The organism is Nocardia carnea, assembly GCF_029868325.1.
Classification (GTDB): Bacteria; Actinomycetota; Actinomycetes; order Mycobacteriales; family Mycobacteriaceae; genus Nocardia; species Nocardia carnea_C.
In genome coordinates, this window is record NZ_JARWNW010000209.1 from 1 (window position 1) to 57,671 (window position 57,671).

The following is a 57,671-nucleotide window of genomic DNA, read 5'->3' on the forward strand; positions in this document are numbered from 1 at the left end:
AGCTCACCGAGGAGCTGCTGGCAGCACAGGCGTAAAGGATTGCCGGACGCCCTGGAGGTGATCACCGGGTCCGCCGACCGCCCGCTCCGGAGTGCGACCCCGGGGCGGGGGTGTCACAGGGTTACCTCAACCGAATTCAAACACCCGCGGCCGCCCGGCCGCACTCCAACTCCGCCCGCGCTCACCTCGGAGTCCTCCATGACCACAATACCCACAGCCACCTCGATCGAGGGCGGCCACCCGACCGGATCCCGGCGGATGAAACCACGCCGGGCCGCCCTCGCCGCGGCGGCCGGTACCGCCGTCGAGTACTACGAATTCGGCGTCTACGGATACCTCGCGGTGATCATCGGGCCGCTGTTCTTTCCCAACGACAATCCGACCGCCTCGCTGTTGGCGACGCTCGCTGTTTTCGGTAGCGCTTTCGTCATGCGCCCGCTCGGCGGCATCGTGCTGGGCCGGCTCGGCGACCGGATCGGCCGCAAACCGGTCCTGATCACCACGGTGGTCGGTATGGGCACCGCGACCGCCGTCGTCGGCCTCCTTCCGACCGCCGAGAGCATCGGGCTTCTGGCGCCGCTCGCACTGCTGCTGGTGCGTCTCGCCCAAGGGTTTTTCGCCGGCGGCGAAGTGACCGGATCGGCGACCTACCTGTCCGAAGCGGCTCCGCACGGCCGGCGTGGGTTCTTCGGCGCCTTCACTCCGGTCGGCGTGGCGCTCGGCGGCGGTGCCGCCGCCCTGGTGGCCGGGCTGACGACCACCCTGCTCGACGACGAACAACTCCGCGATTTCGGATGGCGGATCCCGTTCCTGCTGGCGCTACCTCTCATTGCCATCACCCTCGCGGCGCGCAGCAAACTCGAGGACTCGCACGCCTTTGCCGACGAAGCGAAAAACGCGCCCGCGAAATCGCCGCTACGCGAGGTGCTGACCGAACACACAGCAGCTGTGTTCAAGGTCATCGTGCTCTCCATCGGCTCGAACACCGGCTACTGGGTCGGGCTGATCTTCATGAACATCTATCTCACCACCTATCTCGAATACCCGAAGTCGAACACGTTCTGGATCATGGGCGGAATCAGCCTGTTCGTCGCCGCCCTGATGCCCGTCTTCGGTGGCCTCTCGGACAGATACGGCCGCAAGCGGATCATCACCATCGGATTCCTCGGATACGCGATTCTGGTACTGCCCACCATGATCCTGATGGATCAGGGCAGTTTTGCGCTCGCTGTCGGGGCGATGGTGGTGCTCGCCCTGCCGATGCCGATCGTGCAATCGGTGACCTATCCGACCTACGCCGAACAGTTCCCGACCCGGGTGCGATACACCGGCTTGTCGTTCGCGTTCAATATCGGCACGATCATCGGCGGTGGACTGACTCCCTATCTCGCGACCTGGTTGATCTCGCAAACGGACAACTTGCTCACGCCGGGATTCCTGCTGATGATCGCGGTGGTCGCCGCGCTGCTCACCCTGCGTACCGTCCGGGAATCGTCCCAGGCGGAACTGCGATGACTGCGCCGGCGCACCCCCGGGAACTGCGCGACCGGATCGTCCGCGGCGAGTGGACCACACCGACGGCCGGAATTCTGGACGACTATCAGCAGGCAAACCTGGTGGTGATTCCGGATTCGGCGGCGGCGGATTTCCGGAAGTACTGTGCGGCCAATCCCGACGTGTGCCCACTGCTGGCCACCACGGATCCGGGCGACCCGTTGCTCACCTACGACGCATGCACCGTGGACCTCCGCACCGCGCTGCCGCGTTACCGTGTGTGGCGCAACGGGGCACTCGTCGCCGAACCCGCCGATATCCTCGATCATTGGCGAGACGATGCCGTCGCCTTCGCACTCGGCTGCAGTCATACCTTCGACGCGCCACTGCGCCGTATCGGGGTGCCGGTCCCCCGGTCCGCTCCACCGGTATACGTCACCGACCGTCCCACTACTCCCGCAGGGATATTCGGCGGGCCGCTGGCGGTGAGTATGCGCCCGGTCCCCGAATCGCTGATCGCGGCCGCCGTCGAGCTCACCGCCCGGTATCCCACCGGGCACGGCGCGCCGGTGCAGATCGGTAGCGCTGCCGAACTGGGCATAGCCGATCTGAGTACCCCCGACTTCGGGGTATACGCCGGCGTGCCCGACGGCTGCGTGCCCGTGTTCTGGGCGTGCGGTGTGACGCCCCAGATGGCGCTGCCGGATCTCGGCCTCGACTACGCGATCACCCACTTCGCGGGCCATATGCTCGTGCTGGACACCCTGCTCGACGAGACACGGACCATCTCATGATGCGATACCTCCGTCCTCGCCCGAGCGTCCACGGATCCCCCGTACCGGAGAAACCATGACCGGAAGCGACGATTCCGCCGTATTCCGCACGGAACATGATCTCCTGGGTGATCGCGACATCCCGGTCGGCGCATACATCGGTATCCACACCACGCGGGCGCTGGAGAATTTCCCGATCTCCGGTGTTCCCATCTCCCGGCACCCCGACCTCGTCGGCGCGCTCGCTGCGGTCAAATCCGCCGCCGCGCAAGCGAACAACGAACTCGGGGTGCTGAGCGAAGAGCGCGCCCGGGCGATCGTCACCGCCTGCGAGGACATCCGCCGCGGTGAGCTGCACGAGCATTTCGTGGTGGATGTCTTCCAGGGCGGTGCCGGGACCTCGACGAATATGAACGCCAACGAGGTGATCGCGAACCGTGGTCTCGATATCCTCGGCTGTCCGCGCGGGACGTATGCCCGGCTCCATCCGCTCGAGCATGTCAACCTGGGGCAGAGCACCAACGATGTGTATCCCACGGCCGTCAAGATCGCAGTTGTCACCGCGACGAACCGACTGCGGGAGGCGCTGGCCGGGCTCTCGGCCGCCTTCGCGGCCAAGGCCGTCGAATTCGCCGAGCATCTCAAGATGGGACGCACGCAGCTCCAAGAGGCGGTCCCGATGACCCTGGGCCAGGAGTTCGGAACCTACGCGGTCATGGTGGGCGAGGATATCGCCCGGTTGGCCGAGGCCGCGGAGCTGGCCCGGGAGATCAATCTCGGCGGGACCGCGATCGGCACCGGTCTCAACGCTCCGCCCGACTATCCCGCGCGCGCCTGCGCGCATCTGAGGTCGGTCACCGGCCTCGATTTGGTGACCGCAGCGGATCTCGTCGAATCGACACAGGACACCGGTGTTTTCCTCCAGATCTCGGGCATCGTCAAACGGACCGCGGTCAAACTGTCGAAGGTCTGCAACGATCTGCGGCTGCTCTCCTCCGGCCCCCGCTCGGGATTCGGCGAGATCCGCCTGCCCGCGGTACAAGCCGGGTCGTCCATCATGCCGGGCAAGGTCAACCCGGTCATCCCGGAAGTGGTGAACCAGGTGGCCTACGAGATCGTGGGCAACGATATCGCGATCACGATGGCCGGGGAGGCGGGGCAGCTCCAGCTCAATGCCTTCGAACCCGTCATCGCGCACAAGCTCCTGGAATCGATCACGCATCTCACTGCGGCGGCCGATACCCTCACGGTTCGCTGTGTCCGTGGGATCACCGCGGATATCGACCATATGCGGTCGACCGTCGAGCGCTCGATCGGACTGGTCACCGCGCTGAATCCGCATATCGGATACGAGGCCGCAACCGCCCTCGCGGCGCGCGCGCTCACCTCGGATTCGACGATCCCCGAGCTGGCCGTCAGCGCGGGTCTGCTCACTCGGGACGAGATCGGCCGTATCCTCGCACCGGACAGTCTGGTCCACCGCAATCGCCGATCCGGCGAGACGAAAGGTCGATTATGAGCCGAACCGTCCTCGTCACGGGCGCGTCGCGGGGAATCGGGCGAGCCGTATGCCGGGCGTTCGCTGCCCGTGGAGACCGTGTCGTGGTCCACTACGCAAACCGCCGGGACGACGCGATAGCCACACTCGAATCACTCGACGGCAGCGGCCACCTGCTCGTGCACGGTTCGTTGACCGACCCCGAGACCGTACGAAATGTGGTCGACCGGGCAGCCGGACACCGCGACGGGCTGGACGTCGTCGTCAACAATGCGGCGGTGATGACACCGCATCCCCCGGCGACGGTGTCCTACGCCGAATGGCAACGCGCCTGGACCGATACCCTCGATGTCAACCTCGTCGCCGCCTCGAATATCTGCTACTGCGCCGCCCAGGCCATGATGGCGGCGGGCCGGGGTGGGCATATCGTGAACATAGGCTCGCGAGGCGCTTTCCGCGGTGAACCGGACCACCCTGCCTACGGTGCCAGTAAAGCGGCCCTGCTGGCGATGAGTCAGTCCCTGGCCGTCGCGCTGGCACCCCACGGCATCGTGGTCGGTGCCGTAGCCCCCGGATTCGTGGAGACCGAACGGGTGGCGCAACGATTGCACGGTCCCGAAGGTCCCGGCATCCGCGCGCAGAGCCCCTTCGGAAGAGTCGCCCGGCCGGAGGAAATCGCGTCAGCGGTCGTCTACCTGGCATCGCCCGAAGCCACCTGGGCCGCCGGAGCCATCCTCGATATGAACGGAGCATCCCATCTTCGGCTCTGAGGGCCGCCCGGGCAGCGGCGCACCCGCGCCGCGGGTGCACGCTCGTATGTCGGTGCCCGTTGCTAACTTTCGCTCGAAACGCAACATCGAAGAGCGGGAACGGTATGACTGCGGCAACGACGACCTATCTCGAGCTGTCCGAAGAGGCAGGCTCGGCGCACAAGTTCTACGAGGTCGTCGTGGACGACACTCGGGTCACCATCCGGTACGGGCGCATCGGCGAACAAGGCCAGAGCAAGGTCAGCTCCTTCGCCGACGCACAGAAGGCGCATGCGGCGGCGCAGAAGAAGATCAACGAGAAGAAGCGGAAAGGTTACGCACCGGCCGTGCCGGGTGCCCGATCGGCCCGCCCGGTGGCGCGACGCGCCATAGCCAGCCGCCGCTCCACCGCTCGTACCGCGCCGGTGCTGTGGAGCTTCGATTCCGGTGCCGCGGCATTCGGGATATTCATCGACAGTGAACGCTGCTGGGTAGGCAACGAGAACGGGGATGTGTTCACGCTGACACCCGGCGGCGAGGTGATCGGCCGATTCCGGTTGCCGAACTCCGTGAAATGCCTCGTCGCCGACGACTTCTGGATCTATGCCGGCTGCGACGACGGTCGCGTCTACGACCTGTCGGGCAAGGTGCCCCGGGCGGCCTACGATATCGCCGCAAACGTCGACATCTACTGGCTCGATATCCATGACGGCATCCTCGGTGTCTCCGATGTGGAGGGCGGGCTCACCGTCATCGATCATGAGGAAGAGTCGCTGTGGAGCCGCCGCAGCCACGGCGATTCCGGTTGGATGGTACGAATCGATGACGACGGCGTCTACCACGGCCACTCGGCCGGGATCACGAAATACGACCTGGTCAACGGAGACCACCGCTGGCACCGGGACACCGGCGGCCCCGTGCTCTTCGGCTGGCAGGAAGCCGGAGCCGTGTACGCGGGCACCGCGCGTAATCAGGTCAGGATGGTCGGCAAAGCCGGCCGGTCCGATCGGGCATTCCAATGCGATGCGGCGGTGTACTCGTGCGCGGCCTCACCGGACGGGCGGTACGTCTTCGCCGGCGACAACTTCTCGTCGGTCTACTGCTTCGATGCCGACGGGCGGCGCCTCTGGAAACTCGGCACCGGCTGCGGTTCGGCCTATTCGATGCAATACCACGACGCACGGCTGTACCTCGTCACCACCAGCGGCACCCTGGCCTGCCTCGATGTGAGCGAGACCGCCGTCCATGACGCCGAACAGGGTCTACTGCCACAGACCGTTTCCGTGAAAGCGCCCCCGATGGCCGCGGTGGTACCCAGCAGCACCTTGGAGGTTGTTACCGACAGTTCCGGCGGAGTCGTCGTCGAATGCGTCGACATAGACGGACGGCTGCGCGTGCACGTCGTCTCTCCCGGCTTCCGCCGGGAATGGAACGTGCAGTTCCCCCGCGATATCAGGCAAGCCGGGACCCGCTATGTGGTGGACGGGGTAACCGAATCCGCTCGCGGTGGGTTCTACCGGGTACGGGGCGATATCCGCCGATTGAGCTGATCCGATCAGTCACGGTCAGGTTCCTCCGCCAGGAGCCGAGGCCACTCGTTCCGATCCGCGAGCCGGTCCGATGATCGTCAGCGGGATCGCCCGCGCCCCAGCCGGTCTCGCGTCCCCCGAGGCCGATGCGGCACGCCCGGCCTCGAGCGACATCATATCCGGCCCCGCCGAGGCGAGACGAACGCTTCCGAGCTGGTCAGCGACGTCGTCCCGCTGGCGCACACGGCTATTCGCCTCTCGCACTGCGAACCTGCACACGGCTGCGTCACGTGGTTGGAGGTTTACTGGACAGCGGCCACGGCTGGTCCGTGGCCGGGCTTCCTTGTTCACCCGATCGAAACTGCTCGACCGCTCGCTGGTGCACTCCTGATTGTTCACTCGTTCCGGACGGCATCGCGGGCAAGTCAGATCGTTCGCCGAAAGGACTGAGGGACTGTGCACCACATGGATTCGAGCTCGGCCACCTTTTCGCCCGATGGTCAGGTGACCGCCGCTATGGAAATCCTCGAGCTCACCGACGACTTCTACCAGGATCCGCATGCGACCTACCGGGCGCTGCGTAAGCGCGGTCCCCTGCACCGAATTCGATTGGACGGTGTGCTCGGCTGGCTGATCGTCGATCATGACGTAGCCAAACAGGCCTTCGCGGAGCCGACCATCAGCAAACGCATCGGGTCGCCCGAGGGACAGGCTGTGCTGGCCAAGAACGGTGCAGCCGAGCTGTTCAACACCGCCATCAGCGACAACATGCTGTTCGCCGATCCGCCACAGCACACCCGACTACGCCGTCTCGTCGCCAAGGCATTCGCCGGCCCCGCCATCCGCGATCTCCAGCCGAGAATCACCTCGATCGCCGACACCCTGCTCGACGATATCAGCGCGCGAACGACCGTCGACCTCATCGACAGTTACGCGTTCCAGCTGCCGACCGCGGTGATCTGTGAACTGCTCGGAGTCCCCGACGAGGACAAGGAAGATTTCCGTTCCTGGACCGCCGTCGTCGTCAACGACTCGGCCACGCTCGAGGAACGCGCCACCGCGGGGGTCAGCTTCTTCACCTACCTGACGAATTTGATCGCCACACGCACCGGCGACCCCCGCGACGACCTGCTCTCCCAGCTGATCATCGCGAAAGACCACGAAGACCGCCTGGACGATCACGAACTCATCGCCATGCTGCTCTTACTGCTGATAGCCGGGCATGAGACCACTGTCAACCTCATCAGCAACTCGGTACTGGAACTGCTACGCGATCCGGCACTGGCCGAGCGGTTGCGCACCGATCCCGAAGCCATCCCCGCCTACCTCGAGGAGATCCTGCGCTGTCACGGATCGCTGCACGTGGCGACGGCTCGCTACACCACCGCCCCGATCACGTTGGGCGGTAAGAATATCGACGCGGGCGAATTCATCCTGATCTCGCTAGCCGCCGCCAATCGCGACCCGGCGCGCTTCGCCGACCCGGACCGGATCGACCTCGAACGCCCCGAGAACCGGCACATCGCCTTCGGGCACGGCATCCATCACTGTCTCGGTGCCGCCCTGGCCCGCCTGGAGGCCACCACCGCGATCTCGCGACTGCTGGCCAAGTTCCCGGAAATATCGCTCGACGGGGAATTCAGTGATCTGACGTGGCGGAAAAGCCTGCTGATCCATGGCTTGGCCGGCCTGCCGGTTCGACTGGCCGCACCCACTGAATCTGATTTCGTCTCCAGCGCCGACGCGGACCGCGTCTCTTTGCCGGTCTGACCCCAGAACCCCGGTCAGGGCAGGATGGAGTCGATGTAGCCGCCGTCCACGCGGACGGCGGCGCCGGTGGTGGCCGAGGCGTACGGCGAGGCGAGGTAGACGACCAGGTTGGCGATCTCTTCGGGTTCGATAAGGCGTTGCAGCAGCGATTGTGGGCGATGGCGGACCATGAATTCGTGCTGCGCCTGCGCCCAGGGCAGGTCATCGCCGACGAGCTCGCGGACGAAGTCCTCGACACCCCCGGTGTGGGTGGGTCCCGCGAGAACGGAATTGACGGTGACGCCGGTGCCCGCGGCGTCCTTGGCGAAGCCGCGGGTGACGGCGAGCAGCGACGTCTTCGTCATCCCGTAGTGGATCATCTCGGCGGGGATCACGACGGCGGAATCGCTGGCGAGGTTCAACACGCGACCCCAGCCCTGCTCTTTCATCCCCGGCAGGTAGGCGCGGATGAGGCGCACGGCGGACAGAACGTTGACCTCGAAGTAGCGCCGCCATTCGGCGTCGTCGATCTCCAGGGGCGCGGCGGCACCGAAGATACCGAGGTTGTTGACGAGGACATCGACCATCGGAACGGCCGCCAGCACGGCCGCCGCACCCTCTTCCGTGGCGAGATCACCCGCTGCACCGGTGACCATCTCGCTGCCGGACTCGACGCGCACCGTATCCACAGCGGTGGCGACACGGTCGGCGCCGCGGCCGTTCACGACGACGTGCGCGCCGGCCTGGGCGAGTCCGATGGCGATGGCCTGGCCGATGCCCTGCGTGGAGCCGGTAACCAGCGCGGTGCGGCCGGACAGATCGATCTGCATGAGGCGTTCCCTTCGTCGCTGCGGGTTTCAGTTGAAGGTGTCCGGATCAGGACCGGTAGGCAGATCCCGGCGCAGCACGACCTGCGCCGAGGTTACGCCATGGGCGTCGGCGATCCGCACTATCGCGTCGTGGCTGCGTACCGTGGCGGTGATCTGGCCGGTGGTCATTCCGGCGCAGCACCGATCGAGGGCGTAGCGGGTGAGCGGTCGCTGATCGACCGGGTCAGCAGCAGGGTGGTACTGCCATCGTTTTCGGTGATGTCCCGGATATGCGTGAAACCGACTTTGCTCAGAACACGCAGCGATGCCTTGTTCGCCGCGGCCACGGTGGCGTGCACCTCGGTCAGTCCCAGGGTGTGGAAACCGTAGGCGACGAGCGCTTCTGCCAACTCGACGCCCAAACCGCACCCCCACACCTGGGGTGTCAAAGCGTAAATGATCTCGTAGCCTTCGACCGCGTCTGTCGGCTTGATCTCGGCATGCCCGACCAGGCGTCCATCCCGGCGAACAGCCCAGACATCGAACAGATCGTCCGCATAAACCTTGGTGAAGACCCGCCCGAACAAGGCCCGGTCAGCTGCTTCGGAAGACGGGCCGTCACCCATCCATCGAGACACCCTCGTGTCCTGAAACAAAGCGACGAACCCTTCCTCGTCCTCCGGGACGTACCGCTCGAGGACAAGACGGCGGGTATGCAGAGTCGAAGTCACAAGCGGCGACGCTACCCGCGAGCTGCGGGTGGACTCGCTGGTGACCGCGACCGGTGAACTGGCCAATGCCGCATTCCATCGGCCACGATCAGGACCAAACCGGGGGTGAACGCGGGGCCAGACAGAAAAAGGTAAGGTTCGGTCTTAGACCGGACCTTACCTGCAATTTTTGTGGAGCTAAGGGGACTCGAACCCCTGACCCCCACACTGCCAGCAGCTTGCTCACCCCCTGCTCAGGGGCGTTTACCTGCGGAAACGGGAGGCTGTCGGTGTTGTAGTTGGCGCGGTCGGCGGGGACGTTGTCGTAGTAGGTGCCGTGAGGGGGCATCCTTGGTCCCGGCTGCCCCATTTCGTCCCCAGAGCGCCACATTCATAGCTAAATCCCATAACTTGCGGATCGGTGGCGGCGCGGCGAACCACCGAGGCGAGCCTCGTCCCGAGGGCACCGATCGTCAACGGAACAGGCCAATCACCGCTGCCCTCACGTAGCCAGACGACGCGAGTACCGGCACGAGGCGCACAAACCGGTGGTGGCATCCGATTTAGACGGAAACTCATTCGAGAATTTGTCTCGGCCCCTTACACTGGAGCGTCCTGGCCGCGTGGAGATCAAAGGGGGACGATGGACGTCTTCAACGTGCACGAGCACCTGATCGAAGACTACAAGTCGTTCACAACATCATCCATCGATCCTCGCCAACCGCGGATCGCCCAGCACGTGGCGGAGCGGATCGACAGCCGGGAGCAGTGGCCCGAGCCGTGGGTCTCGCTGAATCCGATGTTCGCCGGCGGCGGTGCGATCGAGGAACTGGTCACCGAGGGCCTGCTGCACTCGGAATGCGAACGCATCTTCAGGCCCAAGTCCGAGACCGGCCCGACGTCGCACCGAGCCATTACTCTCCACCAGCACCAGCGTGAAGCGATCGAGATCGCGCGATCGGAGCTCAGTTATGTGCTGACCACGGGAACAGGCTCGGGAAAATCGCTGGCCTACATCATCCCGATCGTGGATCGAGTGCTTCGGCAGCGGCGACAGCCGGGCGTCAAGGCGATCATCGTGTATCCGATGAACGCACTGGCGAATAGCCAGGTGGGCGAGCTGACGAAGTTCCTGCGCTGGGGTTACCCCGAGGGTGGCGAGCCAGTGACCTTCGCCCGCTACACCGGTCAGGAGAGAGGCGAGGATCGCGAGCGGATTCTCCGCGATCCGCCGGATATCTTGCTGACCAACTACGTCATGCTCGAGCTGGTGCTGACGCGTCCCGAGGAGCGGCGACGACTGGTCGACGCTGCCAAAGGCCTCCAGTTCCTGGTTCTGGACGAGTTGCACACCTATCGAGGCCGACAGGGTGCGGATGTCGCGATGCTAGTGCGGCGCGTCCGAGACGCCTGCGAGTCGCCGAACCTTCAGTGCGTCGGTACGTCGGCCACGATGGCCACATCCGGCACGACCGCCGAGATGAGACATGTCGTGGCGGAGGTGGCGACGAACCTGTTCGGCGCCGAGGTGACCGCCGACAGGGTGATCGGCGAGACTCTCGACCGCGCCACCAGCGGGAACGCAACAGATATCAATGGGCTGGCCTCGGATGTGCGCGCGGGCGGAGCCGACGGCGGATACGACCTCATGGCCGAATCTCCCCTGGCGTCGTGGATCGAGCAGACGTTCGGGTTGACCACCGAGGACGGCACCGGTCTGGTGGTACGACAGCGCCCGGCTCGGGTGCGCGAAGACGCCGCGGCGCGGCTGGCGGAGCTGACGTCGGCGACGGTCGACGAGTGCGAAACCGCGATCCGCAGAACACTGCTGAACGGGTCCCGAGTCCGTCATCCCATCACCCACCGGCCGCTGTTCGCGTTCCGGCTGCACCAGTTCCTGTCCAAAGGGGAAACCGTCTACGCCTCGGTCGAGGACGAGGACTCCCGCTACCTGACTTCCCAGTACCAGGTAGCCGTACCGGAACACCCAGACCACATCCTCTTGCCCCTTGCCTTCTGCCGCGAATGTGGCCAGGAGTACTACGTGGTGACCCGTACGGAACAGCGCGGCGAGCGTCGTTACAAGTCCCGCCAGGACCGCGACGAAAGCGGTGGCGCCGACGGCTACCTCTACATCTCGTCCGAACAGCCCTGGCCCGTCGACCCGGTGCAGGATGGCCGGCTGCCCGACACGTGGGTCGAGGACGGGGATGTCCTGGACCGGCTCCGCCCCCATCTCCCTCGCCGGCTCCACGTGGATGTCACGGGCGCGGAGGTGGATTCGGGTGGCACCGCGGCGGCGTTCGTCCCCGCTCCGTTCCGATTCTGCTTGCGCTGCAGGGTCGCCTACGAGCAGACCCGTGGCCGCGACTTCGCCAAGCTGGCGACTCTCGATATCGAGGGGCGCAGCTCCGCTGTCTCGGTGCTGAGTTCGTCGATCGTCGGCTCTCTCAAGAAGCTTCCGGCGGACCAGCTTCCGAAGCAGGCCCGCAAGCTGCTGACCTTTGTCGACAACCGGCAGGACGCCAGCCTGCAGGCCGGGCATTTCAACGATTTCGTTCAGGTCGCGCAGCTGCGTGGCGCGCTGCACCGCGCGCTGCTGGACGGGCCTGCCCTCCATGACGATGTCGCACAGCGAGTGGTTCGAACGCTCGGTATCAGCTTCGCCGAGTATGCCAAGAACCCGGAAGCCGTATATGGTCCCAAGCTCGCCGCGCAGAAGGCGTTCGTGGCCTTCGTCGAGTACCGCCTGTACATGGACTTGCAGCGAGGGTGGCGAGTGACCATGCCGAACCTCGAGCAGACGGGGTTGCTCCACGTCGACTACGAGTCGCTGGCGGAAATCGCCGCGGATCGAGAGATCTGGCAGACCACGTCGGCGCCGTTGCGAGACGCCCGGGAAGGTCAGCGCGAAGAGTTGTGCCGCATCATGCTGGACGAATTCCGCCGGGAGCTGGCGGTCGATGTCGATTGCCTCAGTGAAGACGGCTTCGAACGAATCCGCCGACAGTCGGAACAGCACCTGACCGGCCTCTGGTCGATACCCGCGCACGAAGCGCCTCCTCGGCCGGCAACGGTATCGACAGCGCCGGGAGCGGCGGGACGTCCCCGTTCGGACGTCAGGTTCACTTGGCGCACGCTGCTGGGCCGCCATATCAGGGACCACAGTGGGCTGACCGGCGCCGACGGCGCCAAGCTCACGTCGCAGGATGTCCAGCATGTGATCGAAGAAGTACTGCTTACTCTCGAGCGCACCGGGCTGCTGACCACGGTGGAACACCCTGGTGGGGGCGGCCGTTCCTATCGTTTGAAGGCGTCCTCGATCATCTGGCGGGCTGGGGCCGGTGATCATGCCGCGGTCGATCTTCTGCGCAAGAAGGTCGACCCGGACCTGGGTTCCCGGGTGAATCGGTTCTTCCGGGACCTGTACCGCGACAATGCCACCGACCTCTCCGGTTTGTCCGCCCGAGAACACACCGCCCAGGTCGAATCACGCTACCGCCAGGAACGCGAGGACGAATTCCGGCAGGGCCGGCTCCCGGTGATGTACTGCTCTCCCACGATGGAGCTGGGCGTCGATATCGCCGATCTGAACGCGGTGGCCCTGCGCAATGTACCGCCCACCCCGGCGAACTACGCTCAGCGCAGCGGCCGAGCCGGCCGCTCGGGTCAGCCGGCCCTGGTCGTAACCTACTGTGCTACAGGAAATTCCCACGACCAGTATTACTTCCGGCGCTCTGCGGATATGGTGGCCGGCGCGGTGGCCGCTCCCCGGCTCGATCTGACCAACGAAGCCCTGCTGAAGTCGCATCTGCATGCGCTGTGGCTCGCCGAGACTCGCGCCGATCTGCGCACCCGTATGTCACAACTGCTCCTGCTAGACGTTGCCGGTATGCCGCTCGAGCCCGATCTGCGCAAAGCCCTCAACGACCCGGACGCCATCGAACGTGCGAAAGCGCGGGCCGCCGAGGTGATCGCACCGCTCCTTCCGGAACTCCGCAAGACGTCTTGGTGGCATGAGCAGTGGCCGCAGGACGTGATATCGGCCGCGCCCGAAGGATTCGACCATGCCTGTGACCGCTGGCGTCAGCTCTACCAGGCGGCTCTGGATGACCAGGAAGAACAGAACCGCATAGTGCGGGATGTGTCGGCCACCCACGGCGAGCGCAAGGCGGCCGAATCCCGTCGACTCGATGCCGAGCGGCAGATGGTCCTGCTGCGCAACGAGGACTCCGATCGAACCCACTCGGACTTCTACACCTACCGGTACTTCGCCTCGGAAGGGTTTCTCCCCGGCTACAGCTTCCCGCGCCTGCCGCTGGCGGCGTATATTCCTCCCGTCCGGGGCGGTGGGAGTCGAGCCGAAGGCCATTACCTGCAGCGCCCGAGATTCTTGGCGATCCGTGAATTCGGCCCCGGCGCAATCATTTATCACGAGGGCGCGCGGTACCAGGTCAAGCGCATCCAGGTACCGACCGTCGCCCAGGGCGAAGGGGTAGTCGACACCCAGAACACCCGCCGCTGCGCGGAGTGCGGCTACCACCACGTCGCGAAGCCCGGGCTGGACCGGTGTGAATACTGTGCCGCGGTGCTCGGTCCACCCCAATACGACATGATGCGCATGCAGACGGTGTTCACCCGCCGCCGGGAGCGAATCTCGAGTGACGAGGAAGAGCGGCGGCGCGCGGGATTCGAGCTGCACACCTCGTACCGGTTCCACGATCACGGCGCTCGGCCGGGACGGCTGCAGGCCACGGTGCGGGTAGGCGACACAACGGTCGCCGAGATGGACTACGGCGACACCGCAACCGTACGGGTGACGAATCTCGGCCTGCGGCGCCGCCAGAATCCGAACGATCGCGGTTACTGGCTCGACACCGTCAAGGGAAACTGGCTCTCGGAGAAGGACGCCGACGATGCCCTGAAGTCCGATGACGATCTGGAACCGAAGTCGTCGGCCACACGTCCGAAGAAGGTTACTCCGTACGTTGAAGACACCCGCAATATCCTGGTTCTGCGACTGACCGCCCCTGTCACCGATGAGCAGGCCGCGACACTCCGATACGCCCTCGAACGCGGTATCGAGGCGGAGTTCCAGCTCGAAGACAGCGAGTTGTCCAGCGAGTCGCTGCCCGATCCGAGGCAACAGGCCCGCATGTTGTTCACCGAGTCGGCGGAGGGTGGCGCTGGAGTCTTACGCCGGCTGCATGCGGAACCGGATGCGCTGGCCCGGGCGGCCCAGCGCGCTCTCGAGATCTCCCACTTCGATTCGCACGGAAAAGACCTCGGCAAGGCCGAGGGAGCACGTGACCGGTGCGAAAAAGCGTGCTATGACTGTCTGCTCTCGTACGGGAATCAGGGTGAGCACCTGCTGATCGACCGGCACAGCGCCCGCGATCTCCTGCTCGAGCTCGCCGGTGCCGCCACCGAGCCGAAAGCGGAGGCCGGTGACCGGGCTACACAGATCGAAGGCATTCGGGCCCGGCTGCACAGCGCGGCCGAGCACGCCGTGCTCGATCTACTGGTGAAATACGAGTTCGCGCTGCCGTCCATCGTGCACGAACCCGTCGCCGGCACCGAGGTCTCACCTGATCTCGGTTTTGTAGCGCCGGATGCCGGACTGGCGATATTCGTCGGCGAGACGAACGACGATCCGGGATCCCCCGGATCGGACGTCGAGGATCAATTGATCGATGTCGGCTGGTCGGTGCTGATGCTGCGGCCGGGTGACGACTGGTTGTCCAGGCTAGGTGAGCACGCGTATGTCTTGGGTGAGGGAAGGAAATAGCTGAATGGGGTTTGCCGCGGGCAACCTGGTGTCGGCACGAGGCCGGGAATGGATCGTGCTGCCGGGCAGCACCGACGACTTCCTGGTGCTGCGCCCCTTGGGCGGCGCCGAAGACGATATAGCGGGTGTACTGGCCAGTGAGGGCGTGACACCCGCGACCTTCCCTCCTCCTGATCCAGCTGATCTCGGCGATCACTACAGCGCGAGCTTGCTGCGCAGCGCTCTGCGCATCGGATTCCGTTCCACTGCGGGACCATTCCGCTGTCTGGCGAAGATCGCCGTGCAGCCGCGGGCGTATCAGCTGGTGCCGTTGATGATGGCCTTGCGCCAGGAGGTGGTCCGGCTGCTGATCGCCGATGACGTCGGCATCGGTAAAACCATCGAGGCCGGACTGGTCGCCACCGAGCTCCTCGAAGTGGGCGCGGCACGGGGCCTGAGCGTGCTGTGCAGCCCCGCGCTGGCCGAGCAATGGCAGCGGGAACTGCGCGAGAAATTCGGCCTCGAGGCGGAATTGGTGCTGCCCAGCACGGTCCGGAGGCTCGAGCGCGCCCGGCTGGGCACCGAATCGATCTTCGAGCGGTTCCCGGTGACGGTGGTGTCGACAGACTTCATCAAGAGCTCCCGTCGCCGGCACGAATTCCTGCGCACATGCCCGGATCTGGTGATCGTCGACGAGGTCCATACCTGTGTATCCGACGGCACTCGCGCGGCGAGCGGTCGCACTCAGCGTTACGAGCTCGTCCGGGACCTGGCGGCGGATCGAACGCGGCATATGGTCCTTGCCAGCGCGACCCCGCACAGCGGCAACGAGCAGGCGTTCCGTAATCTGCTGGCCCTGCTGGATCCCGAGTTGGAGACCGTCGAACTGGAACACGTGAAGGGCCGGGAACGACTGGCCCGGCATTTCGTCCAACGGCGACGTGCCGACATCCGGCAGTACCTCGACGAGGACACCCCCTTCCCGAAAGACCGTCTCACCAAAGAGGTTTCCTTCGCGCTGAGTCCGGAGTATCGGGCACTCTTCGACAAGGTGCTCCAGTACGCGCGGGAAACCGTCCGCACCGACAGCGGCGATCTGGCGCGCCGGGTCAACTGGTGGTCGGCTCTCGCGCTGCTGCGCGCACTCGCATCCTCGCCGCGCGCGGCGGTGCAGACACTGCAGACCCGCGCGGCCGCGGCCGCCGCCGGCTCGGCCTCGGAAGCCGACGCCATCGGACGCGCGGTGGTACTGGACCTCTTCGCCGAAGAATCCAGCGAGTCTCCCGACAGCACACCCGGCGCCACCACCGGTGAAGGCGCCGCCAATCCGGTGGAACGCCGGCTGCGGGGCTTTCTCGCCGAGGCCCGTAAACTGGAAGGCAAAGCCGACAACAAGGTCAAGGAGCTGACCCGGGTCGTCAAGGGGCTCCTGTCCGAGGATTGTGATCCGATTGTGTTCTGTCGCTTCATCGACACCGCGGAATACGTAGCCGACGAACTGACGAAAACACTTGGCCGGAATGTCACTGTCAGAGCGGTCACCGGCACACTGCCCCCTGACGAGCGAGTGGCGCGGATCGACGAGCTGACCGCCACGCCCGGCCGGCATGTGCTGGTCGCCACCGACTGTCTGTCCGAAGGCGTGAACCTGCAGGACGCCTTCCAAGCGGTCGTCCACTACGACCTCGCCTGGAACCCCACCCGCCACGAACAGCGAGAGGGACGTGTGGACCGTTTCGGTCAGCGCGCTCAGCAGGTCCGCGCGGTCACCTTGTGGGGCGGAGACAACTACATCGACGAAATCGTGCTCAAGGTGCTGCTGCGCAAACACGAGGCCATCCGCAAGGCGACGGGTGTCTCGGTGCCGGTACCGGACTCCAACGATGCCGTCGTGGACGCGCTCATGGAGGGCTTGCTGCTGCGCGGCAACGACGCCGAACAGATGAGCCTGGACCTGGGCATCCAGTCCAAGCAGCTCGAGCTGTACTCCGAATGGGAGTCGGCCGCCGACCGGGAGCGGGCTGCGCGGACGAAGTACGCCCAGCACGCAATCAAGCCCGAAGAGGTGGCCGCCGAGGTCGCCGCGGTCCGTGAATCCCTCGGCACCGCTGAGGAAGTCGCGGAATTCGTCGAGCACTCGCTGCGAGCGTTGCGTTCGACGGTCACTCCGGAGCCCACCGGATTCACGGCCACCCTCGCGACCCTGCCCGACGGAGTGCGAGATGCCCTTCCACCGGATCGGCCGGATCCACTGCGTTTCCAGCGCGATCTTCCCATCGCTCCCGGCGCGGCATTGCTGGCCCGCACGGATGCCTCTGTGGAAGCCATCGCACGGTACGTTCTCGAATCCGCCCTCGACTCCCAGGCCGACGGCGAGGCCCGGCCCGCACGCCGCTGCGCGGTCGTGCGAACGAAGGCGGTCACCACGCGTACCACTCTGCTTCTGGTGCGCTATCGGTTCCACCTGCACCTGCCCGCGCGCGGCAGCAGCCGAGAGCTGGTCGCCGAGGACGTCGCTGCGCTCGCTTTCCAAGGATCCCCGGCCCAGGCCCGCTGGCTGGAGGAGTATGCGGCGACGGCCCTACTGGGTGCGCAGCCATCGGGCAATGTGCCCGAAGCGCAAGCATTGCAGTTCATTTCACGCAGCCTCGACGGGCTCGAGGCGTTGAGTGAACATCTCGAGGAGCATGGCCGGCTCCTGGCGGACCGGTTGCTGCAGTCGCATCGGCGGGTGCGGCAGGCATCGTCGGAGATCGTGCGTGGTTTGAAGGTGACGGCGGAGCCCGCCGCGGACGTGCTCGGCACGTTCGTGTTCGTGCCGCCGGTGGGAGGTGCGTGAGTGAGTAGCGATACGTTCGTCGGAGTTCGCATTCAGGGCGGTCTGGTACCGGCGGATCTGCTGCAACGGCTCACCCAGCCCGGACCCGGCTCGATGAGCGGTCTGCAGTCCTCCGACTACCACCTGGCGGCCGGGGAGTCGGTGCGTGACGCCGCCAACCGAGTGTGGTCATATCTCCAGGGAGTATGGCGCGCCTACCGTGATGCTCTGGACAAGCTCCCGGAAACAGACGCGGCCACTGCCCTGACCCGCGAGCGGTTTTCGCTGGTTCTTCTCGATCAGCTCGGATACGGCCGCGTCCAGCGCACGCCGAGGGGCGGCCTGACTGCTGAGGGCGAGTCCTACCCGGTCTCCCATCTGTGGCAGAACGTGCCGATCCACTTGCTGGGCGCCCGGGTCGATTTGGACACTCGGACCAAAGGAGTACCTGGCGCGGCTGGATCGTCACCTCAGGCCATGGTGCAGGAAGCGCTCAACCGTTCGGACGAGCACCTGTGGGCGATCCTCTCCAACGGTCGGCTCGTGCGACTGCTCCGCGACTCGACGTCGCTGGTCGGTTCGGCCTATATCGAGTTCGATCTGGAGGCGATCTTCGAGGGCGATCTGTTCGCCGATTTCCTGCTTCTCTACACCCTGTGCCATGTCTCCCGGCTGGAGATACGCGATCCCGAGATCGGGCCGGCTTCGTGCCGGCTGGAGCAGTGGCGCACGGAATCTGTCGAATCCGGTTCACGCGCATTGAATCTCCTGCGTGACGGCGTGGTGGAAGCACTGCGCGTATTCGGGTCGGGATTCCTGTCCCATCCCGACAACTCCACCCTCCGTGACGACCTGAGAAGCGGGAAGCTCAGCAGAGAAGACCTGCATCATGCACTGCTCCGCGTGGTGTACCGGATGCTGTTCACGTTCGTCGCCGAAGACCGCGGTGCGCTGCTGGACCCGTCCGCGCCACCCGAGGCACGTCAGCGCTACACCGACTACTTCTCCACCGCGAGGTTGCGCTCCACCGCGCAACGCCGCTTCGGTGATCGGCATCCCGACAAATGGCGGGCACTCACTCTGGTATGGCGCGGGCTGGGTAGCGAGAACGGTCTACCGGCACTCGGCCTACCAGGGCTCGGCGGCCTGTTCGAGCAGGGAGAGCTCGACCGTCTCACCGAGTGTTCCCTCAGCAATCACACTCTGCTCTCCGCGGCAAAAGAGCTCTCCACCGTGCGCGAGCCCGGCTCGCAGATGTTGCGGGTCGTCGACTATCGGAACCTCGGCGCCGAAGAACTCGGCAGTATCTACGAGTCGCTGCTCGAATACGTGCCACAGTGGGACCCGGCACGCAACGCCTACACCCTCGATATCGCGGCCGGCAACGATCGCAAGGACACCGGCTCGTACTACACGCCGACCTCCCTCGTCGAATCACTGCTCGACACCGCGCTCGACCCCGTGCTGGACGATGCCGAGAAGAGCGACAACCCCGAAGCCACTCTCCTTCAGCTAACGGTGTGTGACCCCGCTTGTGGCAGTGGGCATTTCCTGGTCGGCGCGGCTCGCCGCATCGCCAAGCGGGTAGCCGCAATACGCTCGGGCGACCCGGAACCGACACCGGCCGCAGTGCGTGCGGCGATGCGAGACGTGGTGTCGCATTGCGTATACGGCGTCGACGTGAATCCCCTCTCCGTCGAACTGGCCAAGGTGTCGCTGTGGATGGAGGCCCTCGAACCGGGCCGTCCCCTGGCATTCCTCGACGCCCAGATCAAAGTGGGCAACGCACTCGTCGGCGCCACGCCGCTGCTGCTGAGCCGAGAACTACCCGACGACGCGTTCAAACCCGTCGAAGGCGACGACAAGAAGATCAGCGCCGCCATCAAGAAGCAGAACAAGGCCGAACGCGAACACGGCTCTCAAGAGAGTCTGTTCGACCTCCCGGCCCGGGTCACCAACGAGCCTCTCCGCTCCCGCATCGAAGACGTGATCGCAGCCAAGCCACTGTCGCTCAGCGATGTCCACGTCCAGCAGCAACGGCTCCGCGCCTATGCGGAGTCCGACGAGTACCGGCATCAACGGCTCATTGCGGATGCCTGGTGCGCAGCCTTCGTATGGCCGAAACACCAAGGCGCACCCAAAGCAATAACCCAGGCTGTCCTTGGTGCACTCGCTGCTGGCGAGAACGCCCTCGATGACGCCATGCGAGCAGAACTGGCGCGACTTGCGGCCGAATACCGATTTTTCCATTGGCACCTTGAGTTTCCCCACATTTTCCCTACGGACGGAGGAGATGGTTCAGCCGCTACAACCGCAGCGGGACCAGGGTTCTCGGCAATTCTTGGCAACCCACCGTGGGACCAAGTTCAGTTCGATCCGCAAGAGTTTTTTGCGTCACGACGCCCAGACATCTCCTCTGAGGCGATCAAGTCCAAACGTGACCTTGCAATAAGAAGTCTGCAGCACGATGATCCATCACTTTTTACTAGCTATCTCGCAGCGATGCGTAAAGTCGACGGCCTGAAGCACTTCTTTCACAACTCTGGTCGATTCCCGCTTACAAGTTACGGTCGCCTACATACCGCACCTCTATTCACTGAGCTCAGTCGCGATTACATTAATCCGGCCGGGAGGTCAGGAGTCATCGTGCCCAGCGGAATTGCGACCGATTCATTCAACCAATACTTCTTCAAGGATCTGGTCGAGCATGGCTCCATCGCCAGCCTGTATGACTTCGAGAACTCCAAACCGTTGTTCCCAGGAGTGCATCGCAGCTTCAAGTTCTGTCTTCTCACCCTCACAGGACGCGACAGTCGCGAACCTCAAGCTGACTTCGCGTTCTTCATGCACGAGCCGACCGATCTACAACGCGACGGCGCCCGCTTCACCCTCACCCCTGAAGAAATCGAGCTTCTCAACCCCAATACCGGCACCTGCCCGGTGTTCCGAACGCGACGTGACGCCGATGTCACTCTCAGGGTTTACCGTCAAAACCCCGCGCTAATTCGCGACAACGACCGGGACGGCAATCCATGGAAAATCAAGTTGCACCTTACGTTCATGATGAACGTCGACTCGCATATGTTTCATACTAGAACCCAACTAGAGGAGTCTGGATGGGTCCTGAATGGCAACGTCTTCAAGAGAGGTGACGATCGAATGCTTCCGCTGTACGAAGCAAAGATGATCCACCATTTCGACCCTCGATGGGCAACCTATGATTCTAGTGACACCCCCCGAGATGTCACACCTGAAGAAAAAGGGGCGGATTTTACTATCCTCCCGCGATACTGGGTTGACTCCAGAGAATGTGAGTCGAAGCTCCCGGAACCAGATATCGGCTCTGGTGAACATTTTGCTTGGCGAGGGGTGACGCGAACCACCGACGCGCGGACGGCGATAGGATCGGTCGTCCCGAACTATGCAGGAATCGGGAATTACGATATTGTCACCGGCCTTTCAGGACCCAGGTTATACGCTTTTTCAGCAGCCTTCTCGTCTTTCGCTTTCGATTTTGTCACGCGACAAAAACTGAGCAATATGCATCTTCAGTTCAGCGTGGTAAAGCAGCTTCCAATGCCCCATCCTGCTAAACTGATTGATCCTGCTCCATGGGTCCCTGGAGAAACTCCTCTTGAGTGGATATCAGCAAGAACCGAGAGGCTCTTGAAGATTTGGGAAGGTCAGCCTATCCGCGACGCCCTCCGTGCAGAACTTGATGCCGCTTTCTTTCACCTGTACGGCATCCCCCGAGACGACGTCGAGTACATCATGGACACCTTCCCCATCGTCAAACGCAAGGACGAGGCCGCCCATGGCGAGTACCGCACCAAGCGTCTGATCTTAGAGATCTACGACGCCATGACCGAAGCCGAACGCACCGGTGTGCCGTACCGCTCGCCCTTTGACGAGCTCACGACTTCAGCTCTAGGAGAGCAGGAATGACCGATCCGGTTTCCGCATCGTTGGGCCGGCCGGCCGGTGTCGCTGTGGCCTCGCTCGGCCGTCGGATGATCGAGGAGTGTCTCGGCGCGGGCGGCTCGATACTCACTCCGTCCCATCCGGTATGGACGCGGGACAACCTGGCCGAACTTCGACGCGATTTCGTCGATCGCCCCGACGCCGGGGCCGGGAGTTTCTTCGACAAGCTCGGCAAGCAGTTGGCGAACACATCACCGTCCGCGGTGCAATTGTTCGCGGAGCTACTCCTGCTGAACCTGCTCCCGATCGTCAACCTCAGAGGTGAAACAAAGATCGAGCAGTTGAAAGCCGTGCTCGCGATGAGCGCCGCCCCGATTTCCATTCCTCAGGATATCGCCGACACGCTTCGTGCCGGCGGCGTGTATCACGGTGGCCAGGCCTTCAACAACTATCGATGGGTTCAACTTCAGTACCTGATCGAGTTCGCCTCGTACTTCATGGACCTTCCCGAGAGTGAGCGGCGCCTCGCTTTGGATAATCCGCTGGCCTTCCGGGATGCGGCGAATTCCGTCGAAACAGGGCAGGCGGCACAGCGCCAATCTCTGTTGTACTTGGCGTTTCCGAGCTTCTATCTGCCCATTGTCAGCCCGGCGCATCGGCGCCGCATTCGCGATGCCTTCGCGGATTACCTGGACCATGCCCCCGATGACGTCGACGAGGATCTGCACGACATCAACGAGGCGCTCATTCAGGAGCAAGGCGGCCCGGTCGACTTCTACCGCACTCCATGGAAGGAACGCTGGGATCCACCGTCCGAGCCGGCCGCTCCGACGGATACCGTGCAACACGCCTGGCGGGTGCGTGGCTCCAATGTGCTCGGCTACGACCTGGTGCCGAAGTGGCGGGAGAAGGGCATCGTGTCGCTGTCGGCGCGGCTGCTTCGACCGGTGGAATCCGACATCACCCGCGAGGAACTCAAGGGTTACATCGAGGAGGACTACCGCACCTCCGGTTACGCGGCGCGGCAGGACAAGTTCGACGAGTTCTACGCCTTCCTCGCCCGCATGCATACCGGCGATTTCGTGGTGACCTTCAGTCAGCGACGCCTGTATTTCGGCACCATTACCGGCGACGCGGAATACACCAAGAGCGAAGACGGCCTGTCCAATCTGCGCCGCACCGTGAAATGGGAACCGCATTCGATCCCACTCGATGATGTCCCCGAAGAGCTGACGGCGCTGCTGGACAGTCCGAGCGACGTCGCTGACCTGTCCGCCCGTATCGACCTGCTGCGCACCCTGACAGAGCGCCGACATGGCCCTCCTTTGGCCAAATCGGCGAACTTGCCCGACGCCACCCCGGAACTGGCGGAACGACTTCATGTCCCACAAGCGTGGCTACAGGAATGCATCGAGCTGCTCCGCGACCGTCCTCAGCTCGTCTTCTATGGGCCGCCCGGCACCGGGAAGACCTATCTGGCGCAGAAGATCGCCGAGCATATCGCGCCCGACGGCAATGTCACTGTCGTGCAGTTCCATCCGGCGTATTCCTATGAGGACTTCTTCGAAGGCTACCGCCCGGTTCCCACCGGTAACGGCCAGATCGGCTTCGACCTCAAGCCTGGTCCCTTGCGCCGGATCGTGGACAAGGCGGTGGAGAATCCGACCGCTGTGTACGTGCTCATCATGGACGAGATCAACCGCGGCAACCTCGCCAAGATCTTCGGCGAGCTGTACTTCCTGCTGGAATATCGCAATACCGCCATCGATCTGTTGTACCGGTCGGAGTCCGAGGGGGAATTCTCCCTGCCGAAGAACCTCGTCATCATCGGCACCATGAACACCGCCGACCGGTCCATCGCATTGGTCGATGCCGCCATGCGCCGGCGTTTCGCCTTCGTTCCCCTTCACCCCAGCGAACCCCCGACGAACGACGTGCTGCGTCGATGGCTCGCCGTGACCGGTTACGACAGCACGGCCGCCGATCTCCTCGATGCCCTCAACGCACGCATCGAGGATCCCGATTTCAAGATCGGCCCGTCGTACTTCATGCGGCCCGCTGTCCATACGCCGGGCGGCTTCGAAAGGGTGTGGCGGACCGCGATTCTCCCGCTGCTCGAGGAGCACCACTACGGAGATCGAACGATGGACGTTACACAGACATACGGGCTCGATACCATCCGCCGCAGTATCCAGCTCCCTCCCGAGAACCCCGAGCAGGTCGATGAATCGCCGCCTGACGCTGACTGAGGGTGATCCCCCGCAACGCATCGCGCTCACCGACCCCGAATACACCGCAGTTCGTCGGCTCGGCATCGCTACGGTCGTGCCCACCACAACTCCTGGGGAGTACGACGTGGCAGCCGGACGGAAGGTTGGTGCGGTCGCCCTTGCCGACCGGGAGATCTTGGTCCTGCCGAAGGTCAGTGATCTGAACCGGCTCGTATTCCTGGCCGGCTACTCGCGCAATCCCGACATCTGGCGGGACGACCTGGTCCATCTCGAGCCGGCCGACGAACTGTTCCCGGCGCTCGCAGAAGCCTTCTCTCGCACCGCTACCCGAGCGGCGGAGCGAGGACTGCTGATGGGTTACCGAACTGTCAGCGACACCTTGCCGGTGCTGCGGGGCCGGCTTCTCGCCAGTGCGCAGATGAACCAACGGTTCGGAATGCCGCTACCGCTGGCGGTCGAATACGACGAGTTCACCTCCGACACGGACGAGAACCGAATCCTGCTCCTCGCCACCACGCGCCTGCTTACGGTGCCACGCATCACCGAATCCGCTCGTCGGCGCCTGCATCGGCTGCGGGCCGCTCTGGCCGATGTCACCCTCTTGCCGCGTGGCGCGGCGCTGCCGCCCTGGCAGCCAACGCGCCTCAACGCTCGCTTCCACAACGCTCTGTGCCTGGCCGAGATCGCGCTGAGCGCGGAATCCTTCGGGCACCGCTTCGGCTCTCTCACTGTCACCGGCTATATGTTCGACATGTGGCGGATCTACGAGGACTTCGTCTGCACCGCGCTGAGCGAATCACTTGCCCCGCACGGCGGGCACTGCGCGCTCCAGTATCGGATGCCGATGGACGAAGCCGCACAGGTGCTCATGCGTCCGGACCTGATGTGGCTGAACCGAAACCGAGCACCCCAGGCTGTCGTCGACGCGAAATACAAAATCGAATCACCGGCCGGGTTCCCTGATGCCGACCTGTATCAGATGCTGGCCTACTGCACCGTGACCGGCCTCGACCATGGACACCTCGTGTATGCCAAGGGCAACGCCGCCACCCGCGACTACCGGGTACGGGGCAGTTCGATCACCATCCACTGCCACGTCCTGGATCTCTCGCTGCGTCCGTCCGAGCTGCTCGCCGCCATCGACGATCTCGCGGCCAGAATCGCCGCAACCAGTAAGGAGGGGTGATGGCCCGCCTCGCTATCGACAAGGATTTCCTGCTCGACTTCGGTCGGCTGGACCGGCCCCTCCAAGACAAGGTGGCCACCGTCTTCGAGAAGTTCGAAACAGCCACGCATGCCGGCATCCACCTCGAAAAACTCAACAAGGCCCGGAACTCACGATTCCGATCGGTGCGCATCGACAAGTTCTGGCGTGGCATCGTCCTGGCGCCCGAAACAGGGGATACCTACACCCTTCTGAAGGTACTGCCGCACGACGATGCCTACGCCTGGGCACAGCGGCGCGATGTCTCGGTGAACCGAGCGACCGGCGGCATCGAAATCCGCGACGAAGTGGCCCTGACCGAGGCCCTGCCCGCCGTGAGCGCAGCGGCCGAGAAGACAACGGAACGGCTGTTCGCGGGCATCAAGGACACCGATATGGAACGGCTCGGCATCGATGAGCGGACCCTCGCCTTCGCCCGTGCGCTGACGACGGTGGAGACTCTGGAGGCGGCACAAGACTTCCTGCCGACCACGCAGTGGCAGGTGCTGTACGGCCTGGCAGCGGGAATGACGGCCGACGAAGTATGGGCCGACCTCGGCGCCGACCTGCTCTCTGAACCGGTCGATACCAACGACTTGGACGCGGCTGTGCAACGCAGCACGGGACGCATCCTGCTGGTCGACGGACCGGACGAACTCATGGCAGTCTTCGCGGACCCATTCGCCTTGTGGCGGATTTACCTGCATCCCGCCCAGCAGTCCATCGTCGACGGCACATACAACGGACCGGTCCGCGTGACCGGCGGCCCGGGCACCGGGAAGACCGTGGTGGCGTTGCACCGCGCCAAGCGACTCGCCGAGCTCGGCGAAGGGAAAGTGCTGGTCACTACCTTCACTTCCACACTCGCAGAATCTCTCGAGGACGGCCTGCTCATGCTGGTCGACGATCCCGCACACGCGTCCCGCATCGTCGTCCAGAACATCGACCGGATCGCACACCGCATCTTCCGTGAACGCCACGGGGCACCGCGGATGCTGAAAAGCATTGAGGAGACGGCGCTGTGGCGCGAGGCCCAGTCCGCTCATTCCACCCCGTTCACCGAAACTTTCCTCGCCGAGGAGTGGCGGAACGTGGTACTCGCCCAACAGATCGGTAACGAAGCCGAGTACCTGAGCGCCCGTCGGCGCGGTCGCGGTCGAAGGCTCGGCGCAACGCAAAAACTCCAGGTCTGGTCCGCGATCCAGGCATTCGAGAATCTCCTGAGCGAACGCGGCTTCTGGACCCACGAGACCATCCGCCGCGAGGCCACCCGCCTTCTCCAGGAGAGCGCGCAGAAGCCCTACCGGCACATCATCGTCGACGAAGCACAAGACCTGAGCCCCGACCAATGGCGGCTCCTACGCGCCATGGTTGCCGAACAACCGAACGACTTGTTCCTGGCCGGCGACACCCACCAACGCATCTACGACAACCACGTCAGCCTGCGCGATGTCGGCATCAATATCGCTGGCAGATCGCGGCGGCTCTCGATCAACTACCGCACCACAGCCGAGATCCTCACCTGGAGCCTCGGACTGCTGCACGGCACTGAGTTCGACGATATGGATGGTGGCATCGAATCCCTCGCAGGATGCCGGTCAGAAGTCCACGGTGATCCACCGGAGGTAGCCGGCTTCTCCACGGTCGAAGCCGAACTCGACCACATCACCGCGAAAATCCGCAGCTGGACAGAAGACAGGGTGGCTCCGGAGGATATCGGGATAGCCACCCGCACAAAGCGATTGGGAGATCAGATCGCGAACCGTCTCGCGGACTCGAAGATCCCCGCCAGTCTGCTGGCCAAGAGTACGACCACACCGGGATCTGTCTCGATCGGCACCATGCACCGCATGAAGGGTCTCGAATTCCGTTGCTTGGCAGTCGCCGGCGTCGGCGAGAGCATGATCCCCGCGGCGTCAGCGGTAACTTCCCTCAAGGACGATCCCCACACCCACGACCTCGACATCCTCCGCGAGCGCAGCCTCCTGTTCGTGGCCTGCACCCGAGCTCGGGAACAGCTCCTCGTCACCTGGCATGGTGAGGTAAGCCCATTCCTGGAGAACGGGATAGGGGCAAGCGACCCACAGCATCCTGGGGCGCCCAAGTTGATCTGACGTTCGCCGGTGACCGGTGTGTGGTTCTACGATATTTCTACGATTTGCCGGCGGGCCAGCACGGGAACTTACGCACTGCCCTACGCTTCGTAGCATGGCAGATCTACGGCTCCAGGCCAGCGATGATCATGTGGCGCGGATCGCCCACGAGGGCGACCCCGTCCGTGCGGTCGTCGAGCTGGTATGGAACGCGATCGACGCTGAGGCGACAAACGTCAATGTTGTTCTCAAACGCAGTCTCTCGGAGGCCATCCAAGAGGTGCAGGTAGTCGATGACGGCCACGGAATCACGGGAGACGAAGTCGCGTCCACCTTTGGGCGGATCGGCGGCTCATGGAAAAAGCTCACTGAGAAGTCGAAAAACGACATGCGCACCCTCCACGGGAAGCTGGGCGAGGGGCGTCTCCGAGCGCTGGCGCTCGGATCACGCGTAACGTGGGCGAGCAGAAGCACATCGATCACGGGCGAACACGAGGTGATCACGATCTCCGGCAACCGCCGTGAGCGCGATCGCTTCGTCTGGGATCGCCGCCCAGCATCCGGCGACGAACGCGCAAGCGGAACAACAGTCACCGCTGTCAACGACGAACAACGATCCCTCGGTGCCCTTGAGGCCAAGGACATCATCGCAACCCTGCGCGCGCACTTCGCACCCGTGCTCCTCAACGATGACACGCTCACGATCACCTACGACGGATCCACACTCGACCCTGCCGAAGAGATCATGCACGACACCCCAATCGCGATCACCTTCGGTGAGAACAACTCCCAGAGTGCAACAGTACGCATCATTGAATGGCGCACCGGCCAGCATCGTGCGATATACGTTGGCCCCGATGCCGACCATTTCCAATACGAGACGTCCGGCGACAGCATCGACAAGCTGTTCTCCTTCTCCGCGTACGTGACCTGGAACGGACTAGGGCACGAGGAGCTCGGCCTCCTGGGCCTCCACGAGATGGCCCCGGGAAATGTCGGCGAACTCTGGAATTCGGTCCGACGTGCCGTTCGCGAACACTTCAACGCCCGCCGACGGGAGCGCCGACGCGAGCAGATCGAAGAGTGGCGCGATAAGGGCATCTACCCGTACAACAGCGCACCGACGACCGAGGCGGAACAAGCCGAACGGGCAGTCTTCGACGCTATATCCGGGACAATAGCGAACCAGATTCCGAAGTCGAAGCGCGAAGCACAGTTGACGCTCAACCTACTGAAGAACGCGCTGCATCACGACCCTGAGAAACTGACCACCATCCTCCACGAAGTCGTGTCGCTCAGCGAGGACGATCGCGACACACTGACCAAGCTACTGCGCGAAACGACCCTGCCCGCGATCATCCGATCGGCCAACCTCATCGCGAATCGCCACAAGTTCCTCGCAGGACTCCGACACTTGCTGTTCGACCCGAACGATTCTGGTGGCATAGGCGAACGTGACCACCTCCACAAGATTCTCGAGCACCATCTCTGGATCTTCGGCGAGGCCTATCACCTTATGAGTAGCGAGCGAAGCCTGACGGAGCTACTCCGCAACCACCTGAAACTTGAAGGGTTGCCGTCCAGGGATGTCGAGACCGTACGACGCTGGGACGGGAAGACAGGCCGCACGGATCTACACCTAGCCGCCAAGGCAAGCGAGCACGACCGCCTACGCCACTTGATCGTCGAACTCAAGGCACCTGACATCACCATCGGGCGCAAAGAAGTCGACCAGGTCGAAGATTATGCAAACGCCGTACTCTCAAACAACGCGTTCAAGTCCGATAACGCCATCTGGGACATCATCCTGGTCGTCAACGACTTTGACGACGTTGTACGGCGGCGTATCAAGGAGGAATACCGATCCACGGGCCTCGTGTTCGAGCCGCCTCATGAGCCCGGACTCCCTCAGATGCGGGTGTATGTACGCAGATGGAGCGACATCATCGCCGAGAATCAGCGACGGCTCGAATTTGTCACCTCCGCACTCGAACACGATCCCTCCATCGCTGAGGGGCTCAAGTACGTACGCGAAGAGTACAGCGATTTGCTGCCGGCTTCACTTCAGTCCACCACCGGCGACGAGGCTGAGGCGGTTTAACCTCAATCCCATCTAGTGTCCTGCGTCGGGAATTAGTCTTCTAATTCGAGGCCCACTTCCGGCTAGTCGGCACGGAGTCGGCCTAGTCGATCACGCCGTCCGCCGGGGTGAGGCTTGGTGTGGCGGCAGGAGTCTCATGGCCGACGAAACCTACGAAGTGGTCCCGATCGCGCACGTCGTCGGCGGACGCCGCGAACCCACCGACGACCACTGGGGCGGCACCGAAACCATCATCCGCATCGACGACACCCGATTCACCGAAGAGTCCGTCCAAGGCCTCGAAGAGTTCAGCCACCTCGAGATCGTGTTCCGCTTCCACCTCACCGACCTCCACTTCGGCGCCCACAGCGCACGGCCCACAGCGCACGCGACAACCCCGACTGGCCCAAAGTCGGCATCTTCGGCCACCGCAACATGCGCCGCATCAACTGGCTCGGCGTCTCCCGCACCAGACTACTCCACATCGACGGCCTCGACCTCCACGTCGCCGAACTCGATGCCGTCGACGGGACCCCCGTCCTCGACATCAAACCCTGGTTCACTGAATTCGGTCCCCGCGGCGACGTCCGGCAAGCCCCCTGGTCCACCGAAATGCTCAATGGCTATTACTGACCCCGACCACCAACCACTCTGCCCGACCGCAGAAATCTCAACGTCGGTTGTTGCGCCTAGCGGCTGCTTGCCGCCCCTATCTGCCACGCTGCGCCAGCCATGACAGCCCCAGAATCCTCGCTCTCGAGCTCCGTCGGACTACACAGGAGCTCGACTATCTGGGGTTCCTGTTGATCGAGCTCTATCAGGCCTTCTGTCGCCAAGGCTGCGGAATACGCTGCCGCGGCGTCCTCTCTGGTACGCAAGACGTACCGACGCACGTAACCGCCCATGTCGAATGCAGGACTGCATCTGACTGAATGTCGGATGTCTTGCCGTGGACGGCCATGGTTTCCTGATACCCACCCAGTACGACGAACTCGGCTCGACGCTCACCCTTACGCCCTTAACCTCGACTCAGCCGGGCATACGGCGAAGATACGAACGGGCAGATCTGCGCTGCATACAGTCCACAGATCTCGTGTACGGGCGCTTCGGATGTGGTGACGTCCTCGTCCGTTTCCTCGAACATCACCTGCCAACGCAGCTCATCACGGAACGGCAGCGCGCACACAGCGCAGAGATCGAACGTTGCCAAGGCAAGTTTGCGCTGTTCGGAAAGAGTGCCGAAGTCTGGTGACGGCCCCTGGTCAATCGTCGCGATGAGCGGTAGCCGCGGTCATCGGCACGGAGGTGATTACACCGCGCCGGACGGGGCACGGCAGCGGGTCCTCGATCGGCTATGTCTGACATGCTCAAATTCCTACCGGACCGGCTTGTGCACCGATAGGTGCAGGTCACACTGTCGCCTAATCGTGCAGCAGTCCCACCACGAAGCGAGCAGCCGCCCCATATCCCGGTCGTCGACATGGCCACCTACACAGCAACGGGATTATCGGCCGTTGGCGGCACGCCTCACCGCAGGGGGTCGAACGGACAGCGAGGGCTGGTGTGATTTGGGGCACACTCTACAGGTGGATGCGGGGCCGAGATAGAGCAATCTGGACCCGATTCGATGACCCCCACACTTATACAAAATGACCCCCACACCGGAATTTCAGTGTGAGGGTCAACTGTCGTAGAAAGTGTCGTAAATCCAGGTTGTTTCGTCATGCGAGAAACATATAACCCCTGGTGGAGCTAAGGGGACTCGAACCCCTGACCCCCACACTGCCAGTGTGGTGCGCTACCAGCTGCGCCATAGCCCCGGATGGTTGCTGCCGGTTCCCCGGCTGCCTGAACGAAGTTACACCACCTCCACGTCAGGCACCAAATCGGCTGGATTCCGGGTGAACGGCGAGGTCAGGGGGCGACCTGCTGGACCCATTCCTGGTTCTGGGTGTCGAGCTTGGTTGCGACGTCGAACACACTGGGGGTGGCGGCGTCGCCGTCGAGGGCTGTTTTCAGGTCTTCGACAGCCGCGGTGGCCTGCTGTCGGGCCTGGTCGGTGCGGGCGCCGGTGGTGATGCAGTCGCGAGCGGACCGGGGCGCGCCGGATTCGGTGGCGATGGTCGCGAGCTCGTCGTCGGTGAGGCCGGAGCCTTCCTCCGGCTGCCGGCTGGTGAGGAGGGCGTCGTGGAACTTCGAGTAGGTGACTCCGGAGCCTGTCTCCGCGACGCATTGCAGGGCGGCGGTGGCGCGGGTGGAGTAGTCGCCGCTATCGGATTTGGGGTCGAGGAAGTTCACGAATCGGTAGCGGACGGCGAGTTTGCCCTCGTCGATTTTCTGGGCGATCTCCTGGCCGTAGAGGCGTTCGAGGCTGCCGCAGCCGGGGCACATGGGGTCTTCGTAGATTTCGAGGGTTTTCGGGGCCTCGGGGAGGCCGAGGCGCACGCCGCCGTCACTCTGCACCGCGGCCGTGACCTCGGTGTTGCGGACCGATCCGTAGCCGTCGTTGCGCACCGCGGCGTCGCCGGTCCCCCAGCGGAAGGCGAAGAAGACGATCAGCGCGATCAGCGCCAGGGCCACCCCGCCCAGGGCGTAGGTGGTTCCGTTGGACATCGGCCGGGGGGTGTAATCGGACGGCGGTTTGCTCACGCGACCACTCTGCCGCATCCGGGCGAATCGGTCACGCGCACCCGGTGGCGCGGGGATTCAGTGCTTCGAGTTCGCGGCATCGTGTCCGGTGTAGTCGGCGTCTACCATCCCCGCGGAGGTGGCGTTGTGCGCGTCTCCGGCAGGCTCCACCACCGTCGGCTCCGGACGTTCGGCCGGCCCGGACGGCTCCGGTTCGGGATCGAGGCTCGCACGTTTCATCGGTTCCGGAACGATGAACCAGGCGATAGCGGCCACGGCCAGCAGTGAACCGGTGGCGGCGAGCCCGGCACCGTAGCCCAGCTGCTGGGCGATGGCGCCGACCACGATGGGGCCGAGGACGGTACCCAGGTCCTGGGACATCTGGAATCCGGCGAGCATGGTGCCGCCGCGCGCCCGGGAGCCGATGATATCGCCGACGGCGGCCTGCTGGGCGGGGGTGAACAGGCCTGATCCGACACCGGCGACGAACGAGGTGACCAGCAGCCACGCCAGGTTCGGGGACAGACCGAGACCGGTGGTGCCGATCGCGCACACCAGGGCCCCGGAGATCAGCAGGGGGCGCCGGCCGTAGGTGTCGGAGAGCCGGCCCGAGAAGAACAGGACGGTCGCGTTACCGGCGGCGAAAACGGTGAGCGCCACCCCGGCCATACCGGACGGTTGGCCGAGGACTTCCACCACCAGCAAGGGGACGAGTGCCATCCGGACGCCGAACACCGCGGCGCCGTTGGCGAAGTTGGACCACAGGGCCGCGCGATATTCGGGCCGGGCCAGACCCTGCACGAAACTCACGGTGGCGGCGTCGGCGGCCGATTCGGTTTCGGTGATCCGCGAGTCCCGCAGGTTGAAGTACACCACCGCCACGGCGGCCAGCAGCGCGACCGCGTAGATCAGGAACGGTGCGCGCAGGCCCAACCCGGCCAGCGCCCCGCCGACCAGCGGTCCGGACAGTCCGCCGATCAGGAAACATGTCGACCACAACCCGGTGACCCGGCCGCGTTCGGTGGGCGGGGACAGCCGGATCACCAGCGCCATCGAGGAGACGGTGAACATGGTCGATCCGATTCCGCCCAACGAACGCAGCACCATCAGCTGCCAGTAGGTCTGGGCGAAGGCACTCGCGCCCGTCGAGAGCGCGACGATGAGCAGCCCCACCAGATAGATCCGCCGCTCCCCCAGCATCTGCACCAACCGCCCGCTGACCGGCGCGAACAGCAGTCGCATAGCGGCGAACGCGCTGACGATCGCGGACGCGGCGGCCACCCCGACCCCGAAGCTCAGCGCGAACTGCGGTAGCACCGGCGAGACCAGGCCGAACCCGATCGCCACACAGAACGCGGCGGCGATGAGCACCCAGATCTCGCTGGGCAGCGGCGGCCTGTCCGCTTTTCCCACCCGGTGGCCGCGGCGGCGGAAGCGCCCCAGCACAGAGCGCCGGCCCACGGCGTTCGACCCAACCGGCTCCTTCGCATTCTCGGATCCGGATCGATCGTTCGCTACGGCCTCACCACTCACCCAGGCAACCAACACCGAGGTGGCCGTCACAATTCCCCAGCCGTGAATGCGTAGCGGCGCATCGTGTCAGCCGCAGCGTCAGGCCGGTGTCAGACCGGTATCAGCGCGGCCGGTGACAGTAGTCCCATGAGCAAGCGGCCGCAGCCGCTGCCGGCAAGTGAATCCGCTGTCCCGGCATGAGCTCACCGCAGAGAAGGAGTACCACCGCCATGTCCATCACCCTGACCGACCAGAACAAGTCCACCCTGCGTACCGCCGCCTACGGCGCCGTCTCGCTGATCACTGCCGCCGGTACTGCCGGCGGCTCGGCGCACAAGGCCGCCACCGGCGGCTCGATCGCGCTGGGCTCGGCAACCGGCCAGGCCGGACATGTACTGGCCGCAGTCAAAGCGAAGGAGATCGTGCTGAAGGGAAAGAACGTCGCCGAACTCGCGGACCAGGTGTTGCCTGCCCTGACGGCGGCCATGCAGCTGCTGAAGCAGCAGGACGCCGCGGAGGCGGAGAATTTCCGCAGCACCGTCCTCGTAGCTGTCGAAACAGCTGCCCGGACGCAGAAGGGCAGGCCGAGCCCCGTGCTGGCCGATATGACCCGCAAGATCACCGCAGCACTCGACGCCGCGTGAGAGGGAGGATCCGGCCGGGGCCTCGGCCGGATCTTCGGCGGACGGCAGGGGCGAATCGGCGGCCAACGCTGGTTCGCCCCGTATCCGTCAGCCGGCCGTCAGCACTCGCCCGACGAGTTCGCGGGCCGCATCCTGGACCTGCGCCAGATGGTCGGGTCCGTGGAAGGACTCCGCGTAGATCTTGTACTTGTTCTCGGTGCCCGACGGGCGGGCCGCGAACCAGGCATTTTCGGTGCTCACCTTCAAACCACCCAGGGCAGCGCCGTTACCGCCGGCCCGGGTGGCGACTTCGGTGATCGGTTCGCCGGCGATCTCGGTGGCGGTCACTTGACCGGCGTCGAGAGCGGACAGCAGTTTCTTCTGCTCGGCGTCGGCGGGGGCGTCGATGCGGGCGTAGGCGGGAGTGCCGTGGTTGCGTTCCAGTTCGAGGTAGCGGGCCGAGGGGCTCTGACCGGTGACGGCGGCGATCTCGGCGGCCAGCAGGGCGAGCAGGATGCCGTCTTTTTCCGTGGTCCACACGGAGCCGTCCATTCGCAGGAAGGAGGCGCCGGCGCTCTCCTCACCGCCGAAGGCGAGACTGCCGCTGAACAGGCCGGGTACGAACCATTTGAACCCGACCGGCACTTCGTAGACATCACGTCCCAGCACCCGCACGACCCGGTCGATCATCGCCGAGGTCACGGCGGTCTTGCCGATCTTGGTGAGCGCGTCCCAGCGGTGCCGGTTCGCCACCAGGTAGTCGATAGCGACGGCGAGGAAATGATTCGGGTTCATCAGGCCACCGTCGGGGGTGACGATGCCGTGCCGGTCGGCGTCGGCATCGTTACCGGTGGAGATGTCGTAATCGTCGCGGATCGACACCAGCGAGGCCATCGCATGCGGGGACGAAGGGTCCATCCGGATCTGGCCGTCGCCGTCGAGCGTCATGAACCGCCAGGTGGGGTCGACCGTCGGGTTCACGACCTCGAGCTCGAGGTCGTAGCGCTGCCCGATCTCCTCCCAGTAGTCCACGCTGGCACCGCCCATCGGGTCGGCGCCGAGCCGGATCCCCGCGCCGCGGATGGCGTCGAGGTTGAGCACCGCGGGCAGATCGGCGACGTAGTGGTCGAGGAAGTCGTAACGGCCCGCGGCGGCCATCGCCTGCGTCAGCGCGGCCCGTTTCACCCCGGCCAGGCCGCCGCGCAGCAATTCGTTGGCGCGTTCGGCGATGGCGTCGGTGGCGCCGGTATCGGCCGGGCCGCCGTGGGGCGGGTTGTATTTGATACCGCCGTCGCGCGGGGGGTTGTGCGACGGGGTCACGACGATGCCGTCGGCTTGTGGACGGGAACTGTCGCGGTTGTGCCGGACCACCGCGTGGCTGAGCGCGGGCGTCGGGGTGTAGCGGCCGCGGGAATCCACCACGGCGCCGATATCGTTGCCCGCGAGCACTTCGAGCACAGTGGTCCACGCCGGTTCGGACAGGGCGTGAGTATCGCGGGCCAGATACACCGGCCCCGTGATTCCGCGCGTGGCACGGTATTCGACGACGGCCTGAGTGATCGCCAGGATATGCGCCTCGTTGAACGTGGCGTCCAGGCTCGAACCGCGGTGCCCGGAGGTTCCGAAGACGACCCGCTGAGTGGGTTCGGCGGGGTCGGGAACGCGACTGTAGTACGCGGTCACCAGCCCGGGCACGTCCACCAGATCGCCGGGGCGGGCAGGCCGCCCGGCTCGGTTGTGCGCCATGTTCGGAGCTCCCTTCGTGGTCGGCCGTACCCGGCTGGTCATCGTGATCATCCGAACAGTCCCGCGGCGGCAGCGCCGAGATAGACCGCGCCGAGGCAGATCCCGGTGTTGAGCACGATATTGCCGAACGCGTACCCGGCGGAACCACCGGTGGCGAGCCCGGCCGTCTCGTAGCCGAACGTGCTGAAGGTGGTGAACGCACCGCAGAATCCGATTCCCGCGGCCGCGGCCACCGCGCCGCTCACACCCGACCCGATCAACGCACCCAGCAGCGCCGAGCCCACAATATTAACCAGCAGCGTGCCGAGCGGAAGCCGGGAATCGGTATGCGCAGTGACCAGGCGATCGAGCAGATAACGCGCGGGCGCACCCAGCATTCCGCCCAGCACCACCCAGACCGCGGTCACCGGCCACTCCATCCGGTACCCGGCCGCCGCCGATGTTCCGGACCCACCGATACCGCCATCACCCGACCCCTCTCGCTCGTCCGTCTTACGTTCAGCTCGTGCCGTACTGCGTTGTCCCGCCGCGCCTCCCCGCGATCCACCGGGTGGCCGTCATTCCTGCGAGAACCGCGATCAGGCAGGTCACCACGGTTCCCCCGAGGTATCCGAGCGCCATACCGGTGGCACCCGATTCGAGCAGTGTACGAACCTCGGCGCTGTAACTGGAAAAGGTGGTGAATCCACCGAGTACCCCGATTCCGAGGAATGGACGCAGCAGACGCGGCGGCGCGAACACCTCGGTGATGATCACCATCAGGATGCCGATCGCGAGGCAGCCGAGGGTGTTGGCGAAAAAGGTGGCCCACGGAAAACCGGCGGGCCGGACCGGGATCCGGAGCGTGAGCCAGTAGCGCAGTCCGGCACCGAGCCCACCGCCGCAGGCGACGGCCGCCAGGACGGCGGCATCGATCGGTGCGGGCTGCACTGGTTCGCTCATGCTGCGGGACCTCCTGCGTTCCACGGCGATGTGCGCGTGGATCGTGCCCCGCAACGGTATCCGCAGGCGGGAGGGGGTTTACATTCGGCCGGATCGAAACGGTTTGCGTTAATTCGTAGCTTGCTACCATTCCGGATGTGAACCTCGCCACCACTGCGCCCCGGACGCGCCGTCTCCGGGTGGATGCGGCGCGCAATCAACAGCGGATCATCGATGCGGCCCGGGAGCTGTTCGCCGACCGCGGACTGGAGATCACGCTCGACGATGTGGCCGACCGCGCGGGGGTCGGAGTGGGCACCGTGTATCGCCGGTTCGCCAACAAGCGGGAACTGATTTCCGAGGTCTTCGCCGTGCATGTCCGGGAATTCGCGCAGGCCGCACAGGACGCACTCGCCACTGCGGATCCGTGGGAGGGGGTCGTACGGCTCTTCGATTACGCGTGCCGGCATATGGCGACCAACCGCGGTTTCAGCGAAGTCATGCTCGAAATGCATGACGACCCCGATCGCCTCGCCCATCCGCGCGAACAGCTCGGGCCGGCGGTGGCGGCGGTGATGGAGCGGGCCCGGAACGCAGGCGTACTGCAGCCGGGGATCGAGGACACCGATCTGTTCGCGTTGATCTATATGGTCGATTCGCTCGCCGAGTTCGCCCGCCCGGTCGATTCCGATATCTGGCGCCGCTATATGGCGATCACCCTCAACGGCATTCGCGCCCAGGACATGCCCCCGCAACCGCTGGCGGTGAATGCGCTCAGTCTTGCGGAGGTGGAGCGGGCCAAAGCGGCCAAACCGTGCGTGGCCCGGCGGCGCTGAACGGGTCCGGATTTCTCCGTGTCAGGGCGTTTACCCGGCAGCCGGAGACACCATCCCCTAATGTTGGACATGTGACCAAGTTATGGGTGAACTGGGCCGGCGACCAGCAATGCGCACCGGCCCGGCTGGCCGCGCCGCGCGATCATGCCGAACTGGCCGATGAGCTGGGCCGGGCCGCCGCGGACGGGCATCGGGTCCGCGTCGCGGGATCGGGACATTCCTTCACCGGCACCTGCCTCACCGACGGCCTGCTGCTCGACCTGTCCCGGATGAACCGGGTTCTCGAGGTGGATCGCGAGAGCGGCCTGGCCAAGGTCCAGGCGGGGATGACCCTCGCCGCGCTCAGCGACCGGCTCGACGAGTACGGCCTCGCCTTCCCGAACCTCGGCGATATCGACGCCCAAACCATCGCCGGCGCCACCGCCACCGGCACCCATGGCACCGGCGCCCGGCTACCCAACCTCTCCGCGCAACTGCACGGGGTGGAGCTGATGACCGCCGACGGCAGAACGGTGGAACTGACCGAACAGTCCGGTGCCGAGGCGTGGCGGGCGGCGCGGGTGAGCGTGGGCGCGCTCGGCGTGATCACCGCCTTCACCCTCCAACTCGTCCCCTCATTCGTACTCGAAGGCGTAGAGCGGCCGGTTCCGGTGGCGGAGATCCTGGACGATCTGGACTCCTATGTCGACGGCAACGAACATTTCGAGTTCTATATGTTCGCCCACAGCCCGATCGCGATGACCAAACGCAACAATCGGGTCGACCTGCCGCCCGCACCACGACACAAGGCGGTCGACTGGTTCGCCGATATCGCCGTATCCAATTACGTCAGCGACGCCCTGTGCCGGCTGGCTCGCCGGCGCCCGGCCATCATCCCGCCGCTACAGCGCGCCGCCGCCTACGCCTTCAGCTACCGGCGTCAGGTGGACCGCTCCTATCGGGTGTTCACCAGCCCGCGGTTGTTCCGGTTCACCGAGATGGAATATGCGATCCCCCGCGAATATTCGGTCGAGGCGATCCGGGAGATCAAGGAAACCGCGCGCCGTTTCGATTCGCCGATGCCCATCGAGGTGCGGTGGGTCGCGGGCGACGATGCCTTCCTCTCCCCCGCCGGCGGCCGCGCGACCTGCTATATCGCGGTACACCAGTACGAAGGCATGGAACACGAACCGTTCTTCCGCGCCTGCGAAACCGTTTTCGACCGATACGAGGGCCGTCCACACTGGGGTAAACGCCACTATCAGACCGCGGAGACACTGCGGGCGCGCTACCCGGACTGGGACCGGTTCGCCGCGGTGCGCCGGCACTATGACCCGGACGGCCGTTTCGCCAACGATTACCTGGACCGAGTACTCGGCCCGGTGTAGACCCACGGGAATTCGACTCCACCATATCGATTCGGGCGGTGCCCGCTAACGGCCACCGCTCGATTCCACCTCGGCAGCGGGAGAATCCGGTTCGACTCCCGCGCTGCTGCCGGCCCTCCGGGGAAGGCGTACCAGGCCGGCCTCCCGTATGCGTAACGGGCTCCGCACGGCCGCGGACGGCCGGAATCCGGCCCGGCGCTTCGGCCGGCCGGCGACCCTGATTACTCCGTCTCCCGCCTCACTGCTCCAGGATCAAATCGACAAGCCGGGGCAGCGCCTCGCCGATGGGTTCACGCACGACCTCGGTGGCCATCGAATCGTACGGTGTGGATTCGGCATTCACGATGATCAGCGAAGCGCCCGCGGCCACCGCCCGGCCGCAGAGCGAGGCCGCGGGTTCCACCTGGAGTGATGTGCCGACGGCGAGGAAGATATCCGCCGTCTCGGCCGCCAGCGAGGCCTTGAGCAGGGTGCGGTGGTCCAGCGCCTGGCCGAACATGATCACGGCGGCCTTGAGGATGCCGCCGCATTCCGGGCACGGCGGATCGGGCTCCCCGGCGCCGACCCGGTCCAGCGTCTCGGCCATGGTCGCGGAATATGCGCAATCCACGCACACCACATCGAACATGTTGCCGTGGATCTCGATCACCCGCTGCGAATTCGAACCGGCCCGCTGGTGCAAGCGGTCGACATTCTGGGTGACGATCGTGAGCGCGCGTCCGGCCCGCTCCAACTCCACCAGCGCGAGATGCGCCGGGTTCGGTTCGGCACCCCAGGCCGGGTTGTCACGGCGGGCCCGCCAGGACCGTTCACGCAGGGCCGGGTCGGAGACGTAATTGTCATAGGTGGACAACAGTTCCGCCACCGGATCCTCGGTCCACACTCCCCGCGGACCACGGAAATCGGGGATCCCGCTATCGGTGGAAATTCCCGCGCCGGTCAGTACGGCGATACGGCCTGCGCGCTGGTGCCACCGGGTCACCGGAGTGCCCCCGGGACCGGCGTTGTTCCGCGGGGATGGGCACTCGACCGGGGTACGCGCCGGTACTGAATCCGCATATCACCAGCTTAGGCAACCCGGGCCGTGCTCATCTCCCAGCAGCCCCTCGAGGCAAATCAGCTAATCATCAGCAAACGTAAATCAGTGTCCGATCCCCGCGAATCGCCAGGAAACATTCCTCGAGTACGGTTTGGGCGTGTCGGACGTACTCACTCCTTCTGATCAGGCGTTTTCCCAGAAAGATCACGCCGCGAACACGGCTGATCGCCAGCTTTTCCCACTCCGTGTGATGGTTGTCTCGAGATTTGCCACGCGGTATCCAAGCGGAGATTTGTCCGTTACGGTGAAGACAGTTGCCACATCCAACCGAGACGGAGGTCCCGCCATGGCTCGCCGCCGCGCACCCCGTACGGCAGAACTGCGGATCCAGCACATCCCGGCCCGGAACTACGGCAATAACGGTTTGATAACCGAAGCGGCGGGGTACTCGAAAAATATGACAGCACTGCGTAACCGACCAACCCGGATCGCCGGTATGGAATGGGGCACCGCATTGCTGGCGCTCGCCACCTGCCTCATTTTCAGTACCGGAATCGCCGCCATCACTCAATCGTTTTCCACCGCACTGATTGCCACGGCCAGCATCCTCGTCGGCCTGGGCATCACCCTGCGCATCCTCAGAACCCCTCGCTGATCGTGCCCCGTTCCCGAATACCTGTCCGCAGGACTAGCCTGCGAGCATGGCATCCGGGGACGGGTCCGAGGAAAGTATCGAGGGCAGCAGCGGGGGCTCCGGCCCACCGGCCGAACCGGTCGATGCGCCGCACCGCAACCCCGGCACGGACCCTGCAGTGGACCACAGCTGGCTGAACCGCCACTCCCGTCCGCGCGGCACACATCTGCCGCGGCTTTCCACCGTGCTACTCGTCGCCGCGTTTTCCGCCGTTCTGATCCTCTACCTGCTGCTGCAACCAGGCTGAGCAGCGGCCGGGAATAATCCGGTTGCCGCGGCGCTTTAAGGTTGTCGTCATGAAGGAGAAGGGGCGCAAGGTCATCGCGACCAACCGCCGGGCACGGCACAACTACACGATCCTGGATACCTACGAGGCCGGGATCGCGTTGGTCGGTACCGAGGTCAAGAGTCTGCGTGAGGGCAAAGCCTCACTGGTGGACGCCTTCGCGACCGTCGACAACGGGGAAGTCTGGCTGCGTGGCCTGCACATCCCGGAGTTCAGTCACGGAACCTGGACCAACCATTCGCCGCGCCGGGTCCGCAAGCTACTGCTGCACAAGCGGGAGATCGAACGCCTCGTCGGCAAATCCCGCGAGGGCAACCAGACACTGGTCCCGCTGTCGATGTACTTCTCCGACGGCAAGGTGAAGGTCGAACTGGCCCTCGCCAAAGGTAAGCAGGACTACGACAAACGGCAGGACCTGGCCCGGCGCACCGCCGAGCGCGAGGTCACCCGCGAACTCGGCCGGCGAATCAAAGGGATGCGCTGAGCAGCGCGAACAGCACCGGGAAAACGGGAATGAACGACGGTGCCCGAAGTGTTAATATGACTGGCCCGGCAAAGTGCCGGGACGTACGGGGCTGAACGGTTTCGACTGCGTACGTAGATCCAGGGGAAGCGTGTCGGTGCAGGCAAGAGACCACCGTAAGCGTCGTTGCAACCAATTAAGCGCCGATTCTCATCAGCGCGAGTACGCTCTCGCTGCCTAAGCGACAGCGTCTCTGTCGGCCCGAGGTTCGCCCTCGGCTTCGGTGCCGGCATCAGCTAGAGGGCTCACCGCGCGACTCGGTCGCGGAGTAACGCGGGACATCCAACAGCGACTGGGATCGTCATCCCGGCTTGTTCGCGAGACCGGGAGATCCGAGTAGAGGCACAGCGAACTGCACACGGAGAAGCCCTGGAGAAGCGGCGGAGGACCCGGGTTCGATTCCCGGCAGCTCCACAGCGGCCCCTCACTTGCAATGCAGGTGAGGGGCCTTTTTCATGCAGCTCGCGATACCTGCCCAGTCCGTGCGGGGGCACATCTGGGCACGCACCGCGTCTTGTCGTTCACGCCGGGAGCAGCAGGGGTAGAGCGTTGACCGCGCCATGGACGACGAGGATGGGCCACATTGCCCGGTACTTGCTCCACATATAACCCAGGAACAATCCGAGCACGCCCTGATTGACGAAGACATGGGCGAGATCGACGTGCAAGGCGCCTGTGCCCTGGATGCCGATGTGCCAAGAGGCCCACAGCGCCGATGTGAGCACGATCGCGGGCCGGCGCCCGAGGAGAACTTCCCACCTCGACTGGAGCCATCGGCGGTAGAACACCTCTTCGAGAAGGGCGTTGAGCAGGAATCCGACGGCGATGGTGGCGAGCAACAGGCCGAGGGAGTCGATGGGAACATCGTCGCCCGGGGGAATAGCGAGGGGTCCGTAATAGCTGAGAAGCAGCCACGTTCCGACGGGTATCGCGGGGGCAACCCGCTGCCAGGGGGTTGCCCCGTCGCACGCGGCCGGGATCGGCCGGCCAGGGCGCATAACCCAGAACATCGCCACCGGAACGCCGAGCAGCATCGACAGTTTGAACAGTGTATGTGCCGGTTCTCCGCCTCCTGCCGATCGCAAGGAGAGGGCGAAGACGAGAGCGAGCGCCATGAGCGTTCCGGCTTGAAGACGAAGCGCGCGTCCGCTCGGTGCGCTCGGTGCGCTCGGGGGAGCCTTCGCCGGTACCAGCCGGACGAGTGCGATCCCCACGAGGGCGGGGATCCACCGAGCCCACATCGGCACGGTTTCGTCGTGGTCAGCGGAGTATCTGACCCCCGTATCGCCGGTCCACAGCAGCCATGACGCCGACGTGGCGAAGAGCGCAACGCCCACCACGAAAACGACCGTCCCGAGACTGTTCGTTTCACGTGATTTTTTCAGCACAACTGTACGGTAACAAAACCGTACAGTTGTGCTATCAAGGGGTATGCCCAAGGTCGTCGACCACGCTCAGCGGCGTGCGGAACTTGCCCGCGCGGTATGGACAGTCATCGGCAGGGAAGGGATCGAAGGCGCTACGGTCCGGCGGGTGGCCGAGGAAGCCGGAGTGTCGGTCGGCGGACTGCGGCACTACTTCGACAGTCAGCAGGGCCTGCTGCGCTTCGCGGCGGAAGCGATGACCGGCAGCGTCCGGGCCCGCGTCGCCGAACATCTTCGCGCGGATCTGCCTGATGTGGAACGAGCCCGGCTCATTCTCGAGGAATTCCTGCCGCTGGACGAATCCCGAAGTGTGGAAGTGGACGTATGGCTGGCGTGCCTGGTGCGTTCACGCTTCGATGCCTCGTTCGACGAGCTACGCAGGATCAGCGGGGCCGGCGAACGCCACCTCTGCCGTCTCGCCCTGGCGTACTGCCGGGGAGTACCACCTCCCGGCGATATCGGGCAACGACTGGATACCGGACTCCTGGAACAGCAGGCCGAGCGTCTCCACCTCTTCATGGATGGCCTGACGTTGCAGGCGGCGATGTACTCCACCGAGTTCCCGCCGGAGCAAGTCCGCATGACCCTTCGGCGCGAACTGGATCTGCTGGCCCGTGGCGAGTACTGAGGCGGTGGGTTCCACCCGCCCGCAGTCGGCGGTAGCGTAGGAACCACAGCTCACAGTGGTCGCCATTGGTGAGCCGGTCCGCGAAAGAGGTGGGCGCCATGCCCGATATGCGCGATCCCGGTCTGGAGCACGACGGAGCGAGCTCCGGCTACCGATTGATGGACGAGGTTCTCGATATCGCAGACGAGGACCGCGAGGACCTGGACTACGACCTGGGCGACGACGATCAGGCCGACGAGGTCCGCGAATACGAGCGTTATATCGCCGATCCCCCGAAAGAGCTGGTCATCCGCTATCACGAGAATGACGACACCGGCCGATTGGGTATCGCGAGCGAACTCGACCAGGAGTGGAGCCGCCGCCGCCATCGCGACGAACTGCGCGCGGAGGACCGGCGTCCCGCAGAGGCGGCGGCCATGGAGATTCACGACGAACCCGGGGATTGACCGGCAGGCTCCTTGTCCTCCGCTCGCGCGGTGGGCGATAGGTTCGATGTCATGAGCGAGTTCGCGGGGTTTCCGATCGCGGGGCCGGACTTCTACGAGGATCTCGAGGCCGATAACTCGAGGACATTCTGGGCCGCCAACAAGCACATCTACGAGGAAGCGGTGAAGCGGCCGATGACCGCGCTGATCACTGATCTCGAACCCCGCTTCGGCCCCGCCAAGATCTTCCGCCCATACCGCGACGTGCGGTTCGCCAAGGACAAATCGCCGTACAAGACCCATCAGGGCGCGGTCGTGCACACCGCGCCGGGCGTCGGCTGGTACGTCCAGATCGGCGCGCCGGGACTGTTCGTGGCCGGAGGTCTCTACGCCGCCACACCGGAACAGCTGTCCCGCCTGCGCACCACACTCGACGACGACGTTCGCGGCGCCGAGCTCGAATCGATCGTCGACAAGCTCGTAGCGGCCGGCTACACCCTCGGCGGCGACAAACTGAAGACCCGCCCCAAGGGCTACCCCATCGACCACCCCCGCATCGACCTGCTGCGGCACAAATCGCTGGTGATGAGCCGTGAGTTCGGGGCCCCCGACTGGTTGGAGACACCGCGGGCCGCGGCCGAGATCCGCAAGTCGTGGGAATCGCTGCGCCCCATCGTGGAATGGCTCGGGGCGGTCGTAGGGAACTGAGCCCACCCGGGCAGCGACCACCTGCGCGAACGACGCGGCTCTTCCATTCCCCGGCACCTGCGACGCACCCGGTAGACGCCGACCGGACGGTCGTCGTAACTCACCGGGGACCTCGCACACCGGACAGCACCAGGGCAGCTCCCGCCACCGATACCGCCGCGACCACGACAGCGAATGCGGTGACGCCGAGCGCGAATCCGAGGCGATCACTCAGGGCGCCCAAGCCCAAGATCACGAGACCGGCGACGGTATAGGCGCCGATGTTGAGCGCGGCATTGGCCTCGGCCAGCCGGTCCGCCGGGATATCGCCGTTGAGCAGGGAGAGGCCGCCGAGCATGGCGGGACCGTAGGCGAGACCGGCCAATGCGGCGGCCGCCGCGAGGCCGGGTACCGAGGAGGTGTCGACCGCGAATACCAAGGTCGCAACGCAGGCGACGGTGCTGATCGTCGAGATGAGCAGGAGGCGTCGCACGGGCAGGCCGCGCAGTGCGAACTGGACGGCGGTGGCGACAGCGAACGTCAGGCATGCCACGGCTCCGGCGATGATCCGGTTGGTGGCGCCGAGGAGTTCGGACAGCAGTGAGGGGGCGAGCGACAGGGTGAACGCGGTGGTGCTCAGCGCAGGTCCGGCGACCGATACGCCGATGAGCAGGTGCCGGCGCTTCGGGCGGGGCACCCGGGGTAGGCGGACCCAGCCTTGCGTCCGGCTCTCGCCCGGCCGCGGCATCGGCAGTACGGCGACGAGTAGTAGCGCGATCATCAGGAATACGGTTTCGACCAGGAAAACGGTGACGGTGGGGCCCGGCGCGATTTCCGAGAGAGTCCCACCCAGCAAAGGGCCGAGTCCGGTACCGACCGCGATTCCGACGGCACCGGCGAGCGCACCTGTACGAGCACGCGCCGGACCGGCGACGTCGGTGACCGCAGCGACCCCCGCGGACACCATGGCACCGCTGGCGATACCGGTGAGTGTGCGTGCGACGAATAATGCGAGGGTGCTCGGCGCGACGGCGAAGATCAGCGCGGCCACGATCGCCAGTACAAGAGCGGGCACGAGTACCGTTTTGCGGCCGAGACGGTCGGAAACGACACCGGAGACCAGCAGGGCGACCGCCATTCCGGCCATATAGCAGCAGAAGACGGCAGTGAGTGTGCTCTTGCTGAAACCGAATTCGGCTTGCCAGAGCACATAGAGCGGAGTGGCCGCGTTCGCCAGAACGAATACGGCGGCAATGGGCCAGGCGGCGGACCAGATTCGAAGGCTCACCGTTCGGACGCCCGGGGCGTCGACGTCGAGCACTGCGGGTGCGGCCATATCGAACTCCTGCCTCAAGTACGAATTTTCTCGAACCGATACGAACAAAGTCGAACAGTAGCACCTAGTACGATAATTCTCGTACCGACCGATCGAAGGAGAGCCGTGCCGGACCACCCCACCACCACCCCCGACTTCAGCAAGGCAGGCGAACCACTACCCGAACCCACGCGCGAAGAACTGCGCCTGGAAACCGTGCTGGCTGCCCTGAGCGACCCGTTGCGGCTCGGCATCGTCCGCGCCTACTACTTGGAATCGGGCGGCATCCCGCAGCCGTGCGGCTGGTTTCCGATCGATCGCCCGAAATCGACTCGGACGCACCACTGGCGGGTACTGCGGGAGGCCGGACTGATCCGGCAGTGGCAGCACGGCATGGAGCGACGCAACGTGGTGCGCGTGGCCGATCTCGACGACCGCTTTCCCGGCTTGCTGAACCTGGTGGCGGCGTGGGAGCCACCGGACTGACCTGGGAGCGGATTTCCCTCCGCATTGTCTGTTACTCATCGTCCTACTAATGTGTATCGTCACGAGTACCGGCGTCCGCGTTGGAGCGCACCGATGCCGGTGACGATCGAGGAGGATCGATGAGGCTGTTCCGCAACCACGCCTCCGAACGGCTGACCGACCCGGGAGAGGTCGCGCTCAACGCCCGTAACGTGCATTTCGAGTGGACCGGCATCCCACTGCACTGGATGAAATCCGATCCGATCGCCTCGCATGTCCTCAACGCCCTCAACCTGCTGCTCCCCGAAGGCGAACGCAGCTTCCTGACGACCTTCGGCGAGGCCCTGCCCTTCGTCCGGGACGAGAAGCTACGTGCGGATATGCTCGGCTTCATCGGCCAGGAGTCGATGCACGCGGAAACCCATGCCGGATCGCACGAGCTGCTGCTCACCGCCAATGGAATCGATCCGCAGCCTTACCTGAGCCAGGCCGAGTACGTATTCCGCAAGACCATCGGCCCCCGGCGGTCGACCGCCACCCGCGCCGGACGGCAGCAGCTGGTGGATCGGCTCGCGGTGATCGCCGCACTGGAACATTTCTTCGCCTTCCTGGGCGATTGGGTGCTCAACAGCGAATTGGAGAAGTTCGACGCCGACCCGCGCATGCTGGACCTGTATCGCTGGCACGGCGCCGAAGAGGTCGAGCACCGCAACGTCGCCCACGATGTGGCCGAATACTTCGGCGTCGGTTACCTGCGGCGAGGCGCGGTGATGCTGCTGGTCTTTCCGTCGTTCCTGGTGCTGCTGGTACGCGGGACCAAATACCTCGTGCACCGCGACCCCGCCCTGCCCGACCTCGGATATCCGCGGTTGCTGCAGCAGATTCTGCGTTCCATGTGGCGCGGTGCGCTCCCCGGCATCCCGGCCCTGCTCGTCAGCGCGCTGTCGACCTTCAAGCCCGGATACAGTCCGGAGTCGGTCGGCTCGACCGCACAGGCCGTCGCGTACCTGGCGCAATCGCCGGCAGCCCGGGCAGCCTCGTGACCGGGCCCGTACTACCGCTGCCCGCCGACCTGTACGGGCGGCGCCGAGCCGACCGGACCCTGCGCATTCTCGACGCCGTGGTGAACGCCCGGCTGAACTGGACGGCAATCACCAACCGGCGCGATCTGACACCGCGCGTCGACGACCGGCGCATCCCCGTGGTGGTGACCGGGCGCCGGGTGGAAGCCGCCGACGAAGACGTGGTGAGCCTGCGCCTGTCCGCACCGGACCGGCGCGACCTGCCACGGTGGCGGCCTGGTGCGCACCTCGATATCGAACTGCCGTCCGGACGCCTGCGGCAGTATTCGCTGTGCGGCGACCCCGCCGACACCCGCGACTACCGGATCGCGGTCCGCCGAATTCCGGGCGGGACGGGTTCGAACGAAGTACATGACGCGCTGCCCGTCGGCTCGGCGCTGATGATTCGCGGGCCGCGCAACGCGTTTCCGTTCGCCGCGCCGGGTTACGGGTCGCCCGCGCGGCGGGTGCGGTTCGTGGCCGGAGGTATCGGGATCACGCCGATCCTGCCGATGATGCGGCTGGCCGAAACACTCGGCGTGGATTGGTCGATGGTGTACACCGGGCGAGCCCTGGACACACTGCCGTTCCTGGACGAGGTGCGCCGATTCGGCGACCGCGTGACGATCCGCACCGACGACCGATACGGGCTGCCCACGGCTGCGGAACTTCTCGGCGGAGCCGGTGCCGGAACCGCCGTGTACTGCTGCGGCCCCGCCCCCATGCTCGCGTCCGTCGCCGAGACGGTGCGGGCTGTGCCCGCGGTAGAACTGCATTCGGAGCGTTTCTCGGCGCCACCGGTGGTGAACGGCGTGCCTTTCCGGATCCAGCTCGGCGCCGGCGGCGAGGTGATCGACGTGCCCGCCGACCGGTCCGCACTCGAGGTTCTGCTCGAGCACCGTCCCGACCAGCCGTATTCGTGCCGGCAAGGCTTCTGCCGGACCTGCAGGGTACGGGTATCGGCAGGCGTTCCCGACCACCGCGACCACGTCCTGACCCCCGCCGAACGCGACCGCGGCGACCTGCTGGTGTGTGTATCACGCTGTGCAGGCGGACAACTCGTCCTCGACCTCTAGCCCTACCACAGCACCAGGAGACCAGCGTGACGGTATCGATATCGGACTACCCGGCGACCGAACGGACGGTGCACCACCGTGGATTCGACCTCGCCGTCTACGAATACGGCGATCCGGACGCCGAAACCGTCGTCCTGGTCCACGGCTGGCCCGATACCCACCATCTGTGGAACGGCGTGATTCCGCTGCTGGCCCAGCGCTTTCACGTGGTCGCCTACGATACGCGCGGCCACGGCGCCTCCACCCGCACCGCACGGGTCGCCGATTTCCGGCTCGCCGAACTGGCCGCCGATTTCTTCGCGGTCACCGAGGCGGTGAGCCCGGACCGGCCGGTACACGTCCTCGCCCACGATTGGGGTTCGGTGCAGGTGTGGGAGGCAGTCTGTGAACCGGGGGCGAGCGCCCGCATCGCCTCGTTCACCTCGGTCTCCGGCCCCAACCTCGACCATCTGGCCGCCTGGGTGCGGGCCCGGCTGCGCCGGCCGAGCGCCCGAAATATCTGGCAGCCGTTCACTCAGCTCCTTTCCTCGGCCTATACCGGGTTCTTCATGACCCCGGGCCTGCCGCGGCTGGCGTTCGGTGCGCTCGCCACCGAACAGCGCTGGCGGCGGTTCATCCAGCTCATGAACAACACCGCGCCGTCGACCATTTTCTTCGGGCCCACTTTGAAACAGGACATGGTGAACGGCCTGCTCATCTATCGGGCCAATATCGTCGCGCACTTGATGAAACCGCGTGAGCGGACCACCGACGTACCGGTCCAGCTGATCGTCGCCGGTCGCGATATCGCAGTCCGGCCGGCCGGATACGACGATTCGGCACAGTGGGTGTCGCAACTCTGGCGCCGCGATGTCCCGGCCGGGCACTGGATGCCGTTCTCGCATCCCGATCTCCTCGCGACCGCAACCACCGAGCTGGTGGACGCGGTGGAGAAAGGCGAGTTCGCCGCGGGAGAAGCTGTCGCCGCCGGTGAAACGCCCGGTCGGGTTCGACAGCTGCCGGTCACGCGCGAGCCGGCTCGAGAGAACGGGACGCGCTGAGCCGGAACCGGTCGGCGCAACCGGGTTAGCTGGAGATGGCTGTCGGGTTTCCGAGCACCGGCGGTACTCGGCCGCCTCGGCTGCCCCCCTTACGTTGCGCTCCGGGTCGTGTCACGCCGGAAATCCGCCGGACCGTCGGCCGGGCCGGCCAGCGCGCGGCCGAAGCGGTCACTCCAGTCGCGGATCTGCGCGATCAGCTCCGGCGGTTCGAGGACCCGGAACTCGGCCTCGAGTGAACCCAGCGCCATCGTGGGCCAATCCAGCGAATCGGTGGTCATCGAAACCCGGCAGCGGCCGGGCGCTACGGCCTCGATCGTGGCCCAGCGCCCGATCCGTTCCCGGACCGCATCGGCCGGGGCCTCGACCAGGACTTCGATGCGGTACGGGCGCGAAATCCGGTCGACCCCGGCCCGGACGAACTCCGCGGCATCGGCGGTGGGCAGCTCACGCGGACGGAAACGGGAACCGTCGCCGACGGGCGCGGTGAGCCGGTCGATCCGGAAACTGCGCCAATCGTGCCGGGTCAGGTCGAAGGCCACCAGATACCAGCGACGCCCCAGGGCGACCAGGCGGTGCGGTTCGACATGGCGCTCACTGTGCCGGCTGTCGGCCGCCGTATAGGTGAAGCGCAGGCGCTCGCTGTCGCGGCAGGCCAGGGCGACGGTGGTGAGCGCGGCCGGATCCGGTCCCGGATCGGCTCGGCCACCCCAATCGGCCGGAACGGTCATCGCCCGGATCGCCTCGACCCGGCGGCGCAGCCGCGGCGGCATCACCTGCACCACCTTGGCCAGCGCCCGCACCGACGATTCGGCGACTCCCTCGACCATGCCTTGCATCGCGACCTGCAGGCCGATGACCAGCGCGACCGCCTCGTCGTCGTCGACCATCAGCGGAGGCAGCGCCGCGCCCGCCGCCAGCTGATAGCCACCGTCGACGCCGCGTTGCGCCTCGACCGGGTAGCCGAGCTCGCGCAACCGATCGACATCACGCCGCAAGGTCCGCGGCGATACGCCGAGACGGTCCGCCAGCTCGGTACCCGGCCAGTACTTGTGGGTCTGCAGCAGCGACAGCAGGCGCAGGGTCCGCGTGCTCGTATTCGCCATACCTCGATTGTGGTCGAATTGCGGCCGGTTCCTGACCGCTGGATACGACTAGTTGGTATTGCCGTGCATGGAGATACCGGCGATGGTGCGGGCGGTGAGCGACCCGTCCGCGTGTTTGCGGCCCCAGATCCACACGGGCGCACCGATATCGATACCGGCCGGATCGCTCGCGATCAGTACGTAGAGCTTGGTCGAACTGTCGGGATACACGACCACCTCCGCCCCGGTGATCTCGCTACGCACGGTGAGAACCCCGCCGTCGTTGGCCCGGACCTTGCCGAAGACGAACCCGGCCCCGACCTCCCGCGAGGCGGGCCCGACCGGCTCGGGCCGCGGTGACGCAACGGCAGGAGCCGACCCGGTGGCGCCCACCTGCGGTGTTGCCGCGACGAAAGTGGTCACCGCCGGCTCCCCGGCCGCATCGGGGTCGGTGACACGTCCGACGTAGAAACCCCCGACAGCCAGCAGCACCGCGATCCCGAGCACGAGTCCCAGGAGGGCGTGACCACCCCAGTACGCCGGATATCCGCCGCCGGCCCGGTTCGGAGAACCGACCGGATCCGCTTCGCCTGTACCGGACGATGCCGTGCGCCCAGCAGACCGCTGCTGTTCGTCGAGAGTGACTTCGGCGGCCGGATACGAAGCGGGTGAGCCGATCTCGGTAGCGGATCCGGAAGCTTCGGCCCCGCTCCCCCGATCGCCGGCCGAACCGTGCACCCCGCCGACTATTCGCGGATACAAGAGCCCGAACCGCTCGGCAGGCAAGTCGACTCCGCGGCGTGAGCCTGACCACGGAGTGTGCTTGCTGGGCATAGTGCCAGGTTAGGCGGTCTGTCCAGCCCCCTATCGTCACTGACGGGGACAAGTCATCGGATGAAAGCTCCGGCAGGCAGGACCGCTCGCCGCCCGGTCACTCCACGGCGGTCACCACCTCCAGCACCTGCTCGCCGTAGCGGGCGAGCTTGCTCTCACCCACACCGCTCACCTCACCCAGCGCCGCCAGATCCCCCGGTTTGCGAGCCGCGATTTCGCGCAAGGTCGCGTCGTGGAACACCACATAGGCCGGGACCCCCTGCTCCTTGGCGGTATCGGCACGCCACTGGCGGAGACTCTCGAACAGGGCGGCATCGCCGTCGGTGAGTTCGACCGGCGCCGATTTCGCGGTCTTGGCGCTGCGCGCCGCGCGCGAGGGAGTGGGGCGTTCGGGTTCCCGGCGGAAACGCACCGTGCGCCCGTCGAAGAGCACACTTTCACTGGCCTCGGTCAGGGTGAGGACACCGTAGTCGCCGTGCACCGCAAGCAAGCCCTGTGCCAGGAGTTGCCGCACTACCCCGCGCCATTCGGTATCGCGCAGATCGGTGCCGACACCGAACACGCTGAGCTCGTGGTGGTCGTACTGCTGGACCTTCTGGTTCTTCTTACCGAGCAGGATATCGATGAGGTGGCCCGCGCCGAAGCTCTGGCCGCGTTCGCGTTTCAGGCGCAGAACGGCCGACAGCAGCTTCTGTGCGGCGACGGTGCCGTCCCACGATTCGGGCGGGCTCAGGCAGGTATCGCAGTTCCCGCACGACTGGGCGGGCTGACCGAAATACGCGAGCAGCCGCGCCCGCCGGCATTCGATCGTCTCGCACAGGGCCAGCATCGCATCGAGGTGCAGTTGCAACTGCCTGCGATGCGCCGCGTCCCCCTCCGAGGAATCGATCAACCGGCGCTGCTGCACCACATCCTGCAGCCCGTACACCATCCAGGCCGTCGACGGCAGGCCGTCGCGGCCGGCGCGACCGGTCTCCTGGTAGTAGCCTTCCACGGATTTGGGCAGATCGAGATGTGCGACGAAACGGACGTCCGGCTTATCGATACCCATTCCGAACGCAATGGTCGCGACGATGACGAGCCCTTCCTCGCGCAGGAACCGGGCCTGGTTCTCGGCGCGGGTGCGATGATCGAGGCCCGCGTGATACGGCAGCGCGCGGATACCGTTCTCGGTGAGGAACGCTGCCGTCTTCTCCACCGAATTCCGCGACAGGCAGTAGACGATTCCGGCGTCGCCGGGATGCTCGGTGCGCAGGAAATCGAGCAACTGGCGATCGGGCCGGTTCTTCGGCTCGATCCGGTACTGGATATTCGGCCGGTCGAAACTGGCGACGAACCGGCGCGCACCGCCGAGATCGAGGCGGGTGATGATCTCGTCGCGGGTCTTCTCGGTGGCGGTGGCCGTCAACGCGATCCGGGGGATATCCGGCCAGTGCTGGTGCAGTACCGACAACGCCAGGTAGTCGGGCCGGAAATCGTGACCCCACTGCGAAACACAATGCGCCTCGTCGATCGCGAACAGCGCGATCCGGCCGCGTCCCAGTAACGCGACCGTGGATTCCATCCGCAACCGTTCCGGCGCCAGGTACAGCAGATCGAGTTCCCCGGCCGCGAACTGCGCCTCGACGGCCCGGCGTTCGTCCGGGAACTGGGTGGAATTGAGGAACCCGGCCCGCACGCCGAGCGCACTCAGCGCATCCACCTGGTCCTGCATGAGCGCGATGAGCGGCGATATCACCACCCCTACGCCGTCGCGGACGAGCGCGGGAATCTGATAGCACAGCGATTTGCCCCCGCCGGTCGGCATGAGCACCAGCGCATCGCCACCATCGATCACCTGCTCGACGATGGCGTGCTGTTCACCACGGAAACTGTCGTACCCGAAGACCCGGCGTAACACCTCGTGGGCGGCGTCGTCGGAGCGGGCGGGAGCTGCCACAGCGGTGTCTTCGGCGGTATCCACGCGGCCATCCTACGAGCGAGGCCGATTCCCGCACCTCGCGAAGAACGGCCGGACGGGCCGGATCGGCCGAGTTGTCCACATGGGGACAACGGCCGGCACGCAGTCGAGCACAGCCGCCATGGCGAAAACCGGCGCAGGACACCACCATCGCATAGGTTCCGGTCCATGGTTTCCCCGATCACACGGGCCCGCGCCGCGCTGGGCGCAATGGCGTTGGCCACTGCGGGCCTGGTCACCACAGCACCCGCAGCACATTCCCAGATATTGCCGATATCGTGCGCGGACGGATGGCAGTCGGACACGGTAGTCGAGGGCGTCGGCAACCTGGAGAACCTGGATTCCGACGGTGCCGGCGGCTTCTATATCACCGGCATCGCCGACGGGTACCTGGGCCACGTCTCCACCGACGGCACGTTCGAAAAGCTGGTCACCGGGCTCGACCACCCGGCCGGTGTGCGGGTGGCGGAAGGTTCGGTGTACTTCCTCACCGGTGACGGGTTCGCGGAGGCACCCGGCACCCTGCAGCGCTATGACATCGACACAGGCACGGTGACAGTTCTGCTGACGGGCCTCAACGGCCCGAATGGGCTGCTGTTGCTTCCGGACGGCGATCTGCTGTTCACCACAATCGGCGTCCGCGGGGCGCCGACCGGCATCTCCCGCTATCGCCCGTCGACCGGTGAGTACACGCCCACCTGGTCCCCTGTGCCGCTGACCAACGGTCTGGCGCTGGCCCCGGACGGTAAGTCGGTCTATACGGGCAATATGACCCTGAGCCTGTTCCGGGTCCCGCTGGACGCGCCCACGGAGCCGTCGGTGATCGCCGGCCTCCCGGACTTCGTCGCACTGCCCGACGATATGGAGGCCACCCGCGACGGTGACCTCTTCGTCGCCGACCATCTGGCCGGCGCTGTGTATCGGGTGGACCCGGATACCGGGGCCGGCTGCTCTGTCATCACCGGATTGATCAAACGCCCCGACCCGATCCGCATGCCGCCCGACGGCGCGACCTCGGTACGGATCGCCCGCGACGGTGATTCGTGGGCGTTGTACGTCACCAGCATGGACGGCACCCTGCGCCGGCTGCGACCACCGCCCGATGTGGACCTGACCCTCGCCGATGCCACCCGGCGGTAACGGGATATCCGAGAAATTTTCGATGCGCGCGTAATTGAGGTCAAAAAGTGGCCGCTATGGGCCATAACGTGGCAATCGAACACGGAAACAACCCGAAGCAGCCCTGACGAAAGGCGAAGACCATGGCCGAGACCGCCGCCCTCGACAAGACCCCGCTGACCGGCGAACGCGCCGATCTACTGGCCGTCCTGAGCAAGACCCGCTTTTTCCTGCGATTCACCACCCGCGACCTGACCGACGAGCAGGCGGCGAGCAGCCCGGCAGACAGCGAACTGTGCCTCGGCGGCCTGATCAAACACGTCACCGGTGTGGAACGGGGCTGGGCGGACTTCATCATGGAGGGCACCGGGGCCATGAAGGACTTCGACGATATGACTGCCGAGGATTTCGCCGCGCGCGATACCGAGTTCCGGCTGCTGCCCGACGAGACACTCGCCGGAGTCCTCGATGCCTACGCCGAAGTGGCGGCACGGACCGATGCCATGATCGCCACCGCCGACCTCGACCGCGCGTGGCCGCTGCCCAAGGCACCGTGGTTCCAGGAGGAGTCGTGGTCGGCCCGCCAGGTGCTGCTGCACATCATCGCCGAGACCGCGCAGCACGCCGGTCACGCCGATATCATTCGCGAAGCCATCGACGGAGCGAAAACCATGGGCTGATGCCGTGATTTCGGCCCGCCCCGGTACTGGGGCGGGCCTCATTGCACCGGTTATCGCGGCGCCGACGCCCGGGATATGGGCGACCGGCCCCGCCTTGCCTCCGCTTCACCGACTCCTGGGCCGGGTCTATCGGGCGAAATAGTCCAGAATCGGCCGATGCAGGCGTCCGTTGGTCGCGACCGCGTCCCCGCCGTGCGGGCCGGGCCGGCCGTCGAGGGCGGTGAAGGTGCCACCGGCCTCCCGGACCAGGATTTCCAGCGCGGCCAGATCCCACAGCGACACTTCCGGTTCGGTGGCGATATCCACCGCCCCCTCCGCGACCAGGCAGTAGCTGAGGAAATCACCGTAGCCGCGCACCCGCCAGACCTCGTCGGTGAGATCGATGAACCTCTCGCGCAGCCCGCGGGCACGCCACCCCGACAGGCTGGAGAACGCGAGGCTGGCCGAATCCAGTTCGGCGACGGCCGAAACCGTGATCGGCCGGGGCGCCCCGGGATGGAAAGTCGACCACGCGCCCTGCCCCGCGGCGGCCCACCAGCGCCGGGCCAGCGCGGGCGCGCTCACCACGCCCACCACCGGCACTCCGTCCTCGAGCAACGCGATCAGGGTCGCCCAGACCGGAACCCCGCGAACGAAATTCTTGGTGCCGTCGATCGGATCGATAACCCATTGCCGGCCGGTGAACTCGGCACTGCCACCGAACTCCTCCCCCAGCACCGAATCGTCCGGGCGGCCGTGCCGCAGCATCCGGCGGATCGCCTCCTCGACCGCCAGATCGGCGTCGGAGACGGGGGTCAGATCGGGTTTGGCGTCGACCTTCAGGTCCAGCGCACCGAACCGTTCGCGGGTGATCGTGTCCGCCTCGTCGGCCAGGCGTAACGCGAGTTCGAGGTCAGAGGAGTGAGCAGCCACACCGAAACCCTAGCGCGAGTCTCACACCGCGACCGCCCGCGCCGCGACCAGCGCCTGCGCCCACCAGTGCACCTGGTCCAGCATGTGCTGCGCCGCCGCCGCGGGTTCGGCGGGCGCGAGCAACTGCCCGTCATCACCGAACAGCAGGTAGTAGCGCGGGAACGATACGTATTCGCGGACGGTGTGCGCATCCAGTTCGCTGAACACCTGCCGCAGATGTTCGATCGCGGTGAGCCCGCCGGTGGCGCCGCTGTACCCGACGAAGGCGACCGGTTTGCGCTGCCACTGGGTGAAATGCCAGTCGATGACGGCTTTCAGCGAGGCCGGGTAGCTGTGGTTGTAATCGGGTGTCACGATGACGAACGCGTCGGCGGCCGACAACCGTTCGGTGAGGTCGCGCATACCGGCGGGGCGTTCGGGGTTCGGCTCGAGTGCGGGCGATACCGCGGGCAGTACCAGCGGGATATCGGCCTCGGCCGGATCGATCACATCGATCTCGAACCGCCCGTGCGTGGCGGCCTGTGCGGCGAACCAGGCGGCCACCACGGTGCCGAACCGGCCCTCCCGGACACTTCCGATGATCACCGCGAGACGTAACGGGGTAACGGACATGGTGTGCTCCCTCCTGTGGGGCGGCCCGGCGGCCGCCGTCCGATCTCGAATCTGCCGCTCCGCCGCTCCCACAGGGAGACCGCGCGGAGAGTGGTAGTGACAGGGACACCCTCGGCGGGACCCGCCCGGATACCGTGATCAGGTGAGCGAGAACGAGATGGGGTTGTTCCTGCGCAGCCGGCGGGAGTCGGTCGGCCCCGCCCAGGTGGGGCTGCCCACCGGGCCGCGGCGCCGGACACCCGGCTTACGCCGGGCCGAGCTGGCCACGCTGGCCGGGGTGAGCGTGGAGTACATCATCCGGCTCGAACAGGGTCGCGACCGCAACCCGTCACCGCAGGTGCTGTCCGCGCTGGCGGACGCGCTCGGCCTGTCCACCAACGAGCGGGTCCACCTGTACCGGCTGACCAAGGCCGATACCGGTTTCAGCTGCACCGGCCCGGGCGCGCCGGCCCGGGAGATCCGCCCGACGGTGCGAGCGTTGCTCGACCAGCTCGAGCCCGCCGCGGCGGTGGTGGTCGACAGCCGGACCGAAGTGCTGGCCTGCACCACGGGTTATCGGCGGTTGATGGAACCGACCGGCGCGCTCGACGCCGGCCACGGCGCCAATCTCGCCCGATTCACCTTCACCGACCCACGGGCCCGGACCGTGTACCCCGACTGGGACCATCAGGCCGACCATATCGTCGCCACCCTCAAACAGGGCCCGTTCCGCGCCGACCCCCATATCGCGGCGCTGGCCGATCAGCTCACG

47 protein-coding genes, 1 tRNA gene and 1 other RNA gene (1 of these 49 running past the window's edge) are annotated in these 57,671 nt (G+C 65.5%); 31 read left to right on the forward strand and 18 right to left on the reverse strand.

Annotation, left to right across the window (positions count from 1 at the left end):
- Nucleotides 1-198 precede the first annotated feature (198 nt).
- The 6 genes from QH196_RS17570 to QH196_RS17595 all read left to right on the forward strand — a co-directional run bounded on the left by QH196_RS17570 (nucleotide 199) and on the right by QH196_RS17595 (nucleotide 7,813).
- A complete protein-coding gene (locus QH196_RS17570) occupies nucleotides 199-1,515 on the forward strand; it encodes an MFS transporter (RefSeq protein ID WP_280416884.1) in 1,317 nt (438 codons plus the stop codon).
- Nucleotides 1,512-2,288 carry a D-glutamate cyclase family protein gene (locus QH196_RS17575; RefSeq protein ID WP_280416885.1) on the forward strand — a complete coding sequence of 259 codons (777 nt, stop codon included), beginning with the start codon at nucleotides 1,512-1,514 and terminating at the stop codon, nucleotides 2,286-2,288. The genes QH196_RS17570 and QH196_RS17575 overlap by 4 nt, the downstream gene beginning before the upstream one ends.
- Before the next feature lie 55 nt (nucleotides 2,289-2,343).
- Complete coding sequence (locus tag QH196_RS17580; protein ID WP_280416886.1) at nucleotides 2,344-3,786, forward strand: aspartate ammonia-lyase; 1,443 nt, start codon at nucleotides 2,344-2,346, stop codon at nucleotides 3,784-3,786.
- On the forward strand, nucleotides 3,783-4,535 hold the full coding sequence (locus QH196_RS17585) for an SDR family NAD(P)-dependent oxidoreductase (RefSeq protein ID WP_280416887.1): 753 nt from the start codon (nucleotides 3,783-3,785) through the stop codon (nucleotides 4,533-4,535). Before QH196_RS17580 ends, QH196_RS17585 begins: the two co-directional genes overlap by 4 nt.
- 104 nt (nucleotides 4,536-4,639) lie before the next feature.
- Complete coding sequence (locus QH196_RS17590; RefSeq protein WP_280416888.1) at nucleotides 4,640-6,064, forward strand: WGR domain-containing protein; 1,425 nt, start codon at nucleotides 4,640-4,642, stop codon at nucleotides 6,062-6,064.
- 444 nt (nucleotides 6,065-6,508) lie between these two features.
- The gene (locus tag QH196_RS17595) at nucleotides 6,509-7,813 is read left to right on the forward strand and encodes a cytochrome P450 family protein (protein ID WP_280416889.1); all 1,305 of its coding nucleotides are present in this window, start codon (nucleotides 6,509-6,511) and stop codon (nucleotides 7,811-7,813) included.
- Nucleotides 7,814-7,827: 14 nt separating this feature from the next.
- Here the strand turns inward: QH196_RS17595 and QH196_RS17600 are convergent, their stop codons facing one another.
- Genes QH196_RS17600 through QH196_RS17610 form a run of 3 tightly spaced genes read right to left on the reverse strand, consistent with a single transcriptional unit; the run spans nucleotide 7,828 to nucleotide 9,398 of the window.
- Entirely contained in the window at nucleotides 7,828-8,622 is a 795-nt protein-coding gene (locus QH196_RS17600) for an SDR family NAD(P)-dependent oxidoreductase (protein WP_280416890.1), read from the reverse strand.
- Nucleotides 8,623-8,649: 27 nt separating this feature from the next.
- Entirely contained in the window at nucleotides 8,650-8,790 is a 141-nt protein-coding gene (locus tag QH196_RS17605; RefSeq protein WP_280416891.1) for a hypothetical protein, read from the reverse strand.
- Entirely contained in the window at nucleotides 8,787-9,398 is a 612-nt protein-coding gene (locus tag QH196_RS17610; protein WP_280416892.1) for a GNAT family N-acetyltransferase, read from the reverse strand. Before QH196_RS17610 ends, QH196_RS17605 begins: the two co-directional genes overlap by 4 nt.
- Before the next feature lie 556 nt (nucleotides 9,399-9,954).
- On the opposite strand from QH196_RS17610, the gene QH196_RS17615 reads away from it, so the two are divergent.
- From QH196_RS17615 to QH196_RS17645, 7 genes are all read left to right on the forward strand, one after another.
- Nucleotides 9,955-15,099 carry a DEAD/DEAH box helicase gene (locus QH196_RS17615; RefSeq protein ID WP_280416893.1) on the forward strand — a complete coding sequence of 1,715 codons (5,145 nt, stop codon included), beginning with the start codon at nucleotides 9,955-9,957 and terminating at the stop codon, nucleotides 15,097-15,099.
- A gap of 4 nt (nucleotides 15,100-15,103) precedes the next feature.
- The gene (locus tag QH196_RS17620; protein WP_280416894.1) at nucleotides 15,104-17,917 is read left to right on the forward strand and encodes a helicase-related protein; all 2,814 of its coding nucleotides are present in this window, start codon (nucleotides 15,104-15,106) and stop codon (nucleotides 17,915-17,917) included.
- Nucleotides 17,918-21,841, forward strand: coding sequence for an Eco57I restriction-modification methylase domain-containing protein (locus tag QH196_RS17625; RefSeq protein WP_280416895.1), 3,924 nt, complete (start codon nucleotides 17,918-17,920; stop codon nucleotides 21,839-21,841).
- Nucleotides 21,838-24,066, forward strand: a complete 2,229-nt coding sequence (locus QH196_RS17630) for an McrB family protein (RefSeq protein WP_280416896.1) — start codon at nucleotides 21,838-21,840, stop codon at nucleotides 24,064-24,066. The genes QH196_RS17625 and QH196_RS17630 overlap by 4 nt, the downstream gene beginning before the upstream one ends.
- Nucleotides 24,067-24,172: 106 nt before the next feature.
- Entirely contained in the window at nucleotides 24,173-25,234 is a 1,062-nt protein-coding gene (locus QH196_RS17635; RefSeq protein ID WP_280416897.1) for an McrC family protein, read from the forward strand.
- Nucleotides 25,234-27,366: a UvrD-helicase domain-containing protein gene (locus QH196_RS17640; RefSeq protein WP_280416898.1), complete on the forward strand. Its 2,133-nt coding sequence runs from the start codon at nucleotides 25,234-25,236 to the stop codon at nucleotides 27,364-27,366. The genes QH196_RS17635 and QH196_RS17640 overlap by 1 nt, the downstream gene beginning before the upstream one ends.
- A 94-nt stretch (nucleotides 27,367-27,460) precedes the next feature.
- Complete coding sequence (locus tag QH196_RS17645) at nucleotides 27,461-29,446, forward strand: ATP-binding protein (RefSeq protein WP_280416899.1); 1,986 nt, start codon at nucleotides 27,461-27,463, stop codon at nucleotides 29,444-29,446.
- Nucleotides 29,447-29,528: 82 nt separating this feature from the next.
- Here the strand turns inward: QH196_RS17645 and QH196_RS17650 are convergent, their stop codons facing one another.
- Complete coding sequence (locus QH196_RS17650) at nucleotides 29,529-29,792, reverse strand: hypothetical protein (RefSeq protein ID WP_280416933.1); 264 nt, start codon at nucleotides 29,790-29,792, stop codon at nucleotides 29,529-29,531.
- Between QH196_RS17650 and QH196_RS17655 the strand changes: the two genes are divergently transcribed.
- Complete coding sequence (locus tag QH196_RS17655; protein WP_280416931.1) at nucleotides 29,699-30,058, forward strand: TrmO family methyltransferase domain-containing protein; 360 nt, start codon at nucleotides 29,699-29,701, stop codon at nucleotides 30,056-30,058. The genes QH196_RS17650 and QH196_RS17655 overlap by 94 nt on opposite strands.
- 1,111 nt (nucleotides 30,059-31,169) lie before the next feature.
- Here the strand turns inward: QH196_RS17655 and QH196_RS17660 are convergent.
- The 3 genes from QH196_RS17660 to QH196_RS17670 form a co-directional block, all read right to left on the reverse strand.
- A tRNA-Ala gene (locus QH196_RS17660) sits at nucleotides 31,170-31,245 on the reverse strand.
- A 94-nt stretch (nucleotides 31,246-31,339) separates the two neighbouring features.
- Nucleotides 31,340-32,074 carry a DsbA family protein gene (locus QH196_RS17665; RefSeq protein WP_280416900.1) on the reverse strand — a complete coding sequence of 245 codons (735 nt, stop codon included), beginning with the start codon at nucleotides 32,072-32,074 and terminating at the stop codon, nucleotides 31,340-31,342.
- Between the two features lie 57 nt (nucleotides 32,075-32,131).
- The gene (locus QH196_RS17670) at nucleotides 32,132-33,466 is read right to left on the reverse strand and encodes an MFS transporter (RefSeq protein WP_280416901.1); all 1,335 of its coding nucleotides are present in this window, start codon (nucleotides 33,464-33,466) and stop codon (nucleotides 32,132-32,134) included.
- A 329-nt stretch (nucleotides 33,467-33,795) separates the two neighbouring features.
- On the opposite strand from QH196_RS17670, the gene QH196_RS17675 reads away from it, so the two are divergent.
- A complete protein-coding gene (locus tag QH196_RS17675) occupies nucleotides 33,796-34,209 on the forward strand; it encodes a hypothetical protein (protein WP_280416902.1) in 414 nt (137 codons plus the stop codon).
- A gap of 87 nt (nucleotides 34,210-34,296) precedes the next feature.
- Here the strand turns inward: QH196_RS17675 and pgm are convergent, their stop codons facing one another.
- The 3 genes from pgm to crcB form a co-directional block, all read right to left on the reverse strand.
- Nucleotides 34,297-35,934: a phosphoglucomutase (alpha-D-glucose-1,6-bisphosphate-dependent) gene (pgm, locus tag QH196_RS17680; RefSeq protein ID WP_280416903.1), complete on the reverse strand. Its 1,638-nt coding sequence runs from the start codon at nucleotides 35,932-35,934 to the stop codon at nucleotides 34,297-34,299.
- Nucleotides 35,935-35,981: 47 nt separating this feature from the next.
- A complete protein-coding gene (locus QH196_RS17685; RefSeq protein WP_280416904.1) occupies nucleotides 35,982-36,341 on the reverse strand; it encodes a fluoride efflux transporter FluC in 360 nt (119 codons plus the stop codon).
- A gap of 91 nt (nucleotides 36,342-36,432) precedes the next feature.
- Nucleotides 36,433-36,876 carry a fluoride efflux transporter CrcB gene (crcB, locus tag QH196_RS17690; protein ID WP_280416905.1) on the reverse strand — a complete coding sequence of 148 codons (444 nt, stop codon included), beginning with the start codon at nucleotides 36,874-36,876 and terminating at the stop codon, nucleotides 36,433-36,435.
- 137 nt (nucleotides 36,877-37,013) lie between these two features.
- Between crcB and QH196_RS17695 the strand changes: the two genes are divergently transcribed.
- Nucleotides 37,014-37,691, forward strand: coding sequence for a TetR/AcrR family transcriptional regulator (locus QH196_RS17695; RefSeq protein WP_280416906.1), 678 nt, complete (start codon nucleotides 37,014-37,016; stop codon nucleotides 37,689-37,691).
- Nucleotides 37,692-37,762: 71 nt separating this feature from the next.
- Nucleotides 37,763-39,058 carry a D-arabinono-1,4-lactone oxidase gene (locus QH196_RS17700; protein ID WP_280416907.1) on the forward strand — a complete coding sequence of 432 codons (1,296 nt, stop codon included), beginning with the start codon at nucleotides 37,763-37,765 and terminating at the stop codon, nucleotides 39,056-39,058.
- 238 nt (nucleotides 39,059-39,296) lie between these two features.
- Here QH196_RS17700 and QH196_RS17705 read toward each other — a convergent pair whose 3' ends face one another.
- Nucleotides 39,297-40,040: an SIR2 family NAD-dependent protein deacylase gene (locus QH196_RS17705; protein ID WP_280416908.1), complete on the reverse strand. Its 744-nt coding sequence runs from the start codon at nucleotides 40,038-40,040 to the stop codon at nucleotides 39,297-39,299.
- A 214-nt stretch (nucleotides 40,041-40,254) separates the two neighbouring features.
- Between QH196_RS17705 and QH196_RS17710 the strand changes: the two genes are divergently transcribed.
- The 4 genes from QH196_RS17710 (at nucleotide 40,255) to ssrA (ending at nucleotide 42,017) form a co-directional block, all read left to right on the forward strand.
- Nucleotides 40,255-40,752 (forward strand): hypothetical protein, encoded by a 498-nt coding sequence (locus QH196_RS17710; protein ID WP_280416909.1) that lies wholly within the window; start codon nucleotides 40,255-40,257, stop codon nucleotides 40,750-40,752.
- Between the two features lie 46 nt (nucleotides 40,753-40,798).
- Nucleotides 40,799-41,038 (forward strand): hypothetical protein, encoded by a 240-nt coding sequence (locus QH196_RS17715; protein WP_280416910.1) that lies wholly within the window; start codon nucleotides 40,799-40,801, stop codon nucleotides 41,036-41,038.
- 49 nt (nucleotides 41,039-41,087) lie between these two features.
- Nucleotides 41,088-41,561, forward strand: coding sequence for an SsrA-binding protein SmpB (gene smpB / locus QH196_RS17720; RefSeq protein WP_062972833.1), 474 nt, complete (start codon nucleotides 41,088-41,090; stop codon nucleotides 41,559-41,561).
- Nucleotides 41,562-41,648: 87 nt separating this feature from the next.
- Nucleotides 41,649-42,017: a transfer-messenger RNA gene (gene ssrA, locus QH196_RS17725) on the forward strand.
- A 104-nt stretch (nucleotides 42,018-42,121) separates the two neighbouring features.
- On the opposite strand, the gene QH196_RS17730 is transcribed toward ssrA, so the two are convergent.
- Nucleotides 42,122-42,988 carry a CPBP family intramembrane glutamic endopeptidase gene (locus QH196_RS17730; RefSeq protein ID WP_280416911.1) on the reverse strand — a complete coding sequence of 289 codons (867 nt, stop codon included), beginning with the start codon at nucleotides 42,986-42,988 and terminating at the stop codon, nucleotides 42,122-42,124.
- A 43-nt stretch (nucleotides 42,989-43,031) separates the two neighbouring features.
- Here QH196_RS17730 and QH196_RS17735 point away from each other — a divergent pair, with 43 nt between their 5' ends.
- The 3 genes from QH196_RS17735 to QH196_RS17745 all read left to right on the forward strand — a co-directional run bounded on the left by QH196_RS17735 (nucleotide 43,032) and on the right by QH196_RS17745 (nucleotide 44,785).
- On the forward strand, nucleotides 43,032-43,652 hold the full coding sequence (locus QH196_RS17735; RefSeq protein WP_280416912.1) for a TetR/AcrR family transcriptional regulator: 621 nt from the start codon (nucleotides 43,032-43,034) through the stop codon (nucleotides 43,650-43,652).
- Between the two features lie 98 nt (nucleotides 43,653-43,750).
- Nucleotides 43,751-44,098 carry a hypothetical protein gene (locus QH196_RS17740; RefSeq protein WP_280416913.1) on the forward strand — a complete coding sequence of 116 codons (348 nt, stop codon included), beginning with the start codon at nucleotides 43,751-43,753 and terminating at the stop codon, nucleotides 44,096-44,098.
- A 51-nt stretch (nucleotides 44,099-44,149) separates the two neighbouring features.
- Nucleotides 44,150-44,785 carry a DUF2461 domain-containing protein gene (locus tag QH196_RS17745; RefSeq protein ID WP_280416914.1) on the forward strand — a complete coding sequence of 212 codons (636 nt, stop codon included), beginning with the start codon at nucleotides 44,150-44,152 and terminating at the stop codon, nucleotides 44,783-44,785.
- A gap of 100 nt (nucleotides 44,786-44,885) precedes the next feature.
- Here the strand turns inward: QH196_RS17745 and QH196_RS17750 are convergent, their stop codons facing one another.
- A complete protein-coding gene (locus QH196_RS17750; protein WP_280416915.1) occupies nucleotides 44,886-46,100 on the reverse strand; it encodes an MFS transporter in 1,215 nt (404 codons plus the stop codon).
- Between the two features lie 105 nt (nucleotides 46,101-46,205).
- Here QH196_RS17750 and QH196_RS17755 point away from each other — a divergent pair, with 105 nt between their 5' ends.
- The 4 genes from QH196_RS17755 to QH196_RS17770 all read left to right on the forward strand — a co-directional run bounded on the left by QH196_RS17755 (nucleotide 46,206) and on the right by QH196_RS17770 (nucleotide 49,721).
- On the forward strand, nucleotides 46,206-46,565 hold the full coding sequence (locus QH196_RS17755) for an ArsR/SmtB family transcription factor (RefSeq protein WP_280416916.1): 360 nt from the start codon (nucleotides 46,206-46,208) through the stop codon (nucleotides 46,563-46,565).
- Nucleotides 46,566-46,684: 119 nt separating this feature from the next.
- Nucleotides 46,685-47,587: a metal-dependent hydrolase gene (locus tag QH196_RS17760; RefSeq protein ID WP_280416917.1), complete on the forward strand. Its 903-nt coding sequence runs from the start codon at nucleotides 46,685-46,687 to the stop codon at nucleotides 47,585-47,587.
- The gene (locus QH196_RS17765; protein ID WP_280416918.1) at nucleotides 47,584-48,681 is read left to right on the forward strand and encodes a PDR/VanB family oxidoreductase; all 1,098 of its coding nucleotides are present in this window, start codon (nucleotides 47,584-47,586) and stop codon (nucleotides 48,679-48,681) included. Before QH196_RS17760 ends, QH196_RS17765 begins: the two co-directional genes overlap by 4 nt.
- Nucleotides 48,682-48,707: 26 nt before the next feature.
- Nucleotides 48,708-49,721, forward strand: a complete 1,014-nt coding sequence (locus tag QH196_RS17770) for an alpha/beta fold hydrolase (protein ID WP_280416919.1) — start codon at nucleotides 48,708-48,710, stop codon at nucleotides 49,719-49,721.
- A gap of 89 nt (nucleotides 49,722-49,810) precedes the next feature.
- On the opposite strand, the gene QH196_RS17775 is transcribed toward QH196_RS17770, so the two are convergent.
- The 3 genes from QH196_RS17775 to recQ form a co-directional block, all read right to left on the reverse strand.
- The gene (locus QH196_RS17775; RefSeq protein WP_280416920.1) at nucleotides 49,811-50,824 is read right to left on the reverse strand and encodes a helix-turn-helix transcriptional regulator; all 1,014 of its coding nucleotides are present in this window, start codon (nucleotides 50,822-50,824) and stop codon (nucleotides 49,811-49,813) included.
- A gap of 48 nt (nucleotides 50,825-50,872) precedes the next feature.
- On the reverse strand, nucleotides 50,873-51,637 hold the full coding sequence (locus tag QH196_RS17780; protein ID WP_280416921.1) for a hypothetical protein: 765 nt from the start codon (nucleotides 51,635-51,637) through the stop codon (nucleotides 50,873-50,875).
- A 97-nt stretch (nucleotides 51,638-51,734) separates the two neighbouring features.
- Nucleotides 51,735-53,600, reverse strand: coding sequence for a DNA helicase RecQ (gene recQ, locus QH196_RS17785; protein WP_280416922.1), 1,866 nt, complete (start codon nucleotides 53,598-53,600; stop codon nucleotides 51,735-51,737).
- Nucleotides 53,601-53,765: 165 nt separating this feature from the next.
- On the opposite strand from recQ, the gene QH196_RS17790 reads away from it, so the two are divergent.
- Both QH196_RS17790 and QH196_RS17795 read left to right on the forward strand, forming a co-directional pair.
- Nucleotides 53,766-54,737, forward strand: coding sequence for an SMP-30/gluconolactonase/LRE family protein (locus QH196_RS17790; protein WP_280416923.1), 972 nt, complete (start codon nucleotides 53,766-53,768; stop codon nucleotides 54,735-54,737).
- A 122-nt stretch (nucleotides 54,738-54,859) separates the two neighbouring features.
- On the forward strand, nucleotides 54,860-55,396 hold the full coding sequence (locus QH196_RS17795) for a DinB family protein (RefSeq protein ID WP_280416924.1): 537 nt from the start codon (nucleotides 54,860-54,862) through the stop codon (nucleotides 55,394-55,396).
- Between the two features lie 126 nt (nucleotides 55,397-55,522).
- Here QH196_RS17795 and hisN read toward each other — a convergent pair whose 3' ends face one another.
- Both hisN and QH196_RS17805 read right to left on the reverse strand, forming a co-directional pair.
- Nucleotides 55,523-56,308, reverse strand: a complete 786-nt coding sequence (gene hisN, locus QH196_RS17800; RefSeq protein ID WP_280416925.1) for a histidinol-phosphatase — start codon at nucleotides 56,306-56,308, stop codon at nucleotides 55,523-55,525.
- A gap of 21 nt (nucleotides 56,309-56,329) precedes the next feature.
- Nucleotides 56,330-56,920, reverse strand: coding sequence for an NADPH-dependent FMN reductase (locus tag QH196_RS17805; protein ID WP_280416926.1), 591 nt, complete (start codon nucleotides 56,918-56,920; stop codon nucleotides 56,330-56,332).
- 142 nt (nucleotides 56,921-57,062) lie between these two features.
- Between QH196_RS17805 and QH196_RS17810 the strand changes: the two genes are divergently transcribed.
- Nucleotides 57,063-57,671, forward strand: partial view of a helix-turn-helix domain-containing protein gene (locus tag QH196_RS17810; RefSeq protein WP_280416927.1) — the 5' portion only. 246 nt of this gene lie beyond the right edge of the window; the window shows 609 of its 855 coding nt (coding positions 1-609); it begins with the start codon at nucleotides 57,063-57,065; the stop codon falls past the right edge of the window.

Bases quoted from the DNA above. Each gene is read 5' to 3' on its own strand.
- QH196_RS17620 (WP_280416894.1), top strand. From the start codon at position 15,104: ATGGGGTTTGCCGCGGGCAACCTGGTGTCGGCACGAGGCCGGGAATGG.
- smpB (WP_062972833.1), top strand. From the start codon at position 41,088: ATGAAGGAGAAGGGGCGCAAGGTCATCGCGACCAACCGCCGGGCACGG.
- QH196_RS17630 (WP_280416896.1), top strand. From the start codon at position 21,838: ATGACCGATCCGGTTTCCGCATCGTTGGGCCGGCCGGCCGGTGTCGCT.
- QH196_RS17590 (WP_280416888.1), top strand. From the start codon at position 4,640: ATGACTGCGGCAACGACGACCTATCTCGAGCTGTCCGAAGAGGCAGGC.
- QH196_RS17760 (WP_280416917.1), top strand. From the start codon at position 46,685: ATGAGGCTGTTCCGCAACCACGCCTCCGAACGGCTGACCGACCCGGGA.
- crcB (WP_280416905.1), bottom strand. From the start codon at position 36,876: ATGAGCGAACCAGTGCAGCCCGCACCGATCGATGCCGCCGTCCTGGCG.
- QH196_RS17585 (WP_280416887.1), top strand. From the start codon at position 3,783: ATGAGCCGAACCGTCCTCGTCACGGGCGCGTCGCGGGGAATCGGGCGA.
- QH196_RS17790 (WP_280416923.1), top strand. From the start codon at position 53,766: ATGGTTTCCCCGATCACACGGGCCCGCGCCGCGCTGGGCGCAATGGCG.
- QH196_RS17575 (WP_280416885.1), top strand. From the start codon at position 1,512: ATGACTGCGCCGGCGCACCCCCGGGAACTGCGCGACCGGATCGTCCGC.
- QH196_RS17715 (WP_280416910.1), top strand. From the start codon at position 40,799: ATGGCATCCGGGGACGGGTCCGAGGAAAGTATCGAGGGCAGCAGCGGG.
- QH196_RS17780 (WP_280416921.1), bottom strand. From the start codon at position 51,637: ATGCCCAGCAAGCACACTCCGTGGTCAGGCTCACGCCGCGGAGTCGAC.
- QH196_RS17675 (WP_280416902.1), top strand. From the start codon at position 33,796: ATGTCCATCACCCTGACCGACCAGAACAAGTCCACCCTGCGTACCGCC.
- QH196_RS17600 (WP_280416890.1), bottom strand. From the start codon at position 8,622: ATGCAGATCGATCTGTCCGGCCGCACCGCGCTGGTTACCGGCTCCACG.
- QH196_RS17735 (WP_280416912.1), top strand. From the start codon at position 43,032: ATGCCCAAGGTCGTCGACCACGCTCAGCGGCGTGCGGAACTTGCCCGC.
- QH196_RS17775 (WP_280416920.1), bottom strand. From the start codon at position 50,824: ATGGCGAATACGAGCACGCGGACCCTGCGCCTGCTGTCGCTGCTGCAG.
- QH196_RS17795 (WP_280416924.1), top strand. From the start codon at position 54,860: ATGGCCGAGACCGCCGCCCTCGACAAGACCCCGCTGACCGGCGAACGC.
- QH196_RS17740 (WP_280416913.1), top strand. From the start codon at position 43,751: ATGCCCGATATGCGCGATCCCGGTCTGGAGCACGACGGAGCGAGCTCC.
- QH196_RS17645 (WP_280416899.1), top strand. From the start codon at position 27,461: ATGGCAGATCTACGGCTCCAGGCCAGCGATGATCATGTGGCGCGGATC.
- QH196_RS17605 (WP_280416891.1), bottom strand. From the start codon at position 8,790: ATGACCACCGGCCAGATCACCGCCACGGTACGCAGCCACGACGCGATA.
- QH196_RS17615 (WP_280416893.1), top strand. From the start codon at position 9,955: ATGGACGTCTTCAACGTGCACGAGCACCTGATCGAAGACTACAAGTCG.
- pgm (WP_280416903.1), bottom strand. From the start codon at position 35,934: ATGGCGCACAACCGAGCCGGGCGGCCTGCCCGCCCCGGCGATCTGGTG.
- QH196_RS17750 (WP_280416915.1), bottom strand. From the start codon at position 46,100: ATGGCCGCACCCGCAGTGCTCGACGTCGACGCCCCGGGCGTCCGAACG.
- QH196_RS17595 (WP_280416889.1), top strand. From the start codon at position 6,509: ATGGATTCGAGCTCGGCCACCTTTTCGCCCGATGGTCAGGTGACCGCC.
- QH196_RS17570 (WP_280416884.1), top strand. From the start codon at position 199: ATGACCACAATACCCACAGCCACCTCGATCGAGGGCGGCCACCCGACC.
- QH196_RS17580 (WP_280416886.1), top strand. From the start codon at position 2,344: ATGACCGGAAGCGACGATTCCGCCGTATTCCGCACGGAACATGATCTC.
- QH196_RS17805 (WP_280416926.1), bottom strand. From the start codon at position 56,920: ATGTCCGTTACCCCGTTACGTCTCGCGGTGATCATCGGAAGTGTCCGG.
- QH196_RS17745 (WP_280416914.1), top strand. From the start codon at position 44,150: ATGAGCGAGTTCGCGGGGTTTCCGATCGCGGGGCCGGACTTCTACGAG.
- QH196_RS17640 (WP_280416898.1), top strand. From the start codon at position 25,234: ATGGCCCGCCTCGCTATCGACAAGGATTTCCTGCTCGACTTCGGTCGG.